Origin of the sequence: Paenibacillus silvestris (assembly GCF_009882985.1) — a bacterium.
Classification (GTDB): Bacteria; Bacillota; Bacilli; order Paenibacillales; family NBRC-103111; genus Paenibacillus_E; species Paenibacillus_E silvestris.
The window spans coordinates 316,270-373,940 of record NZ_WTUZ01000015.1 but is presented as its reverse complement, the minus strand read 5'-3'; the positions used below and the strand labels follow the sequence as shown (position 1 = coordinate 373,940).

The window sequence follows — 57,671 nt, the reverse complement described above, 5'->3', positions numbered from 1 at the left end:
AGTGGAGATTTCTTTTTACGTTGACGAGCGCCTTCGCAAAATCAATCACGTCTTCTTCTTTCATACGAAGGACATGAAACGCCAGGCGTCCCGCCGTTTTGGGTCCTACCCCCGGCAGACGGGAGAAAGCATCGATTAACTTAGAAATCGGTTCGGGGTAATACAAAGGAAGTTCTCCCTCATCTTTCAGAATTGTAGCTCATGGTTGTTACTAGAACAATCCAGGGATGTTCATTCCACCTGTGAATTTGCCCATATCTTTGTTTGCGATTTCTTCCGCTTTGGTCATTGCGTCATTAATAGCTGTAAGAACAAGGTCTTGCAGCATTTCAACATCATCAGGATCAACAGCCTCAGGCTTGATTGTGATGCTTTGTACTTTTTTGTGCCCATTCACTGTGCAAGTAACAACACCGCCACCAGCTGTACCTTCAATGACTTTCGTGCCCAGTTCTTCTTGAGCCTTCATCATTTGCTCTTGCATTTTCTTCACTTGCTTCATCATTTGGTTCATGTTATTCATTCTCGTTTGCTCCTTTGTATTTAGTCTAGTCTTCTTTAATGGTCACTAAATCTTCGCCAAACAGCTGAATCGCTTCGGAAATCCACTCTTCTTTGGGGGCTGTTCCTGGGCTGCCCTCTTCTGCCACTAGCTCCAGAACCTCAGGCGGACTGCTAGTCGCATCATTCTTGGCGTCATCCCACTCTTTACGCATAATCGTAAGCAAACGCATGGGTTTGCTGAACGCAGAGGTGAGGACTTGCTCGATAATGAGCTTGTTTTCCGGCTTTTCTGTGGTATTACGGTGCATCTCATTCTTGAAAGCAACCAAGACCACATCATCCAGCATCGATACTAAATCACCATTCACAAACCAGGCATGAACGGTAATCTTCTTCTCCTTGACAAGACCCAGCACCTGACTCCATTTCAAGAGAGCTGCCTTGGTATCCGGACCTTCCGAAGCCTTCAAGTATCCATCGAGCTTAATGCCTGACTTCTTAGACGGCGCAGAGGCCACCGGCATCTTGGGAGCTGGCTTCGCTTCAGCCGCTGCACCCGATACTCCCGATTTTACCAGTCCAGCTATCTGATCTTCAAGTTGTTTGAGCTTCTGGGTCATTTGAGCAAAAAGATCGCCTTGCGGCATCCGACTGCCCGCATCTGCCGCTGTACTGACAGCAGCACTTCCTTCGCCAATGTGGCCACCGCACATTTTCATAATTGAGATCTCGAGTAATGTTTGGGGCTGAACAGAATACTTCATTTCGCTTTGATAGTGATTCAATGTTTCAATCATGCCCATCATCTCGTTAGGCGTAAAATGATTGGCAATTTCACTAAGCTCACGCATATCAAAAACACGCTCTGTTATGACCGGCGAATTCGGCACCATGCGAACCATGAGCAAATCGCGGAAATAATTAATCAGATTCTCGATGCATTTGTCGGCACTTTTGCCTTCCTGCATGAACGTATCGATAAGCTCTAGCGCGGCTCCAAGATTCTTCTCTTTGATACAAAGCACGAGTTTCTTGAATTGATCGGAAGCTACCCCGCCAGTAATGGACAAAATGTCCGAGAGCTGCACTTCCCCTGTTGCAAAAGAAGTCGCTTGATCCAAAAGACTGAGCGCATCACGCATCCCGCCATCGGACAATCTCGCAATATAGTGGAGAGCTTCCTCATTAACGGAAATCTGCTCCTGTTCACAAATATATGTCAGCCGCTGCACTTGATCATCCATCGAAACACGTCGAAAGTCAAAGCGCTGACAGCGAGAAATAATCGTTGCCGGAATCTTGTGCGGCTCCGTCGTAGCTAGTATGAACATCACATGGGCCGGCGGCTCTTCAAGTGTCTTAAGCAGTGCGTTGAAAGCCTCTGTAGTAAGCATGTGCACTTCATCAATGATATAGACCTTCTGCCTGACTTCGGTCGGAGCATACTTCACTTTATCCCGAATATCCCGAATCTCTTCAACGCCGCGGTTCGAAGCAGCATCAATCTCAACGACATCCATGACAGCGCCATCTGTAATTCGTTCACAGGCGGAGCAAGCATTGCATGGCTCCTCAGCTGGACCATTTAAGCAGTTAACTGCTTTGGCTAATATTTTGGCCGTACTTGTCTTCCCTGTTCCCCGTGGACCGTTGAACAAATAAGCATGGGTAAGGCGATTTTCTCGCAAAGAATTCTGCAGTGTCTGCGTGATATGTCTCTGTCCGACAACCTCACGAAACGTCTGAGACCTCCACGTTCGATATAGAGCAATATGTGCCATAGTGTTCCTCTCCATTAATCCCTGCGTGGAATGCTGATTCCATTATACTATATCGCAACAGGGGATGAAATAGAGGATCAAGCATGGAATGGGATCAGTTGCTAATAGGTAAAATAAAAAACGCCTCAAGAAAAGGCGTCCAAATTCGAAGTCATATGAAATTACTTTAGTAAACCGTGCACCTGTTATTGATAAAGTGATACAAGCGAACTCTTATCGTTAGCTCAAGTCAGGCAGCCCCTCGGCACATGAAACATCTCACTTACGGCTGCTTCCTTCCAGACCTGACCGGGTTCATGAGCATTCATTGCGAAGGACCCAACTCTCAACACCACGTGTAAGAGCCAGACCTCACATCACAGTACCGCTAACAGGAATTCAACCCCGCTACAGCGGATTGCGAGTTACAGGGCACCGCTACCTCCCCGTCTAGCACAGTAAAAATAGTATAGCTGATTCACCTGTAAATAGCAACTAAAGGGGAAAATCTACCTAAGTTTACCCTTGATTACTGTGACACTTTCACAGTTGTTTTGTAACGTGGCATATTGGTATCAAAAGCATTTTGGACTTGCGAGCGTAGATCTTCAACCTGCGCCGCGGTCAAGTTCGCTTTGGCTTTAACTTTCACCCGAGCATTGGGCCCGTTGATGGCAATATTGGATTTCTCGATGTCCTTAAACTGTGCGAGTACATTCTTCATTAAGTTCGAATCATCCTCGTAGTGATGATACGTGGGATTAAGCGGGTCGTTTGGATTCACATTGGTAATCCCCAAATACCCGTCCTGCTTGTAATTTTGTGTTTTATAATTGGCATTATCCGTCTGAGCCGGGTTCTTGTTACTCGAATTCACGCCGCACCCAACCAAACTCATGGTAAGCAGGATTGCTATGGTCATTCTTCGCATACCCCTGAACATAAAAACACCTCCCATTGGACTCTAAGTCTAGACTTAGGATGACCAAGGGAGGACGTCTTATGCTGATTGGCGGCAAAGTAATTGATACCAATTAGATTCCGTATTTCTTTTTGAACTTGTCGACACGGCCGCCTACATCGATAAACTTCTGTTTACCTGTGTAGAAAGGATGGCAATTGGAGCAAATCTCAACGCGAAGATTTTGCTTAATTGAACCCGTTTCGAATACATTACCACAAGCGCAAGTCACTGTGGTTGCATGATAAGTAGGATGAATACCTGCTTTCATGTTGGTTCACCTCTTTCCGCCCTGAATCATTTGCTGAATCAGAGTTATTGGACGTACTTAACGTACTTTTGCATTGTAGCATATCCGCAAGTTCTAATGCAATGGAAAAACAAGTGGATACCTCGAACTCAGAGAACCATTGTCGTATTTCTGTCGCTAGTGTAGAACTTCGGCGTATGCGAGTAAGATCCGAGCACAACATCCGGCAATTCCTGTTCGAAAATCTCAATCATTTGTTTCATCCCAAGCAGCTCACCGCGGGCCTTAGGGATAATGCCCAAATAACTTTCGGGGTCAATATTCAGGTTGCGCAATTGAATTAATTTTAATCCCGTTCTCCGCACGAATTCGATCATCGCCTCAATCTCTTCTTCCCGATCCGTTACACCCGGGAAAACAAGATAATTGATAGAAGTAATGACACCTTTGTCCGTCGCGTAACGAAGAGACTTTTCTACATTTTTCAGTGTATAAGCTCTCGGCTTGTAATACGCGTTGTAATGATCGTCCAGAGCACTAATCGTACTAACACGCATCAGATCAAGGCCAGCGTCTACGATGCCGCGAATATGATCTGTCAGCCCAGCATTCGTGTTGATGTTGATATAGCCCATCTTCGTCTGCTCACGAATCTGCTTGATTGCCGGAATAATGAGCGCCGCTTGTGTGCTCGGCTCACCTTCACAGCCTTGTCCGAAGGAAATAATGCTATCCGGCGTACGCAGATGCTCCAGCATGATCTGAGTAATCTCTTCAATTTGAGGCTTAAAATTCATACGCGTCTGTGGAGCCACAAAGCCGCTCTCATCCGGCTGTTCGGATATGCATCCGAAGCAACCTGCGTTACAGGAATAAGAGACCGGAACGGCGCCTTCCCAACGCTGCAAGAACGTATTCGATGCTGTCAGGCACTCATAACCGAGTGCGCAGTTGGATAAGTGAGCGTACAAGCGGTTTTCTGGATACTTGGCTGTCAAGGTTTTGACCTGGGACTCAAGCTCCGTTACATCGCAATGAATCGGATTCCAGAAATAGGGATTATCTGTTAGACGAGCAGCCACATAGAAGGCATCATCCTTCCATACAACAGCCGTATAACCGAACAGCGGCAGTGCCTTGGTCTTGTCGGACTTGACATAACCGGGAAGCAGCAGTCGCGTAAACCCTTGTGGCAGCAGCGCACCAACAGCGTGATAATCTCCTGGCACTAACTTCATATCGCCAGTCTCAGCATCAATGCCTACTGGTCGTGTAAAAGGAAGACTGACAAGCGTCGCCCCTTCGGGCAGCGGAATCAGCTCATCTTCCATAATTTCTGTTATCATTTCTGCATTTCGACCAAGCGCCAAAAAATCCGGATGGTCAAAAACGTTTCCTTGTGAGTCTGAATAAACCAAATTCATAACGGTACTCCTCTTTATGCGTTAAGGCATCTTCCGCATCTACTTAAGATGCTGAGTTTTTCACTTTCCCTTTGCTTGCACCTGTTGAAGAAGCGCCTGTCGAAGGGGAAGCCAGTGAATCCAGGAACTCTTGATTCGTCTTCGCTTCTCCAAGCTTCTTGATGAAGGACTCGGTATACTCGTGCGAATCGTTCATGCCTTTGCGAAGCGCCCATACCTTCTCGAGTTCATCCTTGCCCAGAAGCGCTTCTTCGCGGCGCGTACCGGATCTGCGGATATCGATAGCAGGGAAAATACGGCGTTCTGCCATTTTACGATCCAGATGAAGCTCAAGATTACCTGTCCCTTTAAATTCCTCATAAATGACGTCATCCATACGTGAACCCGTCTCTACAAGTGCTGTAGCAAGAATGGTCAAGCTACCGCCTTCCTCAATGTTACGGGCAGCCCCGAAGAATCGCTTCGGACGATGAAACGCGCCTGGATCGATACCACCAGATAGTGTCCGGCCTGTTGGCGGAACTACAAGGTTATATGCCCTAGCCAAACGGGTGATACTGTCGAGCAGGATGACAACGTCTTTCTTATGTTCAACTAAACGCATAGCGCGTTCTAGAACTAGTTCAGCAACTTTAATGTGATTCTCAGGCAGCTCATCGAAAGTAGAAGCAACAACTTCCCCTTTCACAGAACGCTGCATATCCGTAACTTCCTCAGGACGCTCATCGATCAGCAGAACGAAAAGCTCAATTTCAGGATAGTTCGTGGAAATACTGTTGGCAATTTCTTTGAGCAACAATGTCTTACCTGCTTTGGGAGGCGCTACAATCAATCCACGCTGGCCAAGCCCTACAGGAGCAAGTAAATCCATGATACGCATAGAGATCTTGTTCGGCTCTGTTTCGAGCGTAATGCGCGTATCTGGATATAGAGGCGTCAAGGCAGGGAAATGAAGCCGCTCAGCAGCTGTTTCCGGTTTCTCGCCATTAACCGCTTCAACCTGAAGAAGCCCGAAATAGCGCTCATTCTCCTTAGGAGGACGGCATTTGCCTGATACAATATCCCCGGAGCGCAAATCAAATTTGCGAATCTGGGAAGCAGAAATATAAATGTCTTCTGAGCTTGGAAGATAGTTAATGGGACGCAAGAAACCAAAGCCCTCTTGAAGAATTTCGAGGACACCTTGCATAAACATTAGACCACTTTCAGCAGCTTGTGCACGTAAAATTGCAAAGATGAGTTCTTTTTTCTTCAGCGTACCGTAGTATGGAATCTGATGTTTCTTAGCTAGTTTATATAATTCAGTAAGCTTGAGTACTTCAAGCTCAGCAAGCTGCATGCTCATGTTTCAACCACCAAACTATTAAATTTTCAATTGGATTCTAGCATTGCCTGTTGTCTGGAACTTTATTCCTCACTCTTCGCTCTCGCGCCAAACCTCAGCACCTAGAGAAGATAAATTGAATACTAAGTTCTCATACCCACGGTCAATAAACTCAACGCCGGACACCTCTGTGATACCACCTGTTCTTACACTAAGACCAGCAAGCACCAGGGATGCTCCTGCTCGTAAATCTGTTGCTCTAACTTTCGCCGAGCTAAGCTCGGATCCTTCGATAATCGCGGAGCGTCCTTCAACTTTCATCTTAGCTCCCATCCGCACGAGCTCAGGAATGTGCTTGAAACGGTTGCTGTAAACGTGATCGGTTAATATACTAACTCCTCTGGCTTGGCACAGAAGGCTTGCCATTGGAGATTGCAAATCTGTTGCAAATCCTGGGTAAATGAGTGCTTTTACATCCACGCTGGAGTATTCAGGCTGACCTACCACACGAATGGATTCATCCATCTCGTAGATATGAACACCCATTTCTTGCAGTTTCGCCGTTAGTGCTTCCATATGCTTAGGAATGACATTATCCACTGTGACATCGCCGCGCGTAGCTGCTGCAGCAATCATATACGTTCCCGCTTGAATGCGGTCAGGAATGATGGAATGACGGCAACCATGCATCTCAGTTACCCCTTCGATCCGAATGGTATCGGTACCAGCACCTTTGATTCTTGCACCCATCGAATTCAACAACGTAGCTACATCTATAATTTCAGGCTCTTTCGCCGCATTTTCAATAATCGTATTGCCTTTTGCGCGAGCAGCTGCCAACATAATGTTGATTGTGGCTCCCACACTCGCCATGTCTAGGTAAATCTTCGCTCCACGAAGCTCTTTGGCCCGAATTCTTAATGCGCCATTCTCATTGCTTACCTCAGCCCCTAAGGCCTCAAAACCTTTGATATGCAAATCGATAGGACGCGGTTCGAAATTACAACCACCCGGCAGACCGATATTTGCTTCTCCAAACCTTCCAAGCAATGCTCCCATCAAATAATAGGATGCTCTTAACTTCTTAACTTTACCATTAGGCATTGGAAGAGACTTCATTCTGCTAGGATCAATCGTCATCCGATCTTCATTCCAGTCGATGGTAGCTCCTAAATCCGTCAAAATTTCTGTATATGTAGCCACATCGCTTAAATGCGGCAGATTATCCAACGTTACCGGCGTTTCAGCAAGAATCGCAGCTGGAATAAGTGCAACAGCACTATTCTTAGCTCCGCTAATTTGAACAGTCCCTCGTAGTGGACGTCCCCCGACCACCATTAATTTCTCCAACATGATTCTCCCCCTAAATCCAGGTGCCTTCCTGTAAAGCAAACCCTCTGCCTAAACGCCAATTGAAACCAAACTTCTAGCACAATCTACTCAAATGAACATGAAAATATGAAAAATAAGGATATTTATAATCATAGCAAAAACGCTTACAGCTCCTACTAGGAACTGAAGACAAAAACAGAAGAAGGAAACGACCGCAAGCATGCAAACGGCGGACATTTCGCATCCTCCGTTTGCGTCTTACGGCATTTCCCACTGCATCTATACAATTAAAATTAAGCTTGGTTGCTGCTTCCGAATAATTGAATTTTGGATTTTACAACTTCGACCATTGCGTTACGAGCTGGGGTTAGATATTTACGAGGATCATAAATTTTTGCGTCCTTGTTCAGAACTGCGCGGATCGTTTCTGTGCATGCTACTTGGTTCTCTGTGTTAACATTGATTTTACCAACGCCTGCAGCGATCGCTTTACGAATCATTTCGTCAGGAACACCGGAACCGCCGTGTAATACAACAGGAACTGGGATCGCTTTGGAAACTTGCTCGATGATGTCAAAATGGATGTTAGGTTCGCCAGCGTACATACCATGTGCCGTACCTACTGCGATTGCCAAACAGTCAACTCCTGTTTCTTCGTAGAAGCGGATAGCTTCTTCAGGTTTTGCAAGGTTAGCGTGCTCTTCGTCTACGGAGATGTCATCCTCAACACCACCGATTGTTCCAAGCTCACCCTCAACGGATACGCCCATTGCACGAGCAGCTTTAACAACTTCTTTCGTCAAACGGATGTTTTCTTCGAAAGAATAGTGGGAACCGTCGAACATAACGGAGCTGAATCCTGCACGGATACATTTCATTGCTACTTCAAAGGAGCTACCATGATCTAAGTGCAAAGCGATTGGCAGACCGGATTTTTTGGCTGCAGCTTCAGCAATTGCTACTGTAAATTCGATACCCATATATTTCAGTGCGCCTTCGCTAACACCGTAAATGAAAGGGGAATTCAGTTCGATTGCAGCATCCACAATCGCTTGAGCAAACTCAAGGTTGTTCATGTTAAATTGACCCACCGCGTATTTGTTCGCTTTTGCTTTAGGTAATAATTCATTCATTGAAACCAATGCCATGTTTCTCTTCCTCCTAGAACCTTTTTGTAGTTGTGCGTTGACCGCTCGTGTCATACCTGAGTTATTATAGCACATATACTTTCAAATGATAACCAAGCCCTCGCTTCTCAGCCACAAAAAAAGACCCTATGACTAGGATCCCACTGCAAAACCACTGCTTGATTCATTATTTAACTGCATATTAACCGCCATGCGCAACTCATCAATGTCAAACGGCTTCGTGAAATGCATGATCGCACCCAGATCCGTCGCTTCTTTAATCATATCCAGCTCACCATAGGCTGTCATCATGATGACTTTGATCGATGCGTCAATTGCTTTAACGTGCTTGAGAATGTCTAGGCCATCCATACCGGGAATTTTCATATCAAGCAATAATAGGTCCGGCGAAGAATTTTTGACGATTTCTAAAGCCAGTTTACCATTAGAGGCTTGATAGGTGTCGTATCCTTCATTGCTGAAAACCTCCATTAGCAATACGCGAATTCCATTTTGATCATCGACAATCAGTACCTTTTTCTTCATCAGCCTAGTTCCCTCCCGAAAACGAATAACAAATCCCCTGTACTTCACAGATACATAACGTACTCGCTATTCATTTCCGTTTTCCTTCCGGAGAGAGAACCAAATTGAAAACTTTTACAAATAAGTTGTTTTTCAGGAGGCCGTCAACATAGCAAGTTAGCTGCGTGCAACGCCTTGAGCTGCCTTCACAAATTCACTGAATAACGGCTGCGGACGGTTCGGACGGGACGTGAACTCCGGATGGAATTGCACAGCCAAGAACCAAGGGTGACCTGGAAGCTCCACCATTTCGACCAATCGGCCATCCGGGGACGTACCGGAAATGCGCAAGCCAGCGGATTCAATCAATTCGCGGTATTCATTGTTGAACTCATACCGGTGACGATGTCTCTCGTAAACAAGCTCATCATTGTAGCATTTCTCCGCCAATGAACCCGGAACAATTTTACAAGGATATAGACCAAGACGCATTGTGCCGCCCAGATTCTCAATATCCTTCTGTTCTGGAAGAAGGTCGATAACCGGATAAGCCGTAGTCGGGTTAATCTCGGAGGAGTTCGCGCCATCCAACCCTGAAACATTACGCGCATACTCAATAACAGCAACTTGCATACCCAAGCAAATACCGAAGAAAGGAATTTTCTGCTCACGGGCATAACGAATAGCAGATACTTTGCCTTCAATACCACGATCGCCGAAACCGCCTGGCACTAAGATCCCTTGAACGCCAGAAAGCAGATCATCCACGTTGTGATCATAAATTTCTTCTGCATTTACCCAGCGAATGTTGATCTCGGAGTCGTTATTAATACCAGCATGTCCTAGCGCTTCAACAATGCTCAAATAAGCATCATGCAGAGCAACATATTTTCCGACAATAGCGATTTCTGTCTTCTTCGTCAGAGATTTCACTTTACGAACTAGACTTTCCCACTCAGCCATGTCTGGCTCATTCGTTTTGAGTTTCAGGTGATTAACGACATAATCGTCAAGACCTTGTTCACGCAACATCATTGGCACTTCGTACAGCGTTTCTGCATCTTTACACTCGATCACTGCTGCTGGATCAATGTCACAGAATAACGCAAGCTTACGCTTCATATCTTCAGTCAAAGAATGTTCGGTACGGCAAACAATAACGTGAGGCTGGATACCTAAGCCGCGCAGTTCTTTGACACTATGTTGTGTCGGTTTCGTTTTCACTTCACCAGCTGCTTTAATATAAGGAATCAGCGTAACGTGAATGTACATAACATTCTCGCGGCCGATATCATTTTTCATTTGACGGATTGCTTCTAAGAAAGGAAGGCTCTCGATATCGCCAACGGTACCACCGATTTCTGTAATGACAACATCAGATTGCGCCTCACGGCCAGCTCTCAGAACACGATCTTTGATTTCATTGGTAATGTGAGGAATAACCTGTACCGTACCCCCGAGATATTCCCCTCTGCGTTCTTTGGTAATGACGGAGGAGTACACCTTGCCTGAAGTCACATTCGAGCTCTTGGATAGGTTGATATCGATGAAACGCTCATAATGGCCTAAGTCCAAATCCGTTTCAGCACCGTCATCCGTTACGAATACTTCACCATGCTGATAAGGACTCATTGTCCCTGGATCCACGTTGATGTACGGATCAAACTTTTGAATCGTAACTTTCAGACCTCTGTTCTTCAGCAATCTTCCTAAGGAAGCTGCAGTAATTCCTTTGCCAAGGGAAGAAACAACGCCCCCCGTAACGAAAATGTATTTTGTCACTATGTACGCCTCCTAATAGTTTTTTAGTTAATACGCTTAGTAGTGCCAAATAAACTGGCCCCAGGTCTTTCTATGCAAAAAGCTTACACCGTAAGCATTCGCTATCATTGTCGTCGTGCCACTGCCTCAGAATTAGTTTCTACTAAACGAGGGTTTTCATGAAAATATGGTGAAAAAAACACCAAAAAAACAAAAAAAAGTGACACCCGCAGTGACGGGGCACTTTTTGAACGCTTGCGCGATTTGTTAAGATTCTTTTAAAGCCCATGCAATAGTTTACTCTGAACGGGCTGCGGCTGTCAAGACAAGTTATTTGTCGTCTTCTTCCTCTTCATCTAGATCGGATTCATCCTCTTCTAGATCGGAATCTTCGTCCAAATCTTCTTCCTCGTCGTCCGTCTCTTCGATACCTTCTTCGCCAAGATCCTCTTCGATCTCTTCATCCTCAAAGAATTCAGTATCCTCTTCGGCTTCTTCCTCTTCTTCGGATTCCGTACCAAATGTATCGTACTCGTCTTCCTCAGCGTATGTATCTTCTTCCTCTGCGTAGATGTCCTCATCCAGATCATCGTCTTCATCGTTAATGATTCTTGGACGCTTAGCGTTACCTACAGCATCGTCTGATTTCTCGACAGGGTACCAACGTTTCAAGCCCCATAGATTCGTACCTACGCAAGCGAAACGTCCATCGATGTTGATTTCCGTATATAGTTGGGCAATCACTTGCATCACATTCTGCTCAGATAACCCTTTAATTTTTGCAATTTCTGCCATCAAGTCACGGTAATAAAACGGCGTATTCGCCGATTTCAATAATTCAAACGCCAAATCCACCATCGGCATCTCGCGTGCTTGTTCTGTGGTGATTTTGAGTGTGTATTCGCTACTCATCTAAGGCACATCCCTTTCGACCGTCTTCTTCACTTCTTCTATCTACCATATCCAATATCTCCATTAAGTAAAACCTATTTTTTCTAAAAATGCAACTACCCTGAAAAAACCTTTCGGACAAGCCCTGAAATGAATACAAGCGAAGGTCCCCCTCCGCTTGCGACTGTATCCTTAGGAAGCGGTCTGAGCGAGTCAATCCGTTTCCAGTACCTGAGGAAGAGACACTCCTGCTCGCGCCTCTCTATTTATCCTATGTAAAACCAGCACATCTGACACGGCTTCGCACCCATTTATTTCTATAAAGGCTATCACACGGTCAGAAGGGGTGACCTGTACATAAGATAGGGGAGACTCGATTATAAGCTGTCATGGGGGGATGGCACGTATGGATATAGCCACCTTTCTTCATTCGCTTCATGAGGAAATCGGACTCACCAAGCAATCCGGGAAGAAGCATTTGATCCGTTTCTCATCAGCTAAGGAGTATTACGCATGCAAATCCGAGCTGAAGCGAATGAGATCCCGCCTCGTCAACCTGTCCAAGGTTCGCACGCTCGACATCATTCACGCCTTCTCCTGCACGCTCCGTCCCGATTCGAAACTCAAGCAGTTCACAGGCAGTCCAGTCATCGAAGAAGATTCCAAAGTCACCGTCCATCACTCGGTCGGAAGCAGAACCCTTATCAAACGTGCAACCACGCAATCTGGCTCCGGGTCTCACACCATCCCCTGGGGCGTTGATCAAATCGGCGCGCCTGAAGTTTGGAACAAGTCACTAGGCAACAACATCCATGTAGGCGTCATCGACACTGGCATTGACTACAATCACCCTGATCTACGCAGTTCCATCTCAAGGGGAATCAACCTATTAAACCGCAGCATGCTCCCCTACGATGATAACGGCCATGGCACGCACATTGCGGGCACGATCGCAGCGACTGGCCGCAATTCGGGAATAATCGGTGTCGCGCCCAGATCGATTATTCATCCTGTAAAAGCATTTGACCACAGTGGAAGCGCTTATGTATCAGACATTATTGCCGGTATCGACTGGTGCGTAAACAATGATCTCGATATCATCAACATGAGCTTCGGCATGAAGTCATACAACCGTGCGCTGGAGCAAGCTGTTCTGAACGCGTATTACAGAGGAAAAGTCATTGTCGCTTCATCCGGTAATGACGGCAAACGAAAAACGATCGATTATCCTGCTCGCTTCCCGCAGGTCGTCTCCGTTGGAGCTACAACACGGCTAGGCCGCATAGCTCCCTTCAGTAATCGCGGCAAACAAATTGACATCTATGCACCAGGTGAGCGGGTATACTCATCTTGGCTTCACGGCAAATACAATGAGCTCAGCGGCACATCGATGGCCACCGCTCATGTCAGCGGCGTTATCGCGTTAATGCTGGCCATCAAGCCCTTGACGCCGCAGCAGATCAAAAGCGCGCTGCGCCGCTGCGCGATCGGCATTAACAAGCGCGAAAGCACGCGCTGGCAGCCAGGGCACCTGAATGCCAGGCGGGCTTTGCGGGCTGCGAGGCAGATCAGAGACTCGCAATAGAAAAGGAGTTAAGCGGCTCACGGCTGCTTAACTCCTTTTTGGCTTCAGGGGCGGAGGACTACATCCGCTCCGGTGCGGATACGCCGACAACGCGAAGCGTGTTGGCGAGGGTCGTGCGCAGCGCGCCAAGCAAGGCAAGGCGCGCCTGCGTCAAGGCCGCGTCATCCGTGATGACGTAGTGGCCTCTGTAATAGCTATGGAACTGGCTGGCCAGTTCGTAAACATAGCGGATCATCCGGTGCGGCGCGTACTGCTCCGCCGCGATCGCGATCTCCTCCGGCAGCTCGCCGATCTTGCGCAGCAAGTCGAACTCAGCTTCCGAGGAGAGCTGGGTCAGGTCAACCTGCGCCAGCGGGAGCACTGCGATGCCTTGCTCCTCCGCTTGACGGAAGATGGAGCAAATCCGTGCATGTGCGTACTGCACATAGTAAACCGGGTTCTCATTGGACTGAGAAACCGCTAAGTCCATGTCAAAGTCCAGATGCGAGTCCATACTGCGCATCGCGAAGAAATAACGGATCGGGTCGACGCCGACCTCGTCCATGAGATCCTCCATCGTAACGGCTTTGCCGGTACGTTTGGACATTTTGACCTTTTCCCCATTCTGGAAAAGGCTCACCATTTGGGCGATCAGCACAACGAGTCGATCCGCTTCAAAGCCCAGCGCCGTCATAGCCGCTTTCATCCGTGGGATGTAGCCATGGTGGTCGGCGCCCCAAATGTTAATCAAGCGCTCAAAGCCGCGCCCGAATTTATTGCGGTGGTAGGCGATATCCGGTGTTAGGTAGGTGAAAGATCCGTCGTTTTTGATCAAAACGCGATTCTTGTCGTCGCCCAGCGGAGTGGTGTTCAGCCAAGTTGCGCCTTCTTCTTCATAGATATGTCCATTATCGCGCAGCTCTTTCAGCACGGGTGGAATCAGGTTATCTTCATAAATCGACGTCTCGGAAAACCAATTGTCGAAATGTACACCAAAGCGGCCTAAGTCGCGTTTGATTTTGTCGAGTTCTTTTTTCAAGCCATACGTACGGAAATAGGCACGACGCTCGTCATCCGACAAGCTCAGCAGGCGATCTCCTTCTTCCGCGGCAAGATCTGCCGCAAAGCCTTTGATATCTTCCCCGAAGTAACCGTCTTCCGGCATTTCGGCCTCTTGTCCAAGCGCTTGCAAATAGCGGGCTTCGATGGATTTCGCCAAATTCACAACTTGGTTCCCTGCATCGTTAATGTAGTACTCTCGGGATACTTCGTAGCCTGCGAGGTCAAGCACGTTACAAAGCACATCCCCAACAGCTGCGCCGCGGGCATGTCCAAGATGCAATGAACCTGTCGGGTTAGCGCTGACAAACTCAACTTGCACTTTCAGCCCTTGGCCCACGTTCCTTGCCCCGTACCGCTCACCCTGACTTAGCACGTCAGCAATAACAGGATAGAGGTAAACTTTGTTCATTTTAAAATTAATAAAGCCCGGTCCGGCAATCTCTGCTTCCGCGATATTTGCTTTATCCTTTTGCAGGTTCGCAATGATCTTCTCGGCGATTTGTCTTGGATTCTGCTTGGCAATACGGGTCAGCTGCATCGCAATGTTCGTCGCGAAATCCCCGTGCGTTTTCTCCTTCGGCACTTCCAAGATGATTTCCGGTAGCTGTGCGGCATCCACAATGCCAGCAGCAGCAACGGCATCTGCTATAGCTTGTTTTACGATGACTTTGACTTCGTTTAATACGTCCATTCTTCTTACTCCTCCTGAATTAACAACTTAATCCTGTATGTCCCCGCATGCGTGCCGGATGCATATAAATCGTATTTCCATCGCGTGATTCCGATGCCCTGTTCCGCTTCGCTTGTCAGCTCATGCGTATCGATTTCGAGTTCCAGGCGACCTTGCGGCGTATGATAAAATCCGATTCGTTTCTCGCCAGGCACAAACGTTTGCTCCGCTTGCACATCTCCTTGGCGGACGATGCGGATCTGATTCTCTTCCAGCTTAATGAGTGTCACCGTGCGTCCAAGCTCGCTGCGTTCCTCTTCATAGCGGATGTAGGTGTGGTTGCCTTTACGGTACAGGTCTCCCCGCGCCTTCTGCACAGTTGTCTCGCTCCCGCTCCGGCTCTCAATGCGAATGCGCACACGCGCTTTATCCGTCATGATTGGTCATTCTCCTATTCTGCAGGTCCTGTTTGCACCTTATGTCAAGATAAGGCAAGTTAGGTATTAGTTTATATGAAAGGTTCGACGAATTCAATGTATCCCTGCGATCGTCGATCAGGAAGGATGTCGAACTTGCTCTTTACGCATGCAAAAAGAGCCCCGCATTTCACGAATGCGTGAAATGTGAAGCTTCTTTGGTGTGCTCGGTACTTGTTAAATGGCAGGAACCGGCATCCCGATGCTTGCCCACTGCTCTTTGGCGGGACCATAGGCTCCGATGACTGGAACACCCGCTTGGCGCATTAGAATCGTGAGCTGTCCACGATGATGGATTTCATGCTTGAGGAAAGCGAACAGCGTTTCGCTAATCGTCCACTGCTGGCCGAACATGTTCACGACTTCCTGCAGTTTGGCGTCCGTTAACTGTGTTCGAGCGGCTTCTAGTATTCCGGCTGTTGTTGAGCGATAAGCATCTGCTACGACTGCAGCCTCTGACGGCGGATTGCTTGAAGCAGAAGGTGCGGCGAATTTCAGCCCAGCTGCGAGCAGCATGCCGCGGTCATTATGCACCAGATGCCACGCGATGAAACCGAGCGGTCTATAGCCTTCGGCTTGTTGCTGCTGCAGGGAGGCGTCGGTTAAGGCATCGAGCAGTTGCTGCGTTGTAGCGGATTCTTGCTGGTATTGGTTAATAAAGCTTTCTACGGTAGTGAACATAGGTATTACCTCCATGGATTCAAGGATTGTTACTTCATGTATTCAGTATAGTTGAGTGTTACTGACATCTGTATGGCAGTGTTGTTGAGCTGGATGAAAAATTATTCTGACGGTCTGTCGTTTCGGCTTCTGGACGTTCTGGAGGTTTCGGACGTTCTGGAGGTTCGGCTAACGGACTGAGGTGACTCTATTTGCTACTTTTGGGCCAGGGTTAGCAGCTAACGGACTCTCGAGCCACTAATCGCCATGGAATTGCTTAAAACAGCGACAAAATCAATAGATAACGGCTCCTCAGTCCGATAGCACCTCAATTCAAGCCGATTTTGGCAGAATAACGGCTTCTGAGTCCGTAAGAAGTGTGGGGGGTGCGGATGCGGGTGCCGGTGCCGGTGCCGCTGCCATTGCCGTTGCCGCTACCGGTACCATTGCCGCTCCGTTGCCGTTGCGACTGCCGGCTACGCTTAAGCTTGCCCCGGCTTGAAACTCCGAGTGTGCATGTACACAAAAAAAGCCGCCACCCTCTCACAAGGGCTAGCGGCTTTTCGCATTATTTAATCAAGTCTTCAACAAATTTAGGCAGAACGAACGCTGCTTTATGCAGGCGTGCTGTATAGTACTTCGTCGGGAATTCCGGAATGGAAGCTTCCTCGACTTGAAGTGGGTCATGCTTTTTGCTGCCCATTGTGAACGTCCATAGACCACTTGGGTACGTAGGGATGTTCGCGCTATACACACGTACGATCGGGAAGATTTCTTTAACGTCGCGGTTAACCGTTTGGATCAAGTCTGCTTTGAACCATGGGTTGTCCGTTTGTGCAACGAAGATTCCTTCTTCTTTTAACGCATCATAAATGCCTTGGTAGAAACCTTTGGAGAACAGTTCGACCGCTGGGCCAACTGGCTCTGTGGAATCGACCATGATCACGTCGTATGTATTTTTGTGATCATGAATGTGCATGTAGCCATCGTTAACGATAACTTCGACGCGCGGGTTGTCCAATTCGCCAGCAATCGTTGGCAGGTACTTTTTGGAATACTCGATTACTTTGCCGTCGATGTCGACTAGAACAGCCTTTTTCACTTTCGGATGCTTCATGATTTCGCGGATTACACCACCGTCGCCGCCGCCTACAACAAGCACGTTCTCAGGGTTCGGATGAGTCACTAGCGCAGGATGCGCAACCATTTCATGGTAAACAAACTCGTCTCTTACTGTTGTCATGACCATGCCGTCAAGCGTGAGCATCGTACCCCACTCTTCCGTTTCGATCATCGACAGATCCTGAAAGTCCGTTTGCTCTCTTACGTAAGTCTCTTTTACTTTCGCTGTAATGCCGAAGCTTTCTGTCTGTTTCTCTGTGTACCACAATTCCATGTTCATACCTTCTTTCGCTTCTATATTGGATGAATAATTACTGACATTCGTTATCTCTAACAGTGTTCCACCGACTGGAAATGTCATGCAAGGACCGGCGAAATTCCCGTCCTTTCACACGCACAAATTGTATTATAGTTCATTGCCCCCAGAATGCAATATTTTCCTAGGTTTTTTAAATAATTAACAAAAAATATTTACAATTTGTTGAATACGGACACCCATGCTTTTCCATACTGGTTAATACGTCCTTAGGGCGAAGCAAGAAAGGAGGTTGGAATCGATGTCCGAAAATGAAAACAATCGTCAGCCGTCTTCAGGCACTCCGCAAAAAACAAGGGAGCAAGAGGTACCTGCATCTATGCGCTGGATGCGCCGCATCAAGAAAATGTTCTCTTTTTTCTTCACATCCTGCGTTCTCATGCTCATTGCTGCAGCTATTTTTTTCGTGTACTTGCGCTCGCAGACGCTGCCTGTAACGAAAATGCTGCAAACATCTCAAATGTTTGATACGCACGGCGAACTCATCGACACTTTCTATTCAGGACAAAATCGACAGGTCGTTTCATTAAATGAAATTTCACCATACCTTATCAATGCTACGCTTGCCGTAGAGGATCAACATTTCTACGATCATTTCGGTGTCGACGTGAAAGCTGTTGCTCGTGCAGCGATTGTTAATGTAAAAGCAATGGCGAAAGTGCAGGGCGCAGGCACCATCACACAGCAATTAGCCCGAAATTTGTATTTGACACATGACCGCACCTGGACGCGCAAAATCAAAGAAACGATATATGCCGTTCAATTGGAGATGCAGCTGAGCAAGGATGAAATTCTTGCTGATTATTTAAATCAAATTTACTACGGTCACTCGACCTATGGCATAGAAACAGCTTCTGAGCTTTTCTTTAGCAAGCACGCCAGTGAATTGACCTTGGCCGAAAGCGCCATGATTGCGGGTGTCCCGAAAGGGCCTCGCTACTATTCCCCTTATTATGATATGAAAAATGCACTGGACCGGCAAAAAATCGTGCTTCAAACAATGGTCCGCAGCGGATTCATTACGCAGGCTGCTGCAGACGCTGCCGGCAAAGAGAAGCTGACCATCCAACCGCTGATGAAGAAGAAACCCGCAGCAGCCCCTTATTTCAGAGACTATGTGCGGACACTAGCCACTGAAAAGCTCGGTATTCCTGAGGAGCAATTCGACGAGGGTGGCATTCGCATCTACACGACACTCGACAAGAAAGCGCAGGAAATCGCCGAAAGTGTCGTCACTGGGCAGTTGAATGGTAAAACTGAGCTGCAGGCAGCTCTCGTCGCCATCGACCCCCGTACCGGGGAGATCAAAGCGATGGTCGGCGGACGCGACTATACAGAAAATCAGTTCAATAGAGCCTTGTCGAATACAAGGCAGCCAGGGTCCTCTTTTAAACCAATTGTCTATATGGTAGCTCTGCAAAATGGGTATACGCCCGTTACACAGGTGAAAAGTGAGCCGACAGTGTTCACGTACGATGAAGGACGCCAGCGTTACACGCCGAGAAACTTCAACGATCAATATGTCAATGCGAATATCGATATGAGACAGGCGATTTCCAAATCCGATAACATCTATGCGGTTCATACGATTCTCGATGTTGGCCCAGCCAAGGTCATTGATCTGGCGCGCAAGCTAGGCATCGACTCACCGATGAAGCCATTGCCATCACTAGCGCTCGGTTCCTTCCCAGTAAGCCCGCTTGAAATGGCGTCCGCATTCGGGACGATTGCGAATCAGGGGCTTCATAAGGAAGCGACTGCGATTACACGTATTGAGGATGCGAATGGCCAGATACTATATGAAGCAGCTCCAAAAGAAGAACAGGTCCTTGACCCGGCGGTTGCTTATGTGATGACGAATCTCATGGAGAGTGTGTTCGAAGAAGGCGGTACGGGTAACCGTGTTGCCAGTACGATCAAGAGGCCGATTGCCGGTAAAACCGGAACGACCGATACGGATGCTTGGCTGGTGGGCTTTACACCAGAGCTCGCTACAGCGGTATGGGTCGGCTATGATAAGAGCCGGGACATCTCTACCGTCGAGTCGCATCTGGCTTCACCTATTTTCGCGGAATTCACGGAACAAACGTTGGAGGCTATCCCGCCTAAGCTGTTCCAAATTCCGGAAGGCGTAGCGAATGTCTACATTGATCCCGTGAGCGGTAAGCTGTCCAATGAGGATTGCCCGAATGCTCATCTCGAGGCTTTTCTGGCTGGCTCGGAGCCAACGACTTACTGCACGGGCAAACCCGCCAAGCCCGCTTCTAATGATGATAAAAAGGATTCGCCAAAAGGTCAAAACGGCTCTTGGTGGAACGATATTAAACGCTGGTGGAATGACTAATTCCCAGTCTCCGCGCGGCTTTCAGAGAACACAAAAAGGCAGAACTAAGCGCGTCTTAGTCTGCCTTTTTGCTGTCCTAGTATATGAGGTAACATACACTAGGGTCTAGTATACTCGGTTCACCTTGGCGTAACAATGGATGACACATAATGTTCATAATCTCAAATAATGCCTTGCAGCGATTAAGAAAGAGCGTCTTTCAGCACATCATCCGAGCGGTTCCACCATTCTTCGTTGTGGCTAATTAGCTGCTTTTTGAGGGCAGCGCGCTCGCTGTCGGACAAGCCTTCGAGGATGAATTTACGCTTCATGGCGCCGTCCATTTTGTTCACGTGATCAGCTAGAATTTTCCAACCTCTGCGTGCTTCCGTATCGATCAGCATCTCACAAGCCGACATGCCAGCATAGTACGCTCCCTCTTCGGTGCGGTCCACTGCCACCCAAACGATCCACGCTTTGCGTCCGTTCGGCACATCCTCTTTGTTCGTCGAGAATTTAATTCCTTTCTCGATTTTACTCTTGGCATGAAGCGTGCCCTCATCAAGGTAGGCTTCATCTCCATCGATAATAACTCCTGATACGTTGCTCAGATCGATCGCTCCAGCACCAAATCCTTTGTGATTGACTTTGGAGCTTACTATATTTAAGGCCAGCTTCTTTTTATCCGCTTCCATCGTTGCACCTTCCACTCATCGTAATGTTAAAATGACACCTTTGCTTTTATTGTAGCTAAAGTACTCCATGAGAACAAGAGCAGAGAGCTGGGGCTTGGCATAAGCCTACTTTTCGGGCATGTTAACAAATCTTTTCCACTCGCAGAAATATTCCCTAGGTTGTCTACATATACATGCTGTAGATGCTTGTTAGGCGGGGTGAATCTATTGAGTGTTTTATTCAAAAACCGAAAGCTACAATGGTTCGTTGTCATGCTCCTTGCAGCAGGCACTGTCTTGCTGTCTGAAACTTTGCTCCCATCCGCAAGTAAACTGACGGTACCCGTCGTCTCTAAGGAGGAACCGTCAGCTCCGTCGCCGGACATGCAGCCTGCTGATCGCGGCAAATCTTCGGACAAACAAACGCAGGAACCGTTGAGCTACCGCATTGCGGAGTATCACATGAATGTTGCCTACACGCCAGAGACGAGGCAGCTCAAAGGGCAGCAAGCGTTATCGTGGGAAAATCCGGGTACAGTTCCTGTGCAAGAGATTTATCTGCATTTATATCCAAATGCATTCGCATCTAAGAAAACCACGTTTATGCGGGAGTCCGGCGGTAAGCTAAGGCAAGATGAAGCCACGGCTGATAGTACCGGCTATATGGACTTGCTTTCTGTGAAAACGGCTGACGGCGAGGACCTTACGCCACGCATGGTGTTTGTGCAGCCCGATGACGGCAATAAAGATGACCATACCCTGATCAAAATACCGTTGTCAAAACCCTTAGGAGCTGGTGAACGAGTCGCTCTCAAAACGGAGTTTCTCGTCAAACTTCCCCAAGCCTTCGCCAGAATGGGCTATGTGGATGACTTCGTGATGGCTGGGCAATGGTTCCCTAAGGTAGCCGCATATGAACGGATAGGCACAAGAGGTCGCACCGAGGCAGGCTGGAATCTCCACCAATATCATGGGAATTCGGAGTTTTACGCAGATTTCGGCTTATATGACGTGAAAATTCAAGTGCCGGCGAACTACACGGTTGCCGCAACAGGCTTCCCTGTGAAACCTGCTGTGACGGAGAACGGAACGAAAACGTATCAATTTTATGCCGATGACGTGCATGACTTCGCATGGTCAGCTTCACCACACTTCGTGTATGTAGAGGAACCCTTCTCTACACCGCAAATCCCCGGGGTGAAGATCAAGCTCTATCTTGATCCCAACCATCAGGAATTGAAAGACCGTTATATGTATGCTGCCAAAAAAGCGCTGTCCCGCTATAGCCAATGGTACGGATCGTATCCTTACTCAACCTTGTCTATTGTTGTACCTCCTCCCGGAGGCAACGGCGCAGGCGGGATGGAATATCCTACGCTGATAACGGCTTGGGGCGCGGAGGACAAAACGCCGGATCAAGAATTGGAACGCGTTGTTGTACATGAGATCGGACACCAATACTTCTATGGCCTCGTGGCGAGCAATGAGTTTGAAGAAGCTTGGCTGGATGAGGGCTTTACCTCCTATGCCGAAGATAAAGTGATGGAAGCAGAATTCGGAGCGACCCCTAATTTGCCAGTCGAGTCGAGCTACATTACTTCCCCAAATGCCCTGAAGCAAAATGCGTGGGCCTATACCGGACATGATCAATACGCAGAAAATGTGTATACCAGAGGCAAGCTCGTGCTGAAAGCGATTGAGAAACAGGTCGGCACCAAAACCATGGATCGTATCATGCGGACTTATTTTCAAAAATGGCAATTCAAGCATCCCTCCACCAAAGACTTTCAAAACGTTGTCGAGGAAGTATCCAAAACGAAGTGGGACGACTTCTTCAATGAATACGTCTATGGCTCGAAGATGATTGATTACAGTGTCGAGAGCATCCAAGTGAAAGCTACAGGCACCAAAGGAACAGGCCCATACGAAAGCACGGTCCTCATCTCCAAACGCGGGGGGAATTCGCCTGAAGTGCCGATCCAGTTCCATTTCGCCGACGGCACAGTGCTCGACAAAACGTGGGACGGCAAAGAGAGCAGCATTGAATACAAATTAACCCACACGACACCTGTAGATTGGGTGCGTATTGATCCGAACTACTCGCTCATTCTAGAGAACAAACATATTAATAACTTTCTGCAAGCAGAAGTAGACACCAAGTGGAAGCTCCGGCTGAATCTCGGCATTATTCAATTCCTGCAAGCTATTTTCGGGTGGGTAGCCTGGTAGGCGCCCACTCTACAAGGCAAGTTTGCCTTCAGAAAACAACGCTTAGGAGGGACACCCGTGACAACCTATCTCAAATCCGGCTTCAGGGCGGCTCTACGGCAACCCTTCGCTACGATTGTCTTATTCATTTACCAGATGTGCTGGGGCATGCTGCTCTATAAGCTTGTACAAGGAGTGCTAGTCCCCCTCATGCACAGATTTCCAGGCGGCGACCAGCCGAAGGAAGCACTCCAGCTTTTTCTAGCCGAAAGTCAGTTCCAGCTATTCAAAACGGATCTTAGCCATTCCTATCTATGGTGGCTGGCTATCCTGCTCCTAGCTCGCATGCTGCTCACCCCGATGATGAACAGCGGCGTCTACTACTCGCTCACGCATTCGGAACAGAATGCCGGCTATCGCTTCGTTCGCGGCATCAAGGAACTCACGCTTCCCTTCTTCGCCGCATATCTAATCCGGATCGCCATGTCTCTACTGCCACTCATCTGGGTACTGCCCAAAGCGCAGAAAGTGCTGGCTCACAGCACATCTTATGAACAAGCCTCCCTCGACTTACTGCCTTGGTTGATGGGGATGCTGGTTTATGGCTTTCTGTTGCATCTACTCTTTATGTACGTGCAGTTCGCCATTGCTGCGAATCTCGGCATTGTATCTACGGTCATAACGTTCATGCGGTATTCACTGCCGATTATCGGTCTTTCTCTGATCCTTTTACTCAGTTCAGGACTTTTGGCAGGGATCACAGTTACAACGACCTATATCTGGGCAGGTCTGGTTGCGCTGATCATTTATCAGCTTTTCCCGCTCTTCCACATTTTCATGCAAATGTGGTCCATCACTTCGCAATTTCAGCTTCTTTCCGCCAAAATGAGTCGTTGAAACCTAATAAATTAAACCATTATTGGTTTAGATTTGTTCAATCCCCTTGCAAAAGGGGATTTTTTTGTCTGTAAAGCGAACCATTACACATTTTTTCAGACCAAATTGCACGAAAAAGGAGGAATTTCGATGTTTATGACGAATTAGAGAGACTAGCATTAAAAAACCAAATATTTCATGCCGAATTCCTCATTTCTTGGGGAAACGGGGGAACCATACCGGGTGAATTGATCTTGCAAGACAGGGATCATAGGGAACCTTCAACCGAACCCTCCAGCTAACCTCGTAGGCACCGGAAGGAGACAAGCAGTTGAAAAAGGTTGTTGCTCTTCTTTTTAGTCTTGTTTTGTTTTTGAGTGTAGCTTTAGGGAGTGTGTCTGCGTCAGAATCCACATTGGACTCAACGGTTGACGAATTGATCGGAACACCGTACCGCGATGCGGGAACGACAACAAGAGGCTTTGATTGCTCTGGTTTCACCGCGTACGTGTTCAATAAATTCGGCATTGACCTTCCTCATAGTTCAGCAGCTCAAAATAAAGAGGGCTACTGGATCGACAAAAGTGATCTTCGTAAAGGTGATCTTGTGTTCTTCGACACAGGGGGCAAAGGCATTTCTCACGTTGGTATCTACCTGGGTAACGGTGAATTTATTCATTCGGCATCCAATGAAGGTATCGTGAAAAACAAGCTAAGCGAATCCTATTATGCGAAAAGATATGTATCCGCTAGACGTGTTCTGTGGGATGATATCTACAATCAACTAACTGCTGAATCCAAGTAATTTTCTAGTTCCTCATGAATAAAGCCCAGACAAGCGTTAGCTCGAATGAGCCGCTTCTCGGGGCTTTTATTCTTTTCTTATGGTTACAAATTCGTCAGAAGCCCCCGGGCTTCGAGAAAGGACATTAACCATGTCGCTAACAAGCGGAAACGACCACCCGCCATTCCCTGGTATCATTCAGTCCCTCGAGGAACTAAGACCCCGAGTCGGAGAGCCCCACCCTGCTGTTCAAAATAAAGCCATCTCCAGCATCGACGATCATATACGCGCTTTTTTGGCAAAATCACCTTTATTTTTCTTGTCTACTTCAAATAAAGATGGCCTTTGCGATGTCTCTCCGCGCGGTGATCACCCGGGCTTCGTCCGTGTCCTGGATGATCGCCGTCTGATCTATCCGGAACGACTTGGGAATCGCCGCATCGACTCTATGCAAAATCTGCTCGACAACCCCCAAGTCGGCATGGTGTTCGTCATCCCCGGCGTCGACATCGTGCTGCGGATTAACGGACGCGCTTGGCTGACGCAAGACGAGCAATTGCTGGCAGATATGCAGCTTAACGGCAAACTCCCTGTTGTCGCTGTTGGCGTTGAAGTGCAGGAATGCTTCGTTCACTGCAGCCGTGCCCTCAAGCTATCCAAGGTTTGGGACCAGGATACTTGGCTACCAGAACAGGAGCACCCGGATAGCATGGCTATGTTCCGTGCTCACTTGGCTCTGAATGGCGTCGAGCTGAAAGAATAGAGCAAGGCATTTACCATATGAGAAAATGTGTAACTTGACACAGCATGTAAGCTGTCCTATAATTACCGCATCATGTTTCTAGGGTTCCGCGGCGCTGCAGCGCTGGTCTGGTCCGAGAGAAAACACACAGCGGATACGCTGTGATCACGGAGGGGAAAAAGCCCGGGAGTCTTATCGCGCAGCGATATTGCTTCCAGGCTTTTTCTTTTTGCCGCCTTTTCATGGGCATCTTAGTCTACTTATTGAAGGAGTGATTCACAGATGGCATGGTTATTTCTGGTCATTGCAGGTGTTTTTGAAGTCGTATGGGCGATCTCGTTGAAGTTCTCTAATGGTTTCACGCGACTGATTCCATCAAGCATCACCATTGTTGGCATGATTATCAGCTTTTATTTTCTCGCAGCAGCAACAAAAACTCTTCCTATTGGCACAGCGTATGCCGCTTGGACGGGAATTGGCGCAGTAGGCGCAATTATTATCGGTACCCTATTCCTGAATGAGCCTATTAGTTTACTTCGCATTCTATTCATGATCCTCATTCTGGTCGGCGTTCTTGGTCTTAAGTTCACATCCGGACATTGATCCTAAAGTTCCACCCTTCACATTGGCCGATGATGCTCAAGCCACTATGTAGCTAACATACCAGAAGGAGCTGCCGACAAATATGCGCAGATTCTCCGACAGCGGCTTAAAGATCTCATTCAATTCTTCATACGAATAGTAGTTTTTAATAATTTCATGCTTGGAGCCATCGGCCAGCTCCCTTCTTTTGTACGTATCTTCGCTATGTTCACTCGTAATCAGCTCACCGCCTCTTCCTGGCACGTACACATTATCCGCAATAAACACGCGGGCTCCTCGTCCAAGCCGCTCGTGGAATCCTTGCAGAAACGAGTCCAGGCGATTTTTCGGAATATGCGAAAACCAGAAGTTGGCGAGTCCGCTGTCAAAATCCCCTTTTACCTCAGAAAGCCGGTATGCGTCCCCTTCTACGAAGGTGGCATTATGCAGCGGCCAAGACTTAGATGCAGCAATTTGCAGCACCTCTGGTCGGACGTCCACGCCAACGATGTGTTTGGCCGTTTCCGCCATGAACTGTGTCCAATACCCGGTGCCGCAAGCCACCTCCAGAACTCGGCCCCCAGTTACCTGCTTCTTCACGATATCCGCCAGCATCGCAAGTTCTTGCTGATAGTCCGCATCCTCGCGAGCATAAATCCGTTCATATTCAGCTGCTCGCGCGCCGTAGTAATCCTGCATGCCTTCTTTCTCCTCATTCAAAAGCCGCTGCCTATCCTTCACCTCGTGAACGATCCGTTGTTTGGCGGCCAATAAGTCAGCAAAAATAGCTCCACCCTGCGATGCGTAATTCGCTAGTAGACCATGCGTCGCCATTACAATAAGCTGTGTCATCGACAAGCCCGTTTCCTCCGCCATGCGCTCTAGATCGGTCTTCACCTTTTCAGGTAAGTAGACGGATAGTCTTTTGGTTTTATCGTTCTTGTCATCCATTTGGAGATGCCCCCTTTGCATTTTTTCCATTTTAACATATATTATATGTCATTAAAACACATTAATTATGCTATTTCATCTGCGCAAGAGAAATTTAGGCTACGCTACTAGCCACTCACCCTCGCAAATCTCTCTAGTATACATAGAATACAAAGCAAGTATATTCATATGTTGATAGGAGATGGAGAAATGATTCCCAAACAACGTATTGCTGGAAAACCGAGCAGAATTGTTCGGCTCCCCAAGAGCGCAGGGCTGCCCAGAAGCAAAGCCATGCTGCTGTACCGCACGCAGCTTAGAAAGTATCACAAGCCCGGTTCGGGCCGCTTTCTAAGCCAACGCACCGTTTCGATCGGAACCGACAACTCGTGGTTCAACGCGCAAATCATTCCCCGCGATCCCGCGTGGGTGCCCGTTACGAATGCCAACTATGTTTGGTACTCTGGCAACCTAAACAGTGAGAATGCGATCATTTCGACACGTTTCACGCTTGCTCAAAATAGAGCCATTCTCGGCGCTTCTCTCTTCCTATCTGTCGACAATTACGCTGTTGTCATCATCAATGGTGTGCCGCTCCTTTTTGACGGACCGCAGAATACACCTTCTTTCTACAATCCTGGCCGTACTTTCGATATTCGTCGATTTGTACGACGTGGACGCAATGATGTCGTCATTATCGCCTTTAACCTTGGCGGACCGCGCACTGCGGAAATGCCTGCAGGTGTTGCTGCCAGACTCGATATTCGACTCAGCAACTTGCAATAGTATGAAAAAGGCCGGGCCTCCATCCGCGGATGGAACCCGACCTTTTTTTTACATCAACTGTCGTTCGCTCCCATAGCGCCGCTTCAATTGACTTAAGAAGAATTGCAGCGAGAGGAATAACAGGGCGAAGCTGGTGCCTACACTCAAAATAATCCAAGGATGCAGCCTAATATACCTGGAGCCATAGGCAATCAGGGACAACCATTCCCCCGATGTTGTAATCGTAATGGAATAGCCGGCATCGCTGTCGCCAATTGTTTCTGTACCGCCAAGCACGATGTTAAAGACGGCCAATTGACCCAGCAGGAAAAGCACTTGCATGAATTCGCTAAGGAACATGAACGTCATTTCATTCCTCATGCAGGGGATTAGATGCCGGACTGTGCGATGAACAACGGAACCCCCCATTAAACGCGATGCTTCAATAAACAATTTATCATTATAATAGCGGGTACGTTCGGCTATCTGATGGGCAAGCGGAAATACGCCGATAAATGTGACGAGAATAATAAAAGTAGCGGAGAAGAGCATCTTGTAGTGCGCATCCGCTTTCACCCACTGGTCCAGCCTTAGCCCGAAATACATCCCTGCGAGTGGCGGAAACAGAAAGACAAAAGCAGGTACGGATGCGACTACCCACTGCATCGCCTTTAGAACCCCCCACCCTTTGCCGGTAGTCCCGCTCCACAATCCCCATGGCAACGCAATAACAAAACGGAGCAGTGTTAGTGCTAAAGTCGTGCCCAGCGTGTATTTCAACCCGTTAAGTAGCAGGCTCAGCATATCAAAGCCTCGGTGATCCGTCCCTAGCAGGAACGTGCTGTTCGGCGAGAACGGCGGGATGTTGTAACGCGTTTTCCCGTCTTGCTGATATTGAATCATGTTGATTTTGTCCTCCGACGCGATGCCGTGTGGCTTCAGCCATGTGCCGAATATCGCAACAAGGAGAATAAGTACGATAAGCGCAATCGAGATGTAAAATGCGCTAGATGAACGTTTTATCATCGTGAGACGACCTCCCCTGTGCGAACGACAAACCTTTTACGCAGCAAGGCATAAATCAGGTGAAAAGCCATCGCGAGCAGCACGAGCGACATGCAAATGACTGACATCGATGTAACGCTCTGCATAGCAGGCGAAGTTATGAAGCCCCCCAAGCCGAAAATGCCGCAGATCGCTTCGGCCACAGCCATGCTCGCAAGTGCCAGTGTCGTCGCCTTCGGCAGAATCGAGAGCAAATCAAGCATGACATTGCGCAGAACATGCGAGATCAGCACCTCACCACGGGTCAACCCTTTGGCTTGTGCGGTAATGACATAGTCCTGGCCCAGCTCGCGCGCAATGGCGACGCGCATGGTACCGTAAATCGTAACCGATGGAATCAGCGCGATGGTCAGAAAGGGGATGAGAAAAGGCGTTTTATCGCCGACTTGTACAATGAGCAGGACGTAATGACCCAGAAGCTTCGTCACATAGATCGCACCTAATTGAATAAGTACAATTAAGAAAAAATCGGGTAAGCCCACCAGCAGAGCCTGTGCAGCATCTAGTACAACGCCTAATCTGCGCCACAATGACGCTAACATCGCCATGAGCACACTAAGCACAATTGCCATCAGCAGGCCAGGGATGAAATACGTACACGTGCGAAGCAGCATAGTAGGAAGCTCTCCGATTACAGAGATTTCACTGCGGTTGTACGGGCTGCGGAATTTACCGAAATCACCATGGAAAAAGCCCTGGATTTGATTTTTCACGGAATAGCTGTAATACCGCCATGAAATGATAGGACGCTCCAATGGAACCGCAGACACGCGGTAAATGCCTTTGATCGTCGCCGACTTGCTGACGTATTCCCACGACTCGCCATAAGGTACGGATAGCAGGCCCATTTTATCATTGAGTATGCGGCTTCCGGGCAGTTGATCGCTTATTTTCTGAATGCTTGTATCCGGTCCGAGCGTGACCCGAATTTGATCTGGCTGGATAGACAAGAATGCATTTCGGATGTTGCTCAGAAAAAAGATGCACACCAGTGTGAACACCCCGAGTAACAACCACCGAATCGTTGACTTCAAAACCGGTCACCTCGTTCTATTATTCACCGTTGGTAGATAACTATCTCATAGTTTACCACGATTCAATTGGGAGCACTATCCATTTAAATGGCAACAGTAGTGACGCGCTCCCTCTCCCCCCGTTTGCGAAGGGAACCACAGGGCCTTATTCGCACTAAACCCGCTCAATTCAGCTGCAAATGGGAACTACAGGGTCCTATTCCTTCGAAAAAGCCAACATTTAGGCTGATATCAGTAAAATAGCGGAACGTAGTTCCCTTCCAATTACGAAAGTATCGATTCCCGGCAAAATAAAGGACCAGAGTTCCTCTACGCACTGTGCGGTGCGGTGGGTCGTGCGATAGGTGGTGCGATAGGTGGTGCAAAGGCGATGCGATGGGTGGTGCGATGGGTGGGGTGGGGTGGTGTGGTGTGGTGTGGTGCTGTGCTGTACCGGTCCATGCCTTTCCGGCTGTCCACCAAAACCGCACCAAAACAAAAAAACCTGGCACACAATCACGAAGATTACGGTGCCAGGTCTTATTCAAACTCCGTTCACTCACGAGCTGAACTGCGCTTGGTGCAAACGGCTGTAAACGCCGCCCACAGCGATGAGTTCCTCGTGACCGCCTTGCTCAGAAATGCCCTTCTCCGTCACAACGACGATACGGTCGGCATTCTTGATCGTCGCCAGTCGGTGGGCGATCACAAGCGTGGTCCGGCCCTGCGACAGCTCGGCGAGCGACTGCTGAATCGCCGCCTCGGTCTCGGTGTCGAGCGCTGAAGTCGCCTCATCAAGGATGAGAATCGGCGGATTCTTCAGGAACATCCGCGCGATCGCGAGGCGCTGCTTCTGTCCGCCCGAGAGCTTGACGCCGCGCTCGCCAACGACCGTATCCAGTCCCTTCGGCTGGGACTGGATGTAGCCCTCCAGCTGCGCACGCCGTGCAGCTTCCCAGATTTCGGCATCCGTCGCGCCTAGCTTGCCGTAAGCAATGTTCTCCCGCAGGGTGCCGGAGAACAAGAACACGTCCTGCTGCACGATGCCAATTTGGCGGCGCAGCGATTCTAGCTGGATACTGCGTATATCCATGCCGTCAATGGAAATGCTGCCTTCATTTACATCGTAAAATCTCGGCAGCAAGCTGCATATCGTTGTTTTGCCTGCACCGGAAGGACCAACGAAAGCAACGGTTTCCCCTGCGCGAATGGACAAGGAAATGTTATTCAGAACCCGGGCTTCCTGACCGTATCCGAAGGAGACAGAATCAAATGTGATTTGGCCTTCCAGATGGCCAACCTTCACAGCGTCAGGCTGATCAGACACTTCAACCTCTGTATCCATGACTTCGCAATACCGCTTAAAGCCAGCAATACCTTTGGGATAGCTTTCAATGACGTTATTAATTTTCTGGATCGGACCCAGAAACACATTCGTTAATAGCACGAACGCAATAAATTCCCCGTAGGAAATTTGCTTATCAATCACGAACCACGTACCGCAAATCAACACGAACACGGTCACCAAACGCATGAGAATATAGCTTAAGGAGACATTCCATGCCATGATTTTATAAGAAAGCAGCTTGGTTATGCGGAACCGCCCATTGTTATCTTCAAATAGCTTCTTCTCGTAAGACTCGTTCGCAAAAGCCTGAACGACACGAATACCGCCAATGTTATCTTCGACTCTGGCATTGATGTCAGCAAGATCACCCATCATCCGGCGGAACGTCTTCGTCATTTTTTGATTAAAAAACACAGCGATCCAGAGCAGCAGAGGGACAATCACGAAGGTTAGCAGCGCCAGCTTCACATTAATGCTCAGCATTAGCAGAAGAGCGCCGATTAGCGTCATCACCGCAATAAACAAATCCTCAGGTCCATGATGCGCCACTTCGCCAATCTCAAGTAAATCATTGGCCATACGCGACATTAATTGACCTGTCTTGTTATTGTCATAGAACCGGAAGGAAAGCTTCTGCAGATGATCGAACATTTTTTTTCGCATATCCGTCTCGATATTAATCCCCAGCTTATGACCCCAATACGTAACGACGAAATTCAGCACGGTGTTCAGTCCGTAGACAGCAAGCAGCCCTGCACAAGCCCATAGAATCCAAGACCAATTCCCGGCAGGCAGTAATTTATCGACCACTTGATTAACAGCTAGCGGAAAACCAAGCTCCAGGAGCCCAGCCACAACCGCGCAAGTAAAATCCAGAATAAATAAGTGCTTATAAGGCCTATAGTACGAAAAGAAACGTTTCAACACGTTAATTCACACCTCCATCGACTATTATACATCAAAGAAAATGAATGAGGGAAAAAATAGGCAGTTACCGGAAGACAGCTGTCCACCACTTTCATATATATAGTTGAACAGCATTCTGTGTGTGGAGGAAACGACAATGCTTATCAACTCATTGGATACACGAACCTCGATCTTCCTTGCCGCTATGTGCAGTCAGAGCTACGGCCAGCTTGAGAAAGGTTCGGAGAACGTCATTTTACCCCGCAATTATCGGATGGTATCCTCCTTTACGGCAACCTCCGCCCTCAGCGGTAAAGAGCCTTTCGGTTTCATTGCTGAGTCTGACAGGCAGATTGTGATCGTTTTTAGAGGCACGAGCTCGACGTCAGATTGGATCTCCGATGCTATAGCCAGTCAGACTGTATATCCCTATGCCAAAGACGGTGGCCTTGTCCACAAAGGCTTTCTCGATATTTATAACAGCGCTCGCAAACAGATCCTATCCGCCATGTCCAAGCTTTCTCCCCGTAAAACCCTCTACCTCACTGGACACAGTCTTGGAGGATGTCTCGCGAATTTATGCGCCGCCGATCTGACGACGAACACAGGGTTTAAGGCGCCCTCCGTCTATACCTATGGTTCACCGCGCGTCGGAAATCCGGCCTTCGCCAGCCTCTTCAACCGCAGAACCGGGCCTCATTATCGCATCTATAATACGAATGATATCGTCCCTGAGCTTCCGCCTTTCATCTATAGGACTCCACGCTCTGACCAAGTCTACCACTATCTGCATGTCAAAAAAGGCGTCGAACTCACCTACCAAGCTGGCTCTATGTCCGCAAACCACGCAATAAGCGGTTATTTTAACGAATTAGCAAAGCTTGATCCCCGTTATGCGGAGCAACTACGAACCCGAACACCAGGGTTTTGCCCATGACCGTGAGTCGTGACATGCCTTTACGGTTTAAACAACTCAATAACGGCAAGGATAGAGGTTGATGCTTATTTTTGTGCAAAAGGGGAGCTCAGCCTTGGTTCTGGTTTTTTTCCTGGTTTTAGTTTGGTGTTGCCTGCATGTGTTAGTCACTCTTCCCAAAAAGCTGCCGCTCAAGACGAATGTGCTGCTTTACATGGTTTTGTCCATCATTGACATCAATTGGATGGCCTTATTAAGTAATAATCTAAACTTGTACCGCTTTAGCACGCAAATCCCTGAATTCCTGTCTGTGATCCTATACCGGGATTTCGTATACGGCTTCACCCTGATTACTTTTGCCAATGTATTTCTAACAGCTTCTAGACTTCTTGTAAAAGTATTTATTTCCCTTTATGTCTTCCTCTTTCTCCTTATTTGCTGCCTGATTCTGAATGGGACAGAGGCTGTAACTAATGTGAAATGGAACATCTACTATGAGTGTGTTGTGCTGCTGATCATGATGGTTTTGACGTATTATCTAGGGCGCTGGCTGCTGTATCTGACGCGGAAGGAGCGATCCGCATGAATGATGTGGTCAGTTACGACAGTCATTTCAACGCAAATGAGTGGTTTGTCATCGCCATGACTGTTCTAGGGGTGATAATGATTCTGATATTACCCAAAAGGTTCACCCCCATACAGACCTTGTTCACTTTGCTGATCGGGATCGTTTTTGGTCTTATTTTTGATCAGACGATTGGAATTCCTCCCTTTGATTTCTACGACATTGGGGATCGTTCCACGCATCAGTTGTTCGATATCTTTTCCTATTCCATGTACGCTCCCTTCGGCTACCTCTTTATTTATGGATACAAATGGCTTGGTCTAAAAGGTTTTTACATCATTCCCTACATAATAATTTGGTCGCTCCTAAGTATAGCCACTGAGTGGGTGAGCTTGTTGGTTGGACTTTTTCATTATAAGCATGGGTACAAGCTCATATTCTCCATCCCTATTTACTTATTTCTGCAGTCGATTCATTATCTGCTGTTTCAGAAACTGCTCGATAAACAAAATAAGATGGAATGAGCATATAAAAAAAATCGTCAATCAACCCTGACAGACTCTTGTCAGGGTTACTTGTTTATAATCCAGATATACAAGTTAATCAGGAGAGGAAATGATCACTTTATGAAAACAATGAATCAAACAGGCATCGTAATAGCCGGATTACTGCTCGCTATTCTCATGGCTTCCATGGACAATACAATCGTCGCAACGGCTATGGGCTCTATTATCGCAGACCTCGGAGGACTGGATAAATTCGTTTGGGTCACATCCGCCTATATGGTCGCGGAAATGGCGGGAATGCCAATCTTCGGCAAGCTCTCGGATATGTATGGCCGCAAACGATTTTTCATCTTCGGCATCGTGGTCTTTATGCTAGGCTCTGCTCTCTGCGGAACGGCCACTTCCATCGTACAGTTAAGTATCTATCGCGCTATACAGGGGATTGGCGGAGGGGCCTTGGTCCCTATTGCCTTCACGATTATGTTTGATGCCGTGAAACCCGAAAGCCGTGGCAAATTAATGGGACTATTCGGCGCTGTATTCGGCATGTCCAGCATTTTTGGACCCCTGCTCGGCGCATATATGACCGATTACGTGAAATGGGAATGGATTTTCTATATTAATCTTCCACTAGGTCTCATTGCCTTCTTGATGGTTGCCATTTTCTATAAGGAATCCCTTCAGCATGTTAAACAGCGTATCGATTGGACTGGCGCCTTCACGCTTGTAGGAGCAATTGTCTGCCTCATGTTCGCTATGGAGCTTGGCGGGAAGCAATACGCCTGGAATTCGGCTCCTATCCTTGGATTATTCGCCGGTTTTGTCTTGCTCACCATCTTCTTCATCTATGCGGAGACTCGCGCTGAAGAACCGATTATTTCGTTCCGCATGTTCCGTGACCGTCTATATGCAGCAAGCAATGCCATAGCTATGCTAAGCGGCGCCGCCTTCATCACGGCATCTGTGTATATCCCAATTTTCATTCAAGGTGTTCTTGGCGGGAGCGCTACTAATTCTGGGCTTGTACTGCTGCCCATGATGCTCGGAACCGTCGTTACCGCAACGGCTGGCGGCTTCCTAATTAGTAAATTTACCTATCGCGCTATTCTCATATCAACCCTCATCCTGCTTGTTGCGGGAATGGCTCTGCTCATGACGTTAACCCCAGAGTCAACGCGTATGACCATTACCCTTTACATGATCTTAGTAGGCCTAGGGATTGGCGCTTCCTTCTCGGTTCTGAGCAACGCTGCAATTCATTCAGTACCTGCGACCAGGCGGGGAGCAGCTAGTTCCACACTGAATTTCCTCCGCTCGCTTGGCATGACGATCGGTATTACTATCTTCGGTATTATTCAAAGCCATTCGCTGACGAAGCACCTGGCAGACACCTTCACAGGAAACGGCGCTTCCGCTTTGCCACAAGGTTTCGATGTCAAAGATCCGCATGCACTGCTGGACCCGGCAACCCGTACCCAAATTCCCGCAGGGGTGCTCGGTCAAATATCGGATGGTCTATCTTCCTCTATCGCGACTACGTTCGCTTGGGGACTTATCCCTGCTGTACTTGCTCTAGCTGCCGCTTTCGCGATGAGCAGAGAGAAGTTTGAGATTGAGCCCCATACAGAAGCTTACTCCGCATCTCATTAAATAAGGTCCCCTCCGCTCAACATTGAGCAGGATGGGGATTTTTTATTTGCATGGTCAATTCTTATACCGACGGCATTCCTCTAGCTTTTTGGCAAAGGTTTACAAAAATCTCTTTTTAATTTACAATTTCCTACAGGATCATTAGTGATTCGACACGAACCTACAGAAGACGAATTTTGATAGGGGAATTTATACCAATGGATCTTTTAATAAGCGAGAATCGCTGTCAGAGAAACACGATTGCCTTGCGATTATTGCTGCTAAATTTCACGATTATCACCCTAGTCATCTCCTTTGCCTACTTAAGGCTCGGGTTAACTGCTCCTCACTATTTGTATATGGTTGCCGCCAATGTCTTGACGCTTTCTGCCTATATCATTTTTTATTCCTACCGCAAGGATTCTGGCTGGATCGGCTATATCCCAATTGGGGGACAGTTTCTGAACACAATCCTTTTGATGATGTTTGTACCTGCTGTAACGAATACGTTTAGCAGTATTTACATCGTTGTCGTAGCCGCCGTTTTCATGCGCAGAAAGGTGATGTTTGTCGCCATTTCGCTTGTTCTGGCAGCGGACGCTTACTTCTTCTTAGTTGTAGATACCAAGAAATTCGGGCTTTCTTCTCAAATACTAACAGGCATTCTTACGTGGTCACTGCTCATTATCATCAGCATGCTTCTGGTTTCCAGCAATAACAGAAAGCTCATGGAACGGTTCTTCACGTTGCAGAAAGATACGCTGGATAAAGCCGAGCAAATCAAGCATATGGCCTCCACTGATAGCTTAACCCTGCTTCCCAATCGGTTCTCCGCCTATGAACATTTAGAGCATGCGATCCAGCAAGCAAGCGCTGCTAATCGCCGGGTTTGTGTCATTTGGGTTAATATTGATAACTTTCAAATGATTAATGATTCTGTGGGGTATGCCACAGGTGATCAATATTTGCGCTTTTTTGCCCGTAAAATGGTACATACCTTTACCCCCGGCATGCATGTTTCGCGATCGGAGGGAGATGAGTTTAACCTCATTTTGGATGTAGGCGACAATAATAAGGATTTCATAAGCACGGTCCATGCCATTTGGAAAGCTTGCCAATCCCCTTTTCAAGTCGCCGGCGTTTCCTATCCGCTCAAAGTGAGTATGGGTGTCGCCTTGTATCCGGATCATGGGCAAACTGCCGAGCAGCTGCTCAAATGCGCCGATGTCGCTATGCGTAAAGCTAAGGCCAGCGGGAAGCATCAGTTCCGTATTTTTGATGAAACGCTGCGCTTAGATCAGCTCTACAAGCGGAAGCTGGAAAATGCGCTCCAGGGAGCTTTGGCGCAGAATCAGTTTACTCTACATTTCCAGAGTCAAATTCATGTGCCTAGCGGAGAAGTCAAAGGGTACGAGGCTTTGCTGCGGTGGCAGCAGCCGGATGGGGTGTACATTCCCCCAAGTGAATGGATTCAATTGGCAGAGGAGACAGGGCTCATTGTGCCGATCGGTTACTGGGTGCTGCAAACCGCTTGTCAGACGACGAAAAAGTGGCAGATTGCCTCCCAGATGTCTTTTACTATCTCCGTTAATATCTCTGCGCTTCAGTTGATGCAGTATGATTTTGCGGATCAGGTGCTAGCCATATTAGTGGAGACTGGGCTGGACCCCCGGCACCTCGTGCTCGAGCTCACGGAAACTCTGCTCATTCAGTCCATTGAAACATCGACCAACCACCTTAACTTCCTTAGGGAGAAAGGGGTGCGCATCGCGCTCGACGACTTCGGCAAGGGCTTCTCTTCCCTTAGTTATATCAAGCAATTGCCAGCAGATATTATCAAAATTGATAAGTCCTTCATTGATCATATTGATGATTCAACCGTAGATCGGGTGATTATGGAGTCAATCATCTCACTCGTTCAGCGAATCGATAAAGAGGTTATCGCCGAAGGTGTAGAGAAGCAGGAGCAATTGCTCATTCTGCAAGCCGTTGGCTGTGATTTCGTACAGGGATACTATTTCAGCAAACCTTTGCCTGAACATCAGGCTTTCCATACACTCGTTCAAGCCTAGCACAACAAAACCGCCCCTATTGGGAGCGGTTCTATTTGTATATGAAGGGAAGGCGCTTCTCGATTACTCATCAAAAAGTGGCGTAGATAAATACCGCTCTCCGGTATCTGGCAGGATGACTACGATGGTCTTCCCTTGGTTTTCCGGCCGCTTAGCGATCTCTGTAGCTGCAAAAGCTGCCGCTCCCGAGGAGATGCCGACCAGCAAACCCTCTGTTTTCGCCAGCAAGCGAGCCGTTGCAAAAGCGTCCTCGTCGGATACGCTAACGACTTCATCGATGACGGAGCTGTCATAATTATCTGGCACGAAGCCTGCGCCAATGCCTTGAATCTGGTGTGCCCCTCGCGTGCCACCAAGTAGCACTGGTGAATTGGCCGGTTCTACGGCGATAATTTGTACGGATGGGTTCCTTTTCTTCAAAACATCCCCCACACCGGTGATCGTCCCGCCCGAACCTACACCAGCAACGAAAATATCGACACGTCCATCTGTATCCCGCCAAATTTCCTCCGCTGTCGTCTTCCTGTGCACCTCGGGGTTAGCTGGATTGCTGAATTGCTGCGGGATGTAAGCATTTGGCAAGTTCGCTGCTAGCTCTTCTGCTTTCTTCATCGCCCCCAGCATTCCCTCAGAAGCAGGCGTGAGCACAACTTCCGCACCTAACGCCTTCAGTAATTTCCTTCGCTCAACACTGAACGATTCCGGAATCGTAATCATTAAGCGATATCCTAATGCCGCAGCGGCAAATGCAAGACCTATCCCTGTATTTCCGCTGGTTGGCTCTATAATAACGGTATCTGGTGTTATTTTACCAGCTTTCTCGGCTTCCTTCAGCATGGCGAAACCGATACGATCTTTGACACTTCCGGCCGGATTAAAATATTCCAACTTCGCCATTACTTTGGCTTCGAGGCCCTGCCGTTTATTGTAATTCCAGAGCTCTAGCAGCGGCGTATTGCCGATTAGCTCTGTCAAATTATTGTATATGGTCGCCATCTCGTATGACCTCGCCTTCTTTAAATATTAAACCTATGAACTTACTCGGATAAGAATAGTATAGCTCGTTAATGGCGAAAAATGAAATCAGTAATGTTGATAAGGGAGTCCTATATTTTCTTATATATGAGGATTTGGTATACTTATCCAGACGAAGAACGTCCTTTCGCCTCGCGGCGTAAGGGCGTTTTTTTATTTTACTTGTGGGATAGGAGGAGGTGGGAAATTGGATTTTGAATGGTTATATGCTTCATTTATTGCGAACCATGCGGCTCTGCGGAGCGGTGAACGGAAGGGGAGGTTATTGAGAGGACATGCCTATGCGGAGAAACTATTTCTCCAGCAAGTGTGGGCGCCGTTGTTCGGAAATTTCGACAATCTGCACCCCGAGTATGAAATCTACGATTGGAATCGAAAATCTCAGTTTCTCGATTTCGCATACATCACACCTTTTGGCAAGTTTGGTGTCGAATGTGATGGCTTTCAGAGCCATGTCAAGGATATGGATCGCGATAAGTTCAGCTATGCGCTAAATCGCGAAACTTTCCTGACCGCTATGGGCTGGAAAATGATGCACTTCTCTTTCGACGATATCCAAAGTCGTCCCGAAGTATGTCGGATGCTCCTTCAGATGGTTGTCGGACCTTATATGCTCCGAAGCGGTGAGATTATCTCCTCGAGATCAGCTAGCCAGATGATGGAGAAAGAAGTGTTGCGGCTGGCTTGGACCCTCGGTCGGGCGATACGCCCACAGGGTGTCATTCAGCAATTGGACGTGGATTTTCGGACAGCACGCAAGTGGCTGCGTGGGGTTGGGGTTGGGGTTGGGGTTGCTGCAGATTGAAACCCGCTCACTAATGTAGCAATAGTGATCTTATGTTACACTACTAGGAGAAATCATCGCGAACGTTAGGAGAAATTGACGAATGAAACTGGTATCGTGGAATGTGAATGGGTTGCGCGCATGCGTGAATAAAGGCTTCGTAGATTATGTCAAAGAGACGGATGCCGACATCATCTGTGTGCAGGAGACGAAGCTGCAAGAGGGACAGATCGCCCTCGAACTTGGCGAGGACTACAAGCAGTACTGGAACTACGCCGTCAAAAAAGGCTACTCCGGCACGGCCGTTTTCACCAAGCTCGAGCCGCTTTCCGTGCGCTACGGCATGGAGGAAGATGAAGAACCTGAGGGCCGGATCATCACGCTCGAGTTCGAAGACTTTTACCTAGTGACGGTGTACACCCCGAACGCCAAGCGCGATCTCTCCAGGCTCGACTACCGCCTGGAATGGGAGGATCGCTTCCGCAGCTACCTCGGGCAGCTGGACGCGAAGAAGCCGGTTATCGCCTGCGGCGATCTGAATGTCGCTCATCATGAGATCGACTTGAAAAACGCCAAAGGCAACCACAACAACTCCGGCTTCACTCTGGAGGAGCGTGGGAAGATGACCGAGCTGCTGGAGGCCGGTTTCATCGACACCTTCCGGCACCTCTACCCGGATCGGACCGACGTTTACAGCTGGTGGTCCAATATGCCCGGCGTGCGCGCACGGAATGTCGGATGGCGCATCGACTATTTTATTGCCTCGGCAAGGCTAAGCCCCAACATCGTCGCCGCCGACATCGATTGCCAAATACTGGGCAGCGATCATTGCCCTGTTCGTTTGGAAGTAACCTTTTAACCAGCCAGCCACAAAGTTAAACGACCAAAAAGCGCTCTCTCACCTTCCGGTGTTAGAACGCTTTTTTTACCTACTAATAATCATATGTCATATTTCGCCGTCGACGAACGAAGGTTAGGAGGCATCTGTACATATAAAATAGAAGCACGAACATTTCAAGACCCCAAATAATATAGGTCGACGTCTCGCTCACTTCAATCTGCAAATAGTTAAAGTCCGCAAACTGCTTACGCACGAATTGGTCCGCCACCATCTGAGCCACATGATCCACGATTGGTACAAAATCCTTGCCATACCCCTGCTCCATCATATAATCCTGAACTTCAAGCTTGAGCATATCCACTTCACTCCACGAGAAGGCATGCACCCATTTCATAGAGCCATCCGAGGCTGGACTAAAGCTAACGATGAAATCGTTCTTGTTGCCGTTCTTCCATTTATCCTGGAGCGCATAGCCATAAGCTTGCGGCAAGTCCGTCCCCATATTTACAAAAATGAGATTAACCTGCTTCCACGATTTGGTCTCCCCCGGATGATCCGGGTCGGGCACTGCTTTGTTCAGCTCGGTATTCCATGCCGCTAACGCCGCCAAGGCTCTCTGCTTGTTCGGCACATTGCCCACAATTCTATCGACATGAAGCACCTCCGAGACGAAACTCGGATATTCCGGCAGCTCGGGATAATCATTCAGATCAACATCCTCATGTTTAAAAAGGCTGTAAGAACCTCTCACCTTATTCACATACAGATGAACGGAAGCCGAAGGTGTCCCAGGAGGAAAATATTGCGCCAACTCTGCTGCCGTATTGGGGGACCTGTCCGTAAACCTAGTCCTACCGTCCATAGACCTGCTTACCTCAAACCATCCGTTGTCCGAGGTCTTAAGTTTGTTCACCGCCTCGTGGTGCTCGTAGTGCCCCGGCTCTTTGGTACAGGTCTTGCGACCTCTACTGTCCGTAGAGCACTCTTCGCTGCCAGCGATCCACTCTTCCCACTCTTCTTTGTGATCCCAATCTGTAACAGCCCCAGACCAGACCTCTGTATCAACCGTCCGCAGAAAGAAATCACTCGCCACAACGCCTGCGAATAGGAAGGCAGCGAGTAGCGATGTCAGCACATATCGCCACCATTTGCGGCCCGTTACAAGCTCAATGGCAAAACCAACAATCAGAACAAGGAATAACGCTGCCCAGTACGCCATCTGCTACCTCAACTTCACTTCGTTATCTTTGCCTGTTTGGTAAGCGTCGCTCGTGCGGTCCGAAGTAATAATAAATTTCTCCGCGTCCATGGTTTGGAAATGGAAAATAGCGTTCATCAAGACATGCTTCCGAATATGCGTGTTATACTCACGAACTTGATCGGCAATCTTCTTTTGATTTCGATCAAACTCGGTGCGCGCCGAAGAAACTTCATTTTGCAGCTTCGTGTATAAATCTTTGCTCATATGCGGATTCTGCTCCTGCACCACTTTGAACAGCACCTGCGTATCCGTGTAACGGCCTGCAATGAGGTCGGTATATACCTTTTTGATATCATCAGCCTGCATGTCGGTTACTTGGGCCATTTCTTTGAATCTTTTCCACATGTTATCGTAGTTTGACTTATTCGCGACGTGCTGCGACTTGATCTGTTCGTCCAGCGCAATCGCTGTCCCTCGTTGCCCCCATACAACAGCTGCCGTAATAATCGCAATTAACACCAGTAAACCAATAAAACCAAGACAACCTATTACGAAAATCCCACTCTTGTTCCTCATCAACAAACCCCTCTGCCTATAATTTCCATACGATTCTCTTATTCTAGCATATCGGGGCGACAAAATAGGTCAAGATTTTACAAAATTTATAAGTTGGAGAGATAGAATTATGCACGTGCGTTAGGCAACTCCAAGAGCGAAGGTACGTTCTCAGAGAAAGCTGTAACTTGTAAGTGAAAGCTATATTCTCCTATTTTAAAATAAAGCCTATCATTTCCTTTGTTGTACGGGATGCTTTTACCCTCTAAACGGTTACTAATTCTATCTAACACTCGGGCATTTGGTGCCCCGAACGTGACGTCCATAGCAGGCTGCAAAGCGGTCATGGCAATAGGAAGCCATTTTCTAGTTTTCGAAACAACGACAACATGCGCTGTTCCCCCAATGGCAAAAGTGAAATTATCCAGAACGGTATCCAACTTAAAGTCAAATAGCTCCACCAGCAGCTCTCTGTATGCCATCACGTCATCAACTGGAAAACCAACTTCTCTTAGATACAGTATCTTTAGATAACCGCTTGGAGGAAGCACTCCTTCTTGCACGTAGGTATGTGCGAGTATCTCCAATAAATTGCCGTCGCCGTCCCGAAAATAAACATTTTTGCCTGTTTCGAACTCATCGACCCGCCTGCCGTCAGGCCAACGAAGCAGAGTTACCCCAGCTCCTTGAAGAAGATTCACTACGTCATCAAACGCTGTGAACGGAACTTCAAAGGCAAAATGAATAGGATTTAATGGCTGGTCAGCCTCTTTAAAAACCATCGTACAGTGTTCCGAGGGTTGAACGTGTATTTCATCCATGGATTCAAAACTGACCGGAAATTGCAGCTGATTGCAATAAAATTGTTTCACGCCTTGAATGGATACGGTGTTCAGTTCTAATTTAGCAAAATGTGTAATCATGGTCGGGACTCCTTCACTGAATGATAGATTTCAATGCATTCTATATGAAAACAACATATGCAAAGAAACCGCGCCAGTAGAGGGCAGTTTGATCCATTTTTATGGCGATAGATAATCGACTACCTGTTGCAACACCGACACGGATTTCGGCGGTTACGCGCATAACCATGTTGGCGAATAAGGCAAGAACTGGCAAGGCAACAATAAGACGGACGAGTATCCCTAACAGCCTAGGCTTGTTGACATCAATTGTGTTCTTATTTAAAATAAAATAGACAGATCTGTCTCATTCATATTCGTTTACTATTAACATATAGACCTACTATTTTCGGGCAGGTGAAGCGTAAATGGAAAAGAAAGAAACCGCGAAAGAGCGCATTTTACGAGTTGCCAATGAGTTGTTTTATCATGAAGGTGTGCGCGCGGTCGGCATCGATCGGATCATTCATGAATCCGGCGTGGCCAAGGCCAGCTTCTATCGAAGCTTCGCGACCAAGGATGATTTGGTAGCTGAGTACCTGGAGCAGCGTCGTCTGCAGTTCCTGGCGAATATCGAGCATGCACGAAAGGAACATCCGGAGTCCAGTTTTGAGCAACTCCTTTTTTTGATGGACTATTTAGCTGAACGTATGAAGCGTCCTGCGTATCGAGGTTGCTCCTTCATGAATACGATTGTGGAGTTTCCTGAAACCGAGCACCCCAACCATGTCAAAGCGCTTGCGAGCAGGAGCGACATCTGGGACGAGGTAACTTTATTGATCCAGGAGGCTGGGCTCCCTAATCCGCATGATCTCTCCGAGCAAATTCGCATGTTATGGAGCGGTGCCGCGATGGTAGCTTATATCAACAAGGCTGATTTCAAGCCTGAGTTGTTCTCGGTAGCGGCTAAGACGCTAATTAACAGCCATCGTGTCTCGGCGGATTGATGAAGAGAAATAACGTGCTGCATCGATTAGCAGGAAAAACTCCCGTTATTTCATGCAATTCCTACTTATAAAAATAAATAAATGGAATAAATCAGGCTGTCGAGAAAGTCTCGGCAGCCTGAGTATTTCCAGTTAATCATGGGCGGAATTTTCTCGATCAAAATTACTTAAATCAAAAAAGAGCGGATAGATACCATTAAATGGTCGCTAACCGCTCTTCCTTTTCAATATCCCTTAGCGCGGACTCTCCGCTCTTATTCTTCCCCAGTCGCCACGGGGTTGTCTTCCCAACTGATCCAATCGCTCCAGCTTCCGCTGTAGAGCTTCACGTTGTCAAAGCCCGCTTCGCTCAGGCCGAGCACATTCGGGCAAGCCGTCACACCGGAGCCGCAGTAGACGATGATTTCATCGGCATCGCGCAAGCTGGCAAAATGCTGCTCCTGCTTCGCCGCGGGCAACCAAGCGCCGTCAGCGCCGAGCACGCCTTTCCAGAAGTAGTTCCGCGCGCCGGGAATGTGACCGGCCACAGGGTCGATCGGCTCTTCCAAGCCGAGGTAGCGACGCTCCTCGCGCGAGTCTACGAGCACAACGCCCGGGCGACCCAGCTTGTCCTTGACCTCGTCCATGGAAGCCAGCATCGTGCGCTGCACCTTCGGTGAGAAGGTCCGCGGATACACAGCGGGCACTTCATCTGTGACGGGGAAGCCCGCCGCTTTCCAAACGGTATACCCTTGGTCGAGCACGTACACCTCAGAGTGCCCGAGGAATTTCAGCATCCACCATAGGCGCGAAGCCATGGCTCCGCCTTGATCGTCGTAAGCGACGACGGTTTTGGCTCCATCGATTCCGAGGCTGCCCACGAGAATGGAGAATGCACCGAGATCAGGGAGCGGGTGCCTGCCTCCGTGAGCCATAATGGCACCGGACAAGTCCTTCTCCAAATCGACGTATACAGCTCCCGTTATATGATCTTGCTCATAATGATTTCTGCCAGATTCAGGTTGTCCTAACGCAAAACGGCAATCCGCTATGACGATGTTGGCATCGCCCAGCTGCCCGAGCAGCCACGATTGACTAACGATATTTTCCACAGATTCTGCCACCTTCCCCTACCTGCAATGAATTCCAGTTACCTCCACTTATTTTATCGTAAAAGTGTTGCGCACGAAAGTTATGTTTGAGACTAGCACGGGATCATTCAACGGTATGAGAAAAAGACTGCCGAGGCGGTAGGCCTGACAGTCTTTTGTGTTTAATGCAACATAGGGCCTTCCTCATTCATCCTCAAACAAAGCGGCAACTTGCGCATTAGTAGTAGCATCCTTTGATTCCTCGTGCGGTTGAACCTTACGGATGAAGAAAGCAAGCACGAGAGCAACAACGCTCAGCCATGTAGCGATAACGAAGGAGTGATTGATCCCGTAGATTGTTGCTGCTTGCGTGACTTCCGCCATTTTGGCTTTGTCGCTCGGATCGATTCTGCCCGAGATGATGAGCTCTTTGGCATGGGAAGCTGCTTTGTTCGTCATGAATGTGACGAGAAGCGCCGTTCCAAGCGCACCGGATACGTTACGAAGCGTCTGCGACATGGCTGATCCATGCGCATTCAAGCTTCGCGGCAGTTGGTTCATACCAGCTGTTTGAATCGGCATCATCAGCATGGACATCCCAAACATCCGCAGGGTATATACCAGCATCAAATGATTGTAAGTCGATTCCGCGGTCAGTTGGCTGAACTCATACGTTGTGATGGTTGTGATGATTAAACCGATAACGGCCAACCAGCGAGCGCCTATTTTATCGAAAATCATGCCGGTAATCGGTGACATAATCCCCATCAAGATGGCTCCCGGCAGCAAAAGCAAACCGGATTCAAGCGGTGTGAAGCCCCGAATGTTTTGCAGGAAGATAGGCAGCAGAATCATACCCGAAAACATAGCCATCGTGATGATTGCGTTAATAAGCGTCGTTAGGGAAAACATTGGATATTTGAATACTCGGAATTCGAGTAACGGTGTCTTACCCATGATCGAACGCAGGATAAAGAGCAGCAAGGATATGCCCCCTACGACGAGACAAGCTACAACATCTACGCTTCCCCACCCGTCTGACCCAGCGGCACTAAATCCGTAGAGAATACCCCCAAAACCAAGCGTAGAGAAAATAACGCCCAGCACATCAAGGTTTGGATTTGATGTTTTAATAACGTCTCTCATAGAGAACGCTCCGAAAATGACGGCAAATAGTGCCAGCGGCAGAATGATATAAAACAGAACATGCCAATGGTAATGTTCCACAATCCAGCCAGACATCGTTGGTCCAATCGCTGGAGCAAAAATCATTGCAATCCCCATCATGCCCATTGCTTTGCCTCGCTCAGCGACAGGAAAAATGGTCAGAACAACAACAGACATAAGCGGCATAAGAATACCCGCACCAACTGCTTGGACAAGTCGACCACCCAGAAGCCAGCTGAAATCCCCAGATAATGCACAAATAATCGTCCCAAGAGCAAATAGTGACGAAGCTACTAAGAATAACTTGCGCGTTGTGAACCTGTTAATCAGATAGGCACTAATTGGAACGAGAACGCCATTCATGAGCATATACCCGTTGGACAGCCACTGAATCGTGCTTTCATTCACATTCAGATCAATCATCATTTTGGGCAGGGCTACATTTAAGACCGTTTGACTTAATAACGCCACGAATGCGGCAATAAGCAACGAGGCCATAATTGGCCCCTTGCGTAAATTTGCATTAATCATGCTAGTCATTGAGATCATCCTCACCTATGTTCTTTAAAATCATTAAAATCTTATTTTGAACCCGATAGAGCTGCTCTTGATCCTCTTCAGATAAACCAAGTAAAGGTCGAAGCATCTTCATGCGCGTTGCATTAGACTCCTCCCAAAGCGCGGCTCCTTTGTCCGATAACCTCAGCATCATCGCTCGGCGATCTGACTCGGTGCGCTCACGCGTGACTAGACCTGATTTGACCATCCGATCGACAATGCCGCTCGATGTACTGTTCCCAAGTTTTAATTTCTCAGAAAGCTCCATCAGTCTAATCCCCGGAAATTCTTCCAATATGCGAAGTACGATGAGCTGAAGCGGCGTAAGGCCATGACGCTGAGCTACTTTTGACAAAACTTGATAAAAAGCTTGATTGACTTCTCGGTAGGTATGGAAGATTTGTAAAACACGCTGTTGATCGTCCAAAGGTACCTCCTTAATTATTTCGTATACGAAATAATAGTATGATCCAATCTTGGTTATATGTCAATTTTTATATATGGGACCACCGAGGACTTCTTTAGTATTTGTGATTATCCAAACATTATGAAAACGATTTTAAAATTTAACCTCGTCAACCAGACGATGCAAAAAAACCTCCAATCCCTCGAGACGAGAGTTGGAGGTGGAGATGTAGGTGGAGCGGTCGAGATAGTCGAAAGGGAACTATATTCCCCTATATATGCAATTCAGCTGCATTCCACTATCCTAGCGGAACTACAGGGCCCTATTGAGCCCTGTAAACCAGCATTTCCGCCAATCCCGGCGAAATAACGGATCATAGTTCCCCTGATTCTATCCAGGGGGGCACAATCGCACGAATAGCGGACTGTAGTTCCCGCGCTTCGGCAACCTATGCTTGCCCGAACTGGGGCTACGCGAGAAGATTAATCCCCGATACCAATCGTGGGATTCACTGAATAAGTGAGCCAATCGCTGCGATCTCCGCCCACTTTATCGTAGAAAGCCTGCGCACGGAGGTTATCCTTAGCCGTGGTCCATGTTAAGTTCGCATAACCATGTCTAGCCGCGTACCCTTTGCTAGCAGCGAAAAGCTTCGCAGCCGCACCCTGACCGCGCTCTGCTTCAATTACATAGAGATCGTTCAGGACCGCTACCTTGGAAGCACGAAGCGTACTGAAGGTAAAATACAAGGTCGTAAACCCGACCAATTTCCCTTCTTCCGTTTCCGCGACGAATTGGATGCCGTCCTTTTGCTCCAACAGATGGTGAATCAATCCGTTCAGCTTCTCATCCTCTGGTTGGCGATATTGGTAAAAATCCACAATATAAGCGAGCATTAACGTTTTTAACTGGGAAATATCTTGTATAACAGCCTCACGTACGGTAACTTGGGTCATTGAAATGACCTCCTCATCCAAATTAAATCGTTAACTTTAGTGTACCCATAATCTGTCTTTTACTGCTCTTCCATCTCCTTGCGATACAGCAGATAAATCATCCAGGCTAACACTAGGCAAAACCCTGCAGCCCAATAGAAAATGGACGCTACATGCGTAGATACGCCATAATAAGCAGAGGAGAATAATATAAAAGCAGTCAAAAGAGCGGGAATAAACACGTGATTCCGGGGACGCCACGCTTGATAAGCCGTCTTGGCATCATTTCGTTCCAACCGCATGGTAAAACCTAAGCGATTCTTATTCAAAAGCAGTGCCGTAAGGCACGCCAGCAGTGCGGCATAGATTTTCAGAGGACGATACCAGGAATCCAGCCTGTCGAAATAATCATCAACGGGAATATCTGTTACTGACGATACGACGAATAAAACAATGGCTAAATAAATCGTATAGCCCACCGCCCCAAGCAAGACGATCATAAGCGAATGCAGCTTGCGCAACCTTAATAGATAGTGAACACAGATGGCTTCAAGCACAATAGCAAGCATGGGACTCCAAGATTTCGTGTCCATAATGAACGTAAATAGTTCAACCAAATAGGAGATAACAAAGGTGAAGATGAGCACAAGTGGCCATTTCTTATTCACAGAAATTCGAAATGTATGTAATCCCAACATGAGCATAGAAAACAGAATACATGTAGTAATTGGAATATGTAAAAGCCAACCCATGCGATCCTCCAACCAATAAATGAAAAGGTGATAATAAAAGTGGTAAAAGCAAGCTTACCCTGGCGAGTTGTACCGCTAACTAACGCGCACTGCGAGGAGTTATGTACGTGGAAATATCCGTCTCCCTACGAGCTTTATAATTGGCCCTCTTGGGAAATCATGCTCCAAGAGCAGATCGAATTCGCTGACGCGCACATTCGGGGTGAACAGTACAGAGCCGTCGTCGATGCGAGTGGCGTATTATCCGGCTTCGTTCAGTTCTTCCCGATTGTCGGCGTCACGCGCTTAGGTCTCGGACTCCGTCCGGATCTTATAGGAAAAGGCAGCGGAATTGGCCTCCAATTCGTGCAGCTTCTCACCCGTGAAGCGCAGAAGATCGCCCCCGGGCACGAGATCGACCTTGAGGTGCTTGTCTGGAATGAGCGAGCAATCCGCACTTATGAGCGTGCTGGTTTCACGATCACGGACACGTATGAAAAACAGACGCCAATGGGCATGTCGAATTTTCATTGCATGGTGTACGACGCAGCCTCTCCAAATTAAGTGCTGCTGGATTCTGCAGACACCTCTTCAAATGCTTGATCAAACCTGGCAGCTGACTGAAAATCCAGCTCTGTCAAACCGCCAGCATGCCAAGACGTCAGCCGCAGGGTGACCATTTTGTAATCGATGGCAATCATTGGGTGGTGATTATCAGCTTCAGCGATACGGGCGACATGATTCACAAAGGAAATGCCCTGCAGGAATTCCGCAAAACGGTATTTCCGCACGATCCATTTATGATCCTCTGTCGTCCAGCCAGCGAGCGCCCCAAGCTTCCGTTCAATGTCACTATTCCCAAGCTTCACGCACTTCCGCCCCTTCCAGACCTATCCTTACTCAAAATCATAAGCGACCGCCTCGGCTTCGCTCTCTCCCGCATACGTACGAAGCAAATCAAGGAATGGCTTCCCGTAGTTGCGGTATTTGACCTCACCGACACCCTTGATTCGCAGCATGGCAGACTCCGAGGTCGGGCAGCTTTCACTCATCTCACGCAGCGTGCTGTCGGAGAATATAATGTACGGCGGTACTTTCTCGCGTGCAGCAATTTCCCGGCGAAGCAGGCGCAGCTGCTCGAACAAGGTATTGTCGATAGCAGCGGCTTTGACCTGCTGTTTGCGCACTTTTTGGTACACAGGCAGCTTCCCTTGAAGCACTTCCGCTGCAGGCTGCATTAATCTGACCACTGGATACTGGCCCTCAGACAGCTGCAAAAACCCTTCCGAGATCAATACATTGATCAGATCGGATATTTCTTTTTCCGGCAAATCTCGCATAATGCCATGGGTCGGTAGTCGATCGAACCGATATTCGACAATTTTCTTCGCTTTCGACCCCTTGAGTACGGAGGCAACCATTGAAATACCGAAACGTTCGTTCATGCGACGGATGCAGGAGAAGATTTTCTGCGCTTCAACCGTAATATCGACGGAGTCGCGATCATCCTTGCAGGAGCTGCAATTGCCGCAGGTATCTTTAATATTAGTCTCATCAAAATAGTGCAGAATGACATTCCGCAGACACCTTGGTGAATAGCAGAAATCGATCATAGTCTGCAGCTTTTTGTATTCGTTTGCTTTGCGTTCTGGCGAAATCTGGTTCTGCTCAATGAGGAACTTCTGCGTCATAATATCCTGCGCGCTGAACAGCAGAATGCATTCGCTCGGCTCCCCGTCACGCCCTGCGCGACCAGCTTCTTGATAATAAGCTTCCATGTTCTTTGGCATATTGTAGTGAATGACATAGCGCACGTTCGACTTATCGATGCCCATCCCGAAGGCATTCGTGGCGATCATCACCCGAACATCATCATAGAGGAACGCTTCCTGCATGTAGGAGCGCTCATCGTCCGTTAGACCGGCGTGGTACTTGCCTGCGGCGTAGCCTTTTTTCCGCAAAGACTCGTACAACTCCTCCACGTCCTTACGCGTAGCGGCATAGATAATGCCTGGTTGGTGCGTATGCTCTTTCACATAATTGTGAATGTAGTCCCGCTTGTTCTCTCCGCGAAGAATGGTCAGCTCCAAATTATCCCGCGAGAAACCGTTCACAAAGATGCCCGCATCCGATAGGTCCAGCAGTCTTGCGATATCTGCCGTCACCTCGGCTGTCGCTGTAGCGGTAAAGGCCGCTACGATCGGGCGATTCGGAAGCTCGCGAATAAACGGAGCAATAGAAACATAGCTTGGCCGGAAATCATGGCCCCACTGGGACACACAGTGAGCCTCATCAATTGCTACAAAGGGAAGATTCAGCGCCGACATGCGCGCGCGGAACCGCTCTGACTCCAGCCGCTCGGGCGCGATATAGAGCAGCTTATACTTGCCCTGCATCGCGCCTTGCATCCGCTGTTCCACTTCTCTAGCTTCCAGCGTACTGTTAATGAATGTCGCTGGAACCCCGAGCACACCTAGGGCATCCACTTGGTCCTTCATCAAGGAAATCAGCGGTGAAATGACGAGGGTTACCCCCTCCATCAGCATCGCAGGAACTTGATAGCAGATCGATTTACCGCCGCCCGTCGGCATAATGCCAAGCGTATCCTTTCCTTCAAGCAGATTGGTGATAATATTCTTCTGCCCCTCGCGGAATTCCGGGTATCCATATACTTGTTGTAAAACCTTCCTTGCCCCATCCAGCAGCATAACTTTTAAACACCTTTCTTTCGCTCACTCAAAAATCAGACCAAATAAATGACGGAAACCAACTTCTCCCCGTCGTGAACCTTCAACACGTGATTACCCGGATCATGGCGAACCGAGCCTGCACCGATTTGCATCACAGGACTGTTGCCTAATCCATAAAAAATATCGTCAGCCAGCGTACGCAGGCACTCTTCCTGTTCATCCTGCTCAAGTTCCTGCCAATCGTCCGCGCTCATATCCAGCAGCTCGTAGAAACCATCAACCATCTCAATGCCGCGTACGAAATCAGTGACAATATCCTTATATTCTCTTCCGAATTTTATGCCCATTGTAAAGTCTCCCTTCGGTAGCTAACCTTCTAGCTTCACTTTATCATATTATGGGTTCGAATGCAGGGTTAACCGTTTTTACCCCGGATAAAAAAATACCCTTTGGCATAAACTGTGGAAATGGGCAATTTCGGAAAAAATCTGTTACTATGGAAGAAGGAATGTACCGCTCGGAGGGTAGGAAAGCACACATGCTGAAACTGCAGATTCCCAAAAATCGAATGAACTACCTAATTAAGCAAATCCCGCTGCATTTCGATGCTGCCGTACTGGAGCAGGGCTGGGAGTATTATCATAAAGGCCGCGTGGCGGATGTCGATCTGAAGGGCACAAGCATTCAGTCGACGGTTGCAGGCAAGAGACTGCACAGCACGACGGTGAATTTAGAACATTTTCAGGACAGCTCATGCAGCTGCTCCTTCGATGGTTTTTGCCAGCATATCGGTGCTACGTTCTTCAGCTTATATGCCCCGTATGGTCGGCCTGAACTGCTGTTGCAGCAGTTAAAGCAACAAATATTCGCTCGCAAGAAACCGCTGCGGGGCTCGTCCCCGGCACAGGAACGCAAAGATGCCGCCAAGGCTAATAAACCCGAAGAAGCGGCATCACCTGCCGATTGGCATCGCTTTTTCGAAGGCAGATTTCACGGGTTCTCGATCTCGCATCAGCACTCCATTGAAACGTTTTATGACTCTGCGTTAGAGTCTCTGCCAGGTTTTGCAGCCGATTGGAAAAGCTCGATGCGCGAAATCTATATGCTTCATATTGTGCTGTTCATGATGCGTAAGATCGAACAATTTTATCAAGAGACCAAAAGCTCTTACTTGTCTTATTACCACGAAAACGGGTGCAAAATCGCCGCAAAAAACTGCGAGGATAAGCTCGTCGAGCTTGCCCAAGGGATGGATCTGAACGCTTCCTTCACGGCTGAACCCAAACACATGCTGGCTACACTCAAAATGCTCGGTGAATTCGCGCTGCAAGGAAAAGACAGCCCGATTGACTGGCTATTCGTGTATCGCTTCATCTGGTGGAAGCTGTCTGGCCAGAAATCCGCGCAGAAAGAGGAGATCCAACGCCTCGATGCCCTTCTGTCCAAAAAGGATCAGCTTGCTAAGAAAAAGGATGCCGTGATCGCGGCCAGAGCTCATTTTCACATCATTCAGGGAGATACAGACAGTGCCTTCAAACTGCTCGAACTCTTGGCTCATCCCCAAGCGAAGGATTACTTCCTGTACCTGAATTATTATTACAATGATAAGCAATGGCAGGATATGCTGGTCTGGCTTCGCTGGTTGTTCAAGTCGATTGCACAGGCCAATCACGATGATTTCCGAACCTTTTGCCAATATTGGCTCGACACGACGAAGCATTTGGACTCCGACAGTGAATGGGTACAGGTCATGGAGTCCCTGCTGCCTCGCTCCTATTACTATTACACAGCCTATTTGCTGCAGACCAAAAGGTATCGGCAATGGGTGGATTTACAGCTAGCAAACCGTATCTCGCCACTGAATCTATACACGCTGGAGCTGAAAGCGATTGAAGAGCATGATCCCGCTTTGCTCCTTCCTCTGTATCATCAAGCGGCGGAACGTGCGGTTTTGGAGAAAAATAGAGCTTCCTACAAAACAGCTGTCCGGCTTCTGAAGAAGCTGCACAGCATATACAAACAACTAGGCCAGAACGATCGCTGGGAGCACTATGTGTATCGTTTAGCGGATAAATTCTCACGCTTGCGTGCCTTCCAAGAAGAGCTTAAGAAAGGAAAATGGATTCGATGATCGAAACCAGCGCGCTGACGGTTCATGTAAGCTCCCTCCCCAGCGGCTCCTTGTTTCTATGGGGATCCCGCGAGAACGGCGGCATTTGGGACGCCCTTGATTTGAAAAATATGCTCTTTGCTTGGCACCGAGCTTCCTTCTATGGCACTTTCATGGAACCAAGTGAATGGCAAAATCGCGAAGGCATTGAGCTGCAACCGCTGGAGGCGCTCGATTATTTCAGCGATCCGCAGCCTGTGCAGCATCTACAGCTTAGCTGGCATCAGGACTCCGCGGATTTCATCAGCTTAGCGCCTGCGGTTCGCGAGGCATTGGCTACCGGAAGCTTCATGCCGGATTATGAGAAATGGAAGGCCGGCGAGATTGGCTGGAAGCTGCAGCTGCCGGAGGATCTGCAATCTCTGGAATCGCCTGCTGTTTCCCGCTGGATTCACGCGCTGATCCCCGAATGGGTGGACGCAGACGGCATCATGAAAGACAATCTGCGCAAGCTGGAGGCGGCGTATCCGCTCATGCGGCGGGGTGAACTTGGTGCTGATCTCTGGCTCGACGAGGAAGACTGGCTCGTCGCAATCGGCTGGCGCCAAGACCGCTCGCCGATGCGCACGTGCCTGCAGCTCGCAGAGCCAGACCTGGCGCACGGTGCGGGCTGGCAGCTGCGCGTGCTGCTGCAGGACCGGCTTGCGCCGGACGTGCTGCGCACGGTGACGCCCACCGGCGAGCCGGTGGCGGGTGAGCTGCCACTGCCGGAGGCGTGGCAGCCGGAGCTCAGCCGCATCGAACGTGATGCGGCCAAATGGCTGCGCATCCTGCCTTGGCTGGATGCGGGCGATAACACCCTCCGTCAGACGTTGACGGAGGAAGAGGCTTGGCGCTTCCTCGCAGAGGGAAGCGTGCGGCTTGTGGAGGCCGGGACCAGTGTGTTCCTGCCGGCCTGGTGGGAGCGCATCCGCAAGATGAAGCCGAAGCTGCGCGCGAAGATCAAGTCTTCCGTCGGCTCAGGACGGGAGACCATGTTCGGGCTAACCCAGCTGATGCAGTTCGACTGGAAGCTGGCTGTTGGTGATTTGGAGCTGACGGAGGAAGAATTCCGTCTGCTGCTGGAAGAGAAGCGCAAGCTCATCCAGATTCGCGGCAATTGGATTCAGCTCGATCCGAAGTTCATGGCGCAGGTTGAGCAAATCATGAAGCAGGTCCAGAAGAAGCAGGGCCTCTCCTTCCGCGACGTGTTAGAGCTGCATTTCGCAGGAGATGCAGCCGGACTGCTGCCGGAAGAAGATGATCCCGATGCGATGCGTTACATCGAGATGGAAGTCGAGCTGAATGAGCAGCTGCGCCACATGGTTGACCAGCTGACGCAAACGGCTGCGATCCCCACTGTGGAACCGCCGCCGAGCTTCCAAGGTTCGCTGCGCCACTATCAGGTGGACGGCATCTCTTGGCTGCTCTTCTTGCGTCGTTTCGGCCTTGGCGGCTGTTTAGCCGATGATATGGGTCTCGGTAAAACGATTCAGTGGATCACCTACCTGCTCACTGTCAAGGAAACCGAGCAGCCTGCTGCGCCTTCTCTCTTGATTTGTCCAACTTCTGTCCTCGGCAACTGGCAGATGGAGCTGAAGCGCTTCGCCCCTTCGCTCAAGGTACATCTGCACTACGGGCCTCAGCGGTTCAAAGGAGCTGCCTTTACGGAAGCCGTCGGCAAGGTTGATTTAGTATTAACCTCTTATACACTGTCTCATCTGGATGAGGCGGAGCTGGGCGAAATCGCCTGGAACTCCATCTGTCTAGACGAAGCGCAAAATATAAAAAATGCTTATACCAAGCAAGCCTCGGCGATTCGCCGTTTGAACGGCTTCCATCGGATTGCCTTAACGGGTACCCCGATTGAGAATCGGCTTACGGAGCTGTGGTCGATCTTCGACTTCGCGAATCCCGGCTACCTGGGCACGGTGCGTGAGTTTACGCATCGGTATGTGAATGCGATTGAGAAGACGCGCGATCCTGAGATTATCAACAAGGTCCAAAAGTTGATCCGTCCCTTCCTGCTGCGCCGCGAGAAGAAAGATCCCGCGATCCAGCTGGATCTGCCGGAAAAGAACGAGTCCAAAACGTTCATCTCACTCACCGCCGAGCAAGGCTCGTTGTACGAAAACTACATCCAAGACATGTTCGACCGGCTGGATACGCTCTCCGCGATGGAGCGGCGCGGGCTCATCCTCGCTGCCCTGACGAAGCTCAAGCAGGTGTGCAACCACCCTGCCTTGCTGCTGAAGGAAGGGTTGTCCGCTCCATGGAGCGGACGCTCGAACAAGCTGGAGCGCCTGCTTGAGATGGTGCAGGAGCTGCGCCAAGAAGGCGACAAATGCTTGATCTTCACGCAGTTTGTCGAGACTGGCAACCTGCTGCAGCACGTGCTGCAGCAGGAGCTGGGTGAGACCGTGTTGTTCCTGCACGGAGGAACAAGCAAAACGGGGCGCGATGAGATGATCGCGCACTTCCAAGACGCAGATGACCGGCCGGCAAACGAGAAGCGAAATGTGTTTATTCTTTCGCTGAAGGCCGGCGGCATCGGGCTGAACCTGACGGCGGCGAATCATGTGTTCCACTATGATCGCTGGTGGAATCCCGCCGTCGAGAACCAAGCGACGGACCGCGCCTTCCGCATTGGGCAGACGCGCCATGTGCAGGTGCACAAGTTCGTCACGCTCGGCACGCTCGAAGAGCGCATCGACGAGATGATCGAGCGCAAGCTCGGCCTCAGTCAGCAGATCGTCGGCTCCGGCGAGAACTGGATCACCGAGCTGTCGACTGACGAGCTCCGCGATTTGTTCTCGCTGCGACGCGAGTGGGTCGAGGCTTAGGCGGACGCGGCTGAGCTGGGTGCAGCCAGGCAGTCATAACCTTGTAGACCCAACGTGGCGCTAGTTTGAGCCGGAGGGAACTACAGGGCGCTATTTAGGCCAAAAATGGCGTTTTCACAGTTTAGGGGAACTACGGGGCCCTATTTCAGCAGAATTGGCCCTTTTCTAAGCGAAAATGACGAAATAGAGGAACATAGTTCCCCGATTTTTGCTCAGATGGCTATTGTCTGTTTAGCCCCCTAATTGAATTGGAGAGTACCTAGGGAAATAAGGTACTATTAAATAAAGGGGGCTGAACGGAATGAGACAACGAAACAACGCATTCAAAGATGTTCGTAACAAAGTGGCGCAAGAAGCTTTAGCTGGGATTAAAGTTGGTGTTCTAGCAAGGAAGTATGACGTCTCACCGAAGACCATTCGCAACTGGGTAAAAGAGTTTCAAGATGAATTTGGTGCAGACGCCATACCTACGATCGACGAACGCATCAACGACTCTAAACGATTGGCTGAGCTCGAAGAAAAATACAATCGAGCTTTAAAGGCGTTGGGGGAAAAGGAACTTGAGAATGAAGTTCTGCGTGAGCTCGTAAAAAAGAAGAACCCTGCCTCAGTGATCGACTCCACGTTGCACAAACGTTCATTGGGCAGGGAAACGCGGTAGTTAAAATACTAGAACTTACTGGAGTGGCTTCTTCGACGTACTACGACAGGAGGAAGTCCGCGCAACGAACCACGACGAAGAAAACAATCGTAGTACTTCGTGGTAGACCCGTGACAAAACACTCTTTTACGCGCTCAGGTGAAGCCGTCAGTGATGAGCAGATCGAAGAATGGCTGATGGAACTCGTTTCCGGTGAAGAGCATGGCTATGGCTATTTGATGTTGAATGAATGCTTGCGTATCCAGCGCAATCTGGTCATCAACAAGAAGAAAACGTACCGCCTATGCGAGAAGCTTGGCATCCTTCATCCACAGCGGCGAAAGAAGATTCATTATCCACGGAAACTCGCTCGTAACCACACGATTACACGTTCAAACCAACTTTGGCAGCTCGACATTAAGTACGGCTATGTGGCAGGTTATGACCAGTTCTTTTACATGGCGGGCATCATTGATGTGTTTGACCGCAGCATCGTAGGTTACCATTTGGGCTCTAGCTGCGATGCAAAGCAGGTCTGCCAAGTTGTAAGAACTGCACTACGTTTACGTTTAACAGATGTTGAG

Annotated in this window: 55 protein-coding genes, 1 other RNA gene and 2 riboswitches (1 of these 58 running past the window's edge); of the genes, 22 read left to right on the top strand and 34 right to left on the bottom strand. The window is 48.6% G+C overall.

All coding sequences use genetic code 11. The features are described 5' to 3' along the window. The 13 genes from recR to rpoE form a co-directional block, all read right to left on the bottom strand. Positions 1 to 166, bottom strand: partial view of a recombination mediator RecR gene (recR, locus tag GQF01_RS12910; protein ID WP_127457620.1) — the start only. The gene continues 431 nt to the left of window position 1, outside the view; the window shows 166 of its 597 coding nt (coding positions 1–166); it begins with the start codon at positions 164 to 166; the stop codon falls past the left edge of the window. 45 nt (positions 167 to 211) lie between these two features. Next, complete coding sequence (locus GQF01_RS12905) at positions 212 to 523, bottom strand: YbaB/EbfC family nucleoid-associated protein (RefSeq protein ID WP_161407144.1); 312 nt, start codon at positions 521 to 523, stop codon at positions 212 to 214. Positions 524 to 548: 25 nt separating this feature from the next. Beyond that, positions 549 to 2,285 carry a DNA polymerase III subunit gamma/tau gene (gene dnaX, locus GQF01_RS12900; RefSeq protein WP_161407143.1) on the bottom strand — a complete coding sequence of 579 codons (1,737 nt, stop codon included), beginning with the start codon at positions 2,283 to 2,285 and terminating at the stop codon, positions 549 to 551. Between the two features lie 174 nt (positions 2,286 to 2,459). Further along, positions 2,460 to 2,723: signal recognition particle sRNA large type (ffs, locus tag GQF01_RS12895), an RNA gene on the bottom strand. 70 nt (positions 2,724 to 2,793) lie between these two features. Further along, a complete protein-coding gene (locus GQF01_RS12890) occupies positions 2,794 to 3,186 on the bottom strand; it encodes a hypothetical protein (RefSeq protein WP_161407142.1) in 393 nt (130 codons plus the stop codon). 112 nt (positions 3,187 to 3,298) lie between these two features. Next, positions 3,299 to 3,496, bottom strand: a complete 198-nt coding sequence (gene rpmE / locus GQF01_RS12885; RefSeq protein WP_029197218.1) for a 50S ribosomal protein L31 — start codon at positions 3,494 to 3,496, stop codon at positions 3,299 to 3,301. A 128-nt stretch (positions 3,497 to 3,624) separates the two neighbouring features. Next, on the bottom strand, positions 3,625 to 4,899 hold the full coding sequence (locus tag GQF01_RS12880; protein ID WP_145664817.1) for a radical SAM protein: 1,275 nt from the start codon (positions 4,897 to 4,899) through the stop codon (positions 3,625 to 3,627). 43 nt (positions 4,900 to 4,942) lie between these two features. Further along, the gene (rho, locus tag GQF01_RS12875) at positions 4,943 to 6,244 is read right to left on the bottom strand and encodes a transcription termination factor Rho (RefSeq protein WP_161407141.1); all 1,302 of its coding nucleotides are present in this window, start codon (positions 6,242 to 6,244) and stop codon (positions 4,943 to 4,945) included. 69 nt (positions 6,245 to 6,313) lie between these two features. Beyond that, entirely contained in the window at positions 6,314 to 7,573 is a 1,260-nt protein-coding gene (locus GQF01_RS12870; RefSeq protein WP_161407176.1) for a UDP-N-acetylglucosamine 1-carboxyvinyltransferase, read from the bottom strand. A 275-nt stretch (positions 7,574 to 7,848) separates the two neighbouring features. Next, positions 7,849 to 8,703: a class II fructose-1,6-bisphosphate aldolase gene (gene fba / locus GQF01_RS12865; RefSeq protein WP_161407140.1), complete on the bottom strand. Its 855-nt coding sequence runs from the start codon at positions 8,701 to 8,703 to the stop codon at positions 7,849 to 7,851. A 132-nt stretch (positions 8,704 to 8,835) separates the two neighbouring features. Further along, positions 8,836 to 9,228, bottom strand: coding sequence for a response regulator (locus GQF01_RS12860; protein WP_079418635.1), 393 nt, complete (start codon positions 9,226 to 9,228; stop codon positions 8,836 to 8,838). 156 nt (positions 9,229 to 9,384) lie between these two features. Further along, positions 9,385 to 10,989, bottom strand: coding sequence for a CTP synthase (locus GQF01_RS12855; RefSeq protein WP_161407139.1), 1,605 nt, complete (start codon positions 10,987 to 10,989; stop codon positions 9,385 to 9,387). 309 nt (positions 10,990 to 11,298) lie between these two features. Further along, positions 11,299 to 11,880, bottom strand: a complete 582-nt coding sequence (rpoE, locus tag GQF01_RS12850; protein ID WP_161407138.1) for a DNA-directed RNA polymerase subunit delta — start codon at positions 11,878 to 11,880, stop codon at positions 11,299 to 11,301. A 385-nt stretch (positions 11,881 to 12,265) separates the two neighbouring features. On the opposite strand from rpoE, the gene GQF01_RS12845 reads away from it, so the two are divergent. Then, positions 12,266 to 13,444: a S8 family peptidase gene (locus GQF01_RS12845; protein ID WP_161407137.1), complete on the top strand. Its 1,179-nt coding sequence runs from the start codon at positions 12,266 to 12,268 to the stop codon at positions 13,442 to 13,444. Between the two features lie 58 nt (positions 13,445 to 13,502). Here the strand turns inward: GQF01_RS12845 and argS are convergent, their stop codons facing one another. The 3 genes from argS to GQF01_RS12830 all read right to left on the bottom strand — a co-directional run bounded on the left by argS (position 13,503) and on the right by GQF01_RS12830 (position 16,312). Continuing rightward, complete coding sequence (gene argS, locus GQF01_RS12840) at positions 13,503 to 15,176, bottom strand: arginine--tRNA ligase (RefSeq protein WP_161407136.1); 1,674 nt, start codon at positions 15,174 to 15,176, stop codon at positions 13,503 to 13,505. Positions 15,177 to 15,181: 5 nt separating this feature from the next. Further along, complete coding sequence (locus GQF01_RS12835) at positions 15,182 to 15,592, bottom strand: DUF1934 domain-containing protein (RefSeq protein ID WP_161407135.1); 411 nt, start codon at positions 15,590 to 15,592, stop codon at positions 15,182 to 15,184. Positions 15,593 to 15,808: 216 nt separating this feature from the next. Beyond that, positions 15,809 to 16,312: a DinB family protein gene (locus GQF01_RS12830; protein WP_161407134.1), complete on the bottom strand. Its 504-nt coding sequence runs from the start codon at positions 16,310 to 16,312 to the stop codon at positions 15,809 to 15,811. A gap of 358 nt (positions 16,313 to 16,670) precedes the next feature. Between GQF01_RS12830 and GQF01_RS36635 the strand changes: the two genes are divergently transcribed. Beyond that, on the top strand, positions 16,671 to 16,793 hold the full coding sequence (locus GQF01_RS36635; RefSeq protein ID WP_268894349.1) for a hypothetical protein: 123 nt from the start codon (positions 16,671 to 16,673) through the stop codon (positions 16,791 to 16,793). 66 nt (positions 16,794 to 16,859) lie between these two features. On the opposite strand, the gene speE is transcribed toward GQF01_RS36635, so the two are convergent. Further along, positions 16,860 to 17,687 carry a polyamine aminopropyltransferase gene (gene speE, locus GQF01_RS12825; RefSeq protein ID WP_161407175.1) on the bottom strand — a complete coding sequence of 276 codons (828 nt, stop codon included), beginning with the start codon at positions 17,685 to 17,687 and terminating at the stop codon, positions 16,860 to 16,862. Between the two features lie 283 nt (positions 17,688 to 17,970). On the opposite strand from speE, the gene GQF01_RS12820 reads away from it, so the two are divergent. Beyond that, positions 17,971 to 20,073: a transglycosylase domain-containing protein gene (locus tag GQF01_RS12820; RefSeq protein WP_161407133.1), complete on the top strand. Its 2,103-nt coding sequence runs from the start codon at positions 17,971 to 17,973 to the stop codon at positions 20,071 to 20,073. A 182-nt stretch (positions 20,074 to 20,255) separates the two neighbouring features. Here GQF01_RS12820 and GQF01_RS12815 read toward each other — a convergent pair whose 3' ends face one another. Beyond that, a complete protein-coding gene (locus tag GQF01_RS12815) occupies positions 20,256 to 20,747 on the bottom strand; it encodes a YwhD family protein (RefSeq protein ID WP_161407174.1) in 492 nt (163 codons plus the stop codon). A gap of 252 nt (positions 20,748 to 20,999) precedes the next feature. Here GQF01_RS12815 and GQF01_RS12810 point away from each other — a divergent pair, with 252 nt between their 5' ends. The 5 genes from GQF01_RS12810 to sugE all read left to right on the top strand — a co-directional run bounded on the left by GQF01_RS12810 (position 21,000) and on the right by sugE (position 25,939). Further along, entirely contained in the window at positions 21,000 to 22,955 is a 1,956-nt protein-coding gene (locus GQF01_RS12810) for a M1 family metallopeptidase (protein ID WP_161407173.1), read from the top strand. A gap of 57 nt (positions 22,956 to 23,012) precedes the next feature. After that, positions 23,013 to 23,831 carry a hypothetical protein gene (locus tag GQF01_RS12805; RefSeq protein ID WP_161407132.1) on the top strand — a complete coding sequence of 273 codons (819 nt, stop codon included), beginning with the start codon at positions 23,013 to 23,015 and terminating at the stop codon, positions 23,829 to 23,831. Positions 23,832 to 23,999: 168 nt separating this feature from the next. Further along, a riboswitch (cyclic di-AMP (ydaO/yuaA leader) is annotated at positions 24,000 to 24,138 on the top strand. A 45-nt stretch (positions 24,139 to 24,183) separates the two neighbouring features. Then, positions 24,184 to 24,615, top strand: a complete 432-nt coding sequence (locus GQF01_RS12800) for a C40 family peptidase (protein ID WP_407945403.1) — start codon at positions 24,184 to 24,186, stop codon at positions 24,613 to 24,615. A 130-nt stretch (positions 24,616 to 24,745) separates the two neighbouring features. After that, on the top strand, positions 24,746 to 25,357 hold the full coding sequence (locus GQF01_RS12795) for an MSMEG_1061 family FMN-dependent PPOX-type flavoprotein (RefSeq protein ID WP_161407130.1): 612 nt from the start codon (positions 24,746 to 24,748) through the stop codon (positions 25,355 to 25,357). Between the two features lie 68 nt (positions 25,358 to 25,425). Next, a riboswitch (guanidine-I (ykkC/yxkD leader) is annotated at positions 25,426 to 25,528 on the top strand. Positions 25,529 to 25,618: 90 nt separating this feature from the next. Beyond that, positions 25,619 to 25,939: a quaternary ammonium compound efflux SMR transporter SugE gene (gene sugE, locus GQF01_RS12790; protein WP_161407129.1), complete on the top strand. Its 321-nt coding sequence runs from the start codon at positions 25,619 to 25,621 to the stop codon at positions 25,937 to 25,939. Positions 25,940 to 25,975: 36 nt separating this feature from the next. Here sugE and GQF01_RS12785 read toward each other — a convergent pair whose 3' ends face one another. Then, positions 25,976 to 26,869: a methyltransferase domain-containing protein gene (locus tag GQF01_RS12785; RefSeq protein ID WP_235959503.1), complete on the bottom strand. Its 894-nt coding sequence runs from the start codon at positions 26,867 to 26,869 to the stop codon at positions 25,976 to 25,978. Between the two features lie 189 nt (positions 26,870 to 27,058). On the opposite strand from GQF01_RS12785, the gene GQF01_RS12780 reads away from it, so the two are divergent. Then, complete coding sequence (locus tag GQF01_RS12780) at positions 27,059 to 27,634, top strand: hypothetical protein (RefSeq protein ID WP_161407128.1); 576 nt, start codon at positions 27,059 to 27,061, stop codon at positions 27,632 to 27,634. Between the two features lie 48 nt (positions 27,635 to 27,682). Here the strand turns inward: GQF01_RS12780 and GQF01_RS12775 are convergent, their stop codons facing one another. The 3 genes from GQF01_RS12775 to GQF01_RS12765 all read right to left on the bottom strand — a co-directional run bounded on the left by GQF01_RS12775 (position 27,683) and on the right by GQF01_RS12765 (position 31,966). Continuing rightward, complete coding sequence (locus GQF01_RS12775; RefSeq protein ID WP_161407127.1) at positions 27,683 to 28,639, bottom strand: hypothetical protein; 957 nt, start codon at positions 28,637 to 28,639, stop codon at positions 27,683 to 27,685. After that, entirely contained in the window at positions 28,636 to 29,712 is a 1,077-nt protein-coding gene (locus GQF01_RS12770) for an ABC transporter permease subunit (RefSeq protein ID WP_161407126.1), read from the bottom strand. Before GQF01_RS12770 ends, GQF01_RS12775 begins: the two co-directional genes overlap by 4 nt. Positions 29,713 to 30,250: 538 nt before the next feature. Continuing rightward, on the bottom strand, positions 30,251 to 31,966 hold the full coding sequence (locus GQF01_RS12765; protein WP_161407125.1) for an ABC transporter ATP-binding protein: 1,716 nt from the start codon (positions 31,964 to 31,966) through the stop codon (positions 30,251 to 30,253). 136 nt (positions 31,967 to 32,102) lie between these two features. Between GQF01_RS12765 and GQF01_RS12760 the strand changes: the two genes are divergently transcribed. The 5 genes from GQF01_RS12760 (at position 32,103) to GQF01_RS12740 (ending at position 37,633) form a co-directional block, all read left to right on the top strand. Continuing rightward, complete coding sequence (locus tag GQF01_RS12760; RefSeq protein ID WP_161407124.1) at positions 32,103 to 32,882, top strand: lipase family protein; 780 nt, start codon at positions 32,103 to 32,105, stop codon at positions 32,880 to 32,882. Between the two features lie 139 nt (positions 32,883 to 33,021). Further along, the gene (locus GQF01_RS12755) at positions 33,022 to 33,447 is read left to right on the top strand and encodes a hypothetical protein (protein WP_161407123.1); all 426 of its coding nucleotides are present in this window, start codon (positions 33,022 to 33,024) and stop codon (positions 33,445 to 33,447) included. Next, positions 33,444 to 33,950 (top strand): hypothetical protein, encoded by a 507-nt coding sequence (locus GQF01_RS12750; protein WP_161407122.1) that lies wholly within the window; start codon positions 33,444 to 33,446, stop codon positions 33,948 to 33,950. Before GQF01_RS12755 ends, GQF01_RS12750 begins: the two co-directional genes overlap by 4 nt. 102 nt (positions 33,951 to 34,052) lie before the next feature. Continuing rightward, positions 34,053 to 35,582: an MDR family MFS transporter gene (locus tag GQF01_RS12745; RefSeq protein ID WP_161407121.1), complete on the top strand. Its 1,530-nt coding sequence runs from the start codon at positions 34,053 to 34,055 to the stop codon at positions 35,580 to 35,582. Positions 35,583 to 35,779: 197 nt separating this feature from the next. Continuing rightward, entirely contained in the window at positions 35,780 to 37,633 is a 1,854-nt protein-coding gene (locus GQF01_RS12740) for a putative bifunctional diguanylate cyclase/phosphodiesterase (RefSeq protein WP_161407120.1), read from the top strand. A gap of 63 nt (positions 37,634 to 37,696) precedes the next feature. On the opposite strand, the gene cysK is transcribed toward GQF01_RS12740, so the two are convergent. Continuing rightward, positions 37,697 to 38,629 carry a cysteine synthase A gene (gene cysK / locus GQF01_RS12735; RefSeq protein ID WP_161407119.1) on the bottom strand — a complete coding sequence of 311 codons (933 nt, stop codon included), beginning with the start codon at positions 38,627 to 38,629 and terminating at the stop codon, positions 37,697 to 37,699. Positions 38,630 to 38,855: 226 nt separating this feature from the next. On the opposite strand from cysK, the gene GQF01_RS12730 reads away from it, so the two are divergent. Continuing rightward, positions 38,856 to 39,473 carry a PDDEXK family nuclease gene (locus tag GQF01_RS12730; RefSeq protein ID WP_161407118.1) on the top strand — a complete coding sequence of 206 codons (618 nt, stop codon included), beginning with the start codon at positions 38,856 to 38,858 and terminating at the stop codon, positions 39,471 to 39,473. Positions 39,474 to 39,555: 82 nt separating this feature from the next. Continuing rightward, positions 39,556 to 40,311 (top strand): exodeoxyribonuclease III, encoded by a 756-nt coding sequence (locus GQF01_RS12725; protein ID WP_161407117.1) that lies wholly within the window; start codon positions 39,556 to 39,558, stop codon positions 40,309 to 40,311. Between the two features lie 73 nt (positions 40,312 to 40,384). Here the strand turns inward: GQF01_RS12725 and GQF01_RS12720 are convergent, their stop codons facing one another. From GQF01_RS12720 to GQF01_RS12710, 3 genes are all read right to left on the bottom strand, one after another. Next, a complete protein-coding gene (locus GQF01_RS12720) occupies positions 40,385 to 41,512 on the bottom strand; it encodes a hypothetical protein (RefSeq protein WP_161407116.1) in 1,128 nt (375 codons plus the stop codon). Between the two features lie 3 nt (positions 41,513 to 41,515). Next, positions 41,516 to 42,070: a hypothetical protein gene (locus GQF01_RS12715; protein ID WP_161407115.1), complete on the bottom strand. Its 555-nt coding sequence runs from the start codon at positions 42,068 to 42,070 to the stop codon at positions 41,516 to 41,518. Positions 42,071 to 42,177: 107 nt separating this feature from the next. Continuing rightward, complete coding sequence (locus tag GQF01_RS12710; RefSeq protein WP_161407114.1) at positions 42,178 to 42,972, bottom strand: VOC family protein; 795 nt, start codon at positions 42,970 to 42,972, stop codon at positions 42,178 to 42,180. A 347-nt stretch (positions 42,973 to 43,319) separates the two neighbouring features. On the opposite strand from GQF01_RS12710, the gene GQF01_RS12705 reads away from it, so the two are divergent. Continuing rightward, positions 43,320 to 43,898 (top strand): TetR/AcrR family transcriptional regulator, encoded by a 579-nt coding sequence (locus tag GQF01_RS12705; RefSeq protein WP_161407113.1) that lies wholly within the window; start codon positions 43,320 to 43,322, stop codon positions 43,896 to 43,898. 254 nt (positions 43,899 to 44,152) lie between these two features. Here GQF01_RS12705 and GQF01_RS12700 read toward each other — a convergent pair whose 3' ends face one another. The 5 genes from GQF01_RS12700 to GQF01_RS12680 form a co-directional block, all read right to left on the bottom strand. Further along, the gene (locus tag GQF01_RS12700) at positions 44,153 to 44,989 is read right to left on the bottom strand and encodes a sulfurtransferase (RefSeq protein WP_161407112.1); all 837 of its coding nucleotides are present in this window, start codon (positions 44,987 to 44,989) and stop codon (positions 44,153 to 44,155) included. Positions 44,990 to 45,172: 183 nt separating this feature from the next. Further along, on the bottom strand, positions 45,173 to 46,684 hold the full coding sequence (locus GQF01_RS12695) for a DHA2 family efflux MFS transporter permease subunit (RefSeq protein WP_407945402.1): 1,512 nt from the start codon (positions 46,682 to 46,684) through the stop codon (positions 45,173 to 45,175). Continuing rightward, positions 46,668 to 47,120, bottom strand: coding sequence for a MarR family winged helix-turn-helix transcriptional regulator (locus GQF01_RS12690; protein ID WP_161407110.1), 453 nt, complete (start codon positions 47,118 to 47,120; stop codon positions 46,668 to 46,670). The genes GQF01_RS12695 and GQF01_RS12690 overlap by 17 nt, the downstream gene beginning before the upstream one ends. A gap of 461 nt (positions 47,121 to 47,581) precedes the next feature. Then, entirely contained in the window at positions 47,582 to 48,055 is a 474-nt protein-coding gene (locus tag GQF01_RS12685; RefSeq protein WP_161407109.1) for a GNAT family N-acetyltransferase, read from the bottom strand. Between the two features lie 59 nt (positions 48,056 to 48,114). After that, positions 48,115 to 48,702: a hypothetical protein gene (locus GQF01_RS12680; protein ID WP_161407108.1), complete on the bottom strand. Its 588-nt coding sequence runs from the start codon at positions 48,700 to 48,702 to the stop codon at positions 48,115 to 48,117. Between the two features lie 123 nt (positions 48,703 to 48,825). Here GQF01_RS12680 and GQF01_RS12675 point away from each other — a divergent pair, with 123 nt between their 5' ends. Further along, entirely contained in the window at positions 48,826 to 49,329 is a 504-nt protein-coding gene (locus GQF01_RS12675) for a GNAT family N-acetyltransferase (protein ID WP_328803447.1), read from the top strand. Here GQF01_RS12675 and GQF01_RS12670 read toward each other — a convergent pair. Genes GQF01_RS12670 through GQF01_RS12660 form a run of 3 tightly spaced genes read right to left on the bottom strand, consistent with a single transcriptional unit; the run spans position 49,326 to position 51,802 of the window. Further along, the gene (locus GQF01_RS12670) at positions 49,326 to 49,634 is read right to left on the bottom strand and encodes a 4a-hydroxytetrahydrobiopterin dehydratase (RefSeq protein ID WP_161407107.1); all 309 of its coding nucleotides are present in this window, start codon (positions 49,632 to 49,634) and stop codon (positions 49,326 to 49,328) included. The genes GQF01_RS12675 and GQF01_RS12670 overlap by 4 nt on opposite strands. Before the next feature lie 27 nt (positions 49,635 to 49,661). Continuing rightward, positions 49,662 to 51,473, bottom strand: coding sequence for a DNA helicase RecQ (recQ, locus tag GQF01_RS12665; protein ID WP_202556288.1), 1,812 nt, complete (start codon positions 51,471 to 51,473; stop codon positions 49,662 to 49,664). A gap of 35 nt (positions 51,474 to 51,508) precedes the next feature. Then, complete coding sequence (locus GQF01_RS12660; protein WP_161407106.1) at positions 51,509 to 51,802, bottom strand: hypothetical protein; 294 nt, start codon at positions 51,800 to 51,802, stop codon at positions 51,509 to 51,511. Positions 51,803 to 51,993: 191 nt separating this feature from the next. On the opposite strand from GQF01_RS12660, the gene GQF01_RS12655 reads away from it, so the two are divergent. From GQF01_RS12655 to GQF01_RS36295, 4 genes are all read left to right on the top strand, one after another. Beyond that, the gene (locus tag GQF01_RS12655) at positions 51,994 to 53,586 is read left to right on the top strand and encodes an SWIM zinc finger family protein (protein ID WP_161407105.1); all 1,593 of its coding nucleotides are present in this window, start codon (positions 51,994 to 51,996) and stop codon (positions 53,584 to 53,586) included. Then, complete coding sequence (locus GQF01_RS12650) at positions 53,574 to 56,447, top strand: DEAD/DEAH box helicase (protein WP_202556286.1); 2,874 nt, start codon at positions 53,574 to 53,576, stop codon at positions 56,445 to 56,447. The genes GQF01_RS12655 and GQF01_RS12650 overlap by 13 nt, the downstream gene beginning before the upstream one ends. 301 nt (positions 56,448 to 56,748) lie before the next feature. Further along, complete coding sequence (locus GQF01_RS12645) at positions 56,749 to 57,108, top strand: transposase (protein ID WP_161407103.1); 360 nt, start codon at positions 56,749 to 56,751, stop codon at positions 57,106 to 57,108. Between the two features lie 23 nt (positions 57,109 to 57,131). Next, positions 57,132 to 57,671 (top strand): DDE-type integrase/transposase/recombinase (locus tag GQF01_RS36295; RefSeq protein ID WP_161407102.1); only part of this gene is annotated, 540 nt, incomplete at its 3' end.

Excerpts from the sequence above, each read along its gene's own strand:
- rpmE (WP_029197218.1), bottom strand. The coding sequence starts at position 3,496 with ATGAAAGCAGGTATTCATCCTACTTATCATGCAACCACAGTGACTTGC.
- GQF01_RS12860 (WP_079418635.1), bottom strand. The coding sequence starts at position 9,228 with ATGAAGAAAAAGGTACTGATTGTCGATGATCAAAATGGAATTCGCGTA.
- sugE (WP_161407129.1), top strand. The coding sequence starts at position 25,619 with ATGGCATGGTTATTTCTGGTCATTGCAGGTGTTTTTGAAGTCGTATGG.
- speE (WP_161407175.1), bottom strand. The coding sequence starts at position 17,687 with ATGGAATTGTGGTACACAGAGAAACAGACAGAAAGCTTCGGCATTACA.
- GQF01_RS12780 (WP_161407128.1), top strand. The coding sequence starts at position 27,059 with ATGATTCCCAAACAACGTATTGCTGGAAAACCGAGCAGAATTGTTCGG.
- fba (WP_161407140.1), bottom strand. The coding sequence starts at position 8,703 with ATGGCATTGGTTTCAATGAATGAATTATTACCTAAAGCAAAAGCGAAC.
- GQF01_RS12880 (WP_145664817.1), bottom strand. The coding sequence starts at position 4,899 with ATGAATTTGGTTTATTCAGACTCACAAGGAAACGTTTTTGACCATCCG.
- GQF01_RS12720 (WP_161407116.1), bottom strand. The coding sequence starts at position 41,512 with ATGGCGTACTGGGCAGCGTTATTCCTTGTTCTGATTGTTGGTTTTGCC.
- GQF01_RS12725 (WP_161407117.1), top strand. The coding sequence starts at position 39,556 with ATGAAACTGGTATCGTGGAATGTGAATGGGTTGCGCGCATGCGTGAAT.
- cysK (WP_161407119.1), bottom strand. The coding sequence starts at position 38,629 with ATGGCGACCATATACAATAATTTGACAGAGCTAATCGGCAATACGCCG.
- GQF01_RS12740 (WP_161407120.1), top strand. The coding sequence starts at position 35,780 with ATGGATCTTTTAATAAGCGAGAATCGCTGTCAGAGAAACACGATTGCC.
- GQF01_RS12715 (WP_161407115.1), bottom strand. The coding sequence starts at position 42,070 with ATGAGGAACAAGAGTGGGATTTTCGTAATAGGTTGTCTTGGTTTTATT.
- GQF01_RS12750 (WP_161407122.1), top strand. The coding sequence starts at position 33,444 with ATGAATGATGTGGTCAGTTACGACAGTCATTTCAACGCAAATGAGTGG.
- GQF01_RS12905 (WP_161407144.1), bottom strand. The coding sequence starts at position 523 with ATGAATAACATGAACCAAATGATGAAGCAAGTGAAGAAAATGCAAGAG.
- GQF01_RS12815 (WP_161407174.1), bottom strand. The coding sequence starts at position 20,747 with ATGGAAGCGGATAAAAAGAAGCTGGCCTTAAATATAGTAAGCTCCAAA.
- GQF01_RS12695 (WP_407945402.1), bottom strand. The coding sequence starts at position 46,684 with ATGATCTCAATGACTAGCATGATTAATGCAAATTTACGCAAGGGGCCA.
- GQF01_RS12760 (WP_161407124.1), top strand. The coding sequence starts at position 32,103 with ATGCTTATCAACTCATTGGATACACGAACCTCGATCTTCCTTGCCGCT.
- GQF01_RS12785 (WP_235959503.1), bottom strand. The coding sequence starts at position 26,869 with ATGGATGACAAGAACGATAAAACCAAAAGACTATCCGTCTACTTACCT.
- GQF01_RS12650 (WP_202556286.1), top strand. The coding sequence starts at position 53,574 with ATGGATTCGATGATCGAAACCAGCGCGCTGACGGTTCATGTAAGCTCC.
- GQF01_RS12890 (WP_161407142.1), bottom strand. The coding sequence starts at position 3,186 with ATGACCATAGCAATCCTGCTTACCATGAGTTTGGTTGGGTGCGGCGTG.
- GQF01_RS12835 (WP_161407135.1), bottom strand. The coding sequence starts at position 15,592 with ATGACGGATAAAGCGCGTGTGCGCATTCGCATTGAGAGCCGGAGCGGG.
- GQF01_RS12705 (WP_161407113.1), top strand. The coding sequence starts at position 43,320 with ATGGAAAAGAAAGAAACCGCGAAAGAGCGCATTTTACGAGTTGCCAAT.
- GQF01_RS12775 (WP_161407127.1), bottom strand. The coding sequence starts at position 28,639 with ATGATAAAACGTTCATCTAGCGCATTTTACATCTCGATTGCGCTTATC.
- GQF01_RS12845 (WP_161407137.1), top strand. The coding sequence starts at position 12,266 with ATGGATATAGCCACCTTTCTTCATTCGCTTCATGAGGAAATCGGACTC.
- GQF01_RS12660 (WP_161407106.1), bottom strand. The coding sequence starts at position 51,802 with ATGGGCATAAAATTCGGAAGAGAATATAAGGATATTGTCACTGATTTC.
- rpoE (WP_161407138.1), bottom strand. The coding sequence starts at position 11,880 with ATGAGTAGCGAATACACACTCAAAATCACCACAGAACAAGCACGCGAG.
- GQF01_RS12795 (WP_161407130.1), top strand. The coding sequence starts at position 24,746 with ATGTCGCTAACAAGCGGAAACGACCACCCGCCATTCCCTGGTATCATT.
- GQF01_RS12810 (WP_161407173.1), top strand. The coding sequence starts at position 21,000 with ATGCTCCTTGCAGCAGGCACTGTCTTGCTGTCTGAAACTTTGCTCCCA.
- GQF01_RS12655 (WP_161407105.1), top strand. The coding sequence starts at position 51,994 with ATGCTGAAACTGCAGATTCCCAAAAATCGAATGAACTACCTAATTAAG.
- argS (WP_161407136.1), bottom strand. The coding sequence starts at position 15,176 with ATGGACGTATTAAACGAAGTCAAAGTCATCGTAAAACAAGCTATAGCA.
- GQF01_RS12820 (WP_161407133.1), top strand. The coding sequence starts at position 17,971 with ATGTCCGAAAATGAAAACAATCGTCAGCCGTCTTCAGGCACTCCGCAA.
- GQF01_RS12745 (WP_161407121.1), top strand. The coding sequence starts at position 34,053 with ATGAAAACAATGAATCAAACAGGCATCGTAATAGCCGGATTACTGCTC.
- GQF01_RS12710 (WP_161407114.1), bottom strand. The coding sequence starts at position 42,972 with ATGATTACACATTTTGCTAAATTAGAACTGAACACCGTATCCATTCAA.
- GQF01_RS12645 (WP_161407103.1), top strand. The coding sequence starts at position 56,749 with ATGAGACAACGAAACAACGCATTCAAAGATGTTCGTAACAAAGTGGCG.
- GQF01_RS12830 (WP_161407134.1), bottom strand. The coding sequence starts at position 16,312 with ATGTTCACTACCGTAGAAAGCTTTATTAACCAATACCAGCAAGAATCC.
- recQ (WP_202556288.1), bottom strand. The coding sequence starts at position 51,473 with ATGCTGCTGGATGGGGCAAGGAAGGTTTTACAACAAGTATATGGATAC.
- dnaX (WP_161407143.1), bottom strand. The coding sequence starts at position 2,285 with ATGGCACATATTGCTCTATATCGAACGTGGAGGTCTCAGACGTTTCGT.
- GQF01_RS12685 (WP_161407109.1), bottom strand. The coding sequence starts at position 48,055 with ATGACCCAAGTTACCGTACGTGAGGCTGTTATACAAGATATTTCCCAG.
- rho (WP_161407141.1), bottom strand. The coding sequence starts at position 6,244 with ATGAGCATGCAGCTTGCTGAGCTTGAAGTACTCAAGCTTACTGAATTA.